This is a genomic window from Chelativorans intermedius, from assembly GCF_025398255.1.
Taxonomy (GTDB): Bacteria; Pseudomonadota; Alphaproteobacteria; order Rhizobiales; family Rhizobiaceae; genus Chelativorans; species Chelativorans intermedius.
Genome location: NZ_JAODNW010000005.1, coordinates 109493 through 163418, shown reverse-complemented (window position 1 = coordinate 163418; position 53926 = coordinate 109493). Strand labels below are relative to the sequence as shown.

General features: G+C 68.0%; 57 protein-coding genes and 2 tRNA genes (2 of these 59 cut by a window edge). 19 read left to right on the top strand and 40 right to left on the bottom strand.

Translation table 11 applies throughout. The annotated features are described in order from the left end of the window. Positions 1-622 carry the 3' end of a M23 family metallopeptidase gene (locus NYR58_RS06595; RefSeq protein ID WP_378074757.1) on the top strand. The gene continues 1316 nt to the left of window position 1, outside the view, so only the last 622 of its 1938 coding nucleotides appear in the window; its start codon lies off the left edge, out of view; the stop codon is at positions 620-622. Between the two features lie 10 nt (positions 623-632). Here the strand turns inward: NYR58_RS06595 and NYR58_RS06590 are convergent, their stop codons facing one another. The 8 genes from NYR58_RS06590 to NYR58_RS06555 all read right to left on the bottom strand — a co-directional run bounded on the left by NYR58_RS06590 (position 633) and on the right by NYR58_RS06555 (position 12234). Next, positions 633-2090: a L,D-transpeptidase gene (locus tag NYR58_RS06590; protein ID WP_261519710.1), complete on the bottom strand. Its 1458-nt coding sequence runs from the start codon at positions 2088-2090 to the stop codon at positions 633-635. 293 nt (positions 2091-2383) lie between these two features. After that, entirely contained in the window at positions 2384-2749 is a 366-nt protein-coding gene (locus NYR58_RS06585) for an MmcQ/YjbR family DNA-binding protein (protein WP_261519687.1), read from the bottom strand. A gap of 18 nt (positions 2750-2767) precedes the next feature. After that, positions 2768-5380, bottom strand: a complete 2613-nt coding sequence (gene clpB, locus NYR58_RS06580) for an ATP-dependent chaperone ClpB (protein ID WP_261519686.1) — start codon at positions 5378-5380, stop codon at positions 2768-2770. A 230-nt stretch (positions 5381-5610) separates the two neighbouring features. Beyond that, positions 5611-6342 carry a DUF4167 domain-containing protein gene (locus tag NYR58_RS06575; RefSeq protein ID WP_261519685.1) on the bottom strand — a complete coding sequence of 244 codons (732 nt, stop codon included), beginning with the start codon at positions 6340-6342 and terminating at the stop codon, positions 5611-5613. A 303-nt stretch (positions 6343-6645) separates the two neighbouring features. Beyond that, a complete protein-coding gene (prmC, locus tag NYR58_RS06570; protein WP_261519684.1) occupies positions 6646-7527 on the bottom strand; it encodes a peptide chain release factor N(5)-glutamine methyltransferase in 882 nt (293 codons plus the stop codon). After that, positions 7520-8599: a peptide chain release factor 1 gene (gene prfA, locus NYR58_RS06565; RefSeq protein ID WP_261519683.1), complete on the bottom strand. Its 1080-nt coding sequence runs from the start codon at positions 8597-8599 to the stop codon at positions 7520-7522. Before prfA ends, prmC begins: the two co-directional genes overlap by 8 nt. A 16-nt stretch (positions 8600-8615) precedes the next feature. Beyond that, entirely contained in the window at positions 8616-10886 is a 2271-nt protein-coding gene (gene ptsP / locus NYR58_RS06560; RefSeq protein WP_261519682.1) for a phosphoenolpyruvate--protein phosphotransferase, read from the bottom strand. Positions 10887-10959: 73 nt separating this feature from the next. Next, positions 10960-12234, bottom strand: a complete 1275-nt coding sequence (locus NYR58_RS06555) for an aspartate kinase (protein WP_261519681.1) — start codon at positions 12232-12234, stop codon at positions 10960-10962. Positions 12235-12535: 301 nt separating this feature from the next. Between NYR58_RS06555 and ubiG the strand changes: the two genes are divergently transcribed. Continuing rightward, on the top strand, positions 12536-13297 hold the full coding sequence (gene ubiG, locus NYR58_RS06550; RefSeq protein WP_261519680.1) for a bifunctional 2-polyprenyl-6-hydroxyphenol methylase/3-demethylubiquinol 3-O-methyltransferase UbiG: 762 nt from the start codon (positions 12536-12538) through the stop codon (positions 13295-13297). A gap of 101 nt (positions 13298-13398) precedes the next feature. Then, a complete protein-coding gene (locus tag NYR58_RS06545) occupies positions 13399-13692 on the top strand; it encodes a hypothetical protein (protein ID WP_261519679.1) in 294 nt (97 codons plus the stop codon). Between the two features lie 57 nt (positions 13693-13749). On the opposite strand, the gene NYR58_RS06540 is transcribed toward NYR58_RS06545, so the two are convergent. From NYR58_RS06540 to NYR58_RS06525, 4 genes are read right to left on the bottom strand one after another with little or no spacing between them, the layout of a single operon-like run. After that, on the bottom strand, positions 13750-14175 hold the full coding sequence (locus NYR58_RS06540; protein ID WP_261519678.1) for a DUF1178 family protein: 426 nt from the start codon (positions 14173-14175) through the stop codon (positions 13750-13752). Beyond that, positions 14172-15023, bottom strand: coding sequence for a carbon-nitrogen hydrolase family protein (locus tag NYR58_RS06535; RefSeq protein ID WP_261519677.1), 852 nt, complete (start codon positions 15021-15023; stop codon positions 14172-14174). The genes NYR58_RS06540 and NYR58_RS06535 overlap by 4 nt, the downstream gene beginning before the upstream one ends. Beyond that, positions 15020-15301 carry a glutaredoxin 3 gene (gene grxC, locus NYR58_RS06530; protein ID WP_261519709.1) on the bottom strand — a complete coding sequence of 94 codons (282 nt, stop codon included), beginning with the start codon at positions 15299-15301 and terminating at the stop codon, positions 15020-15022. The genes NYR58_RS06535 and grxC overlap by 4 nt, the downstream gene beginning before the upstream one ends. 11 nt (positions 15302-15312) lie before the next feature. Next, positions 15313-16104 carry a ComF family protein gene (locus NYR58_RS06525; protein WP_261519676.1) on the bottom strand — a complete coding sequence of 264 codons (792 nt, stop codon included), beginning with the start codon at positions 16102-16104 and terminating at the stop codon, positions 15313-15315. Positions 16105-16227: 123 nt separating this feature from the next. Between NYR58_RS06525 and NYR58_RS06520 the strand changes: the two genes are divergently transcribed. After that, the gene (locus NYR58_RS06520; RefSeq protein ID WP_261519675.1) at positions 16228-17103 is read left to right on the top strand and encodes a methyltransferase domain-containing protein; all 876 of its coding nucleotides are present in this window, start codon (positions 16228-16230) and stop codon (positions 17101-17103) included. A gap of 58 nt (positions 17104-17161) precedes the next feature. Here NYR58_RS06520 and NYR58_RS06515 read toward each other — a convergent pair whose 3' ends face one another. The 6 genes from NYR58_RS06515 to NYR58_RS06490 form a co-directional block, all read right to left on the bottom strand. After that, on the bottom strand, positions 17162-17329 hold the full coding sequence (locus NYR58_RS06515) for a Flp family type IVb pilin (RefSeq protein ID WP_261519674.1): 168 nt from the start codon (positions 17327-17329) through the stop codon (positions 17162-17164). 68 nt (positions 17330-17397) lie between these two features. Beyond that, positions 17398-17709, bottom strand: coding sequence for a hypothetical protein (locus NYR58_RS06510; protein WP_261519673.1), 312 nt, complete (start codon positions 17707-17709; stop codon positions 17398-17400). A 108-nt stretch (positions 17710-17817) separates the two neighbouring features. Beyond that, positions 17818-18231: a (deoxy)nucleoside triphosphate pyrophosphohydrolase gene (locus tag NYR58_RS06505; protein WP_261519672.1), complete on the bottom strand. Its 414-nt coding sequence runs from the start codon at positions 18229-18231 to the stop codon at positions 17818-17820. A gap of 4 nt (positions 18232-18235) precedes the next feature. After that, positions 18236-19009, bottom strand: coding sequence for a GNAT family N-acetyltransferase (locus NYR58_RS06500; protein WP_261519671.1), 774 nt, complete (start codon positions 19007-19009; stop codon positions 18236-18238). An 8-nt stretch (positions 19010-19017) separates the two neighbouring features. Then, positions 19018-20259: a bifunctional glutamate N-acetyltransferase/amino-acid acetyltransferase ArgJ gene (gene argJ / locus NYR58_RS06495; RefSeq protein ID WP_261519670.1), complete on the bottom strand. Its 1242-nt coding sequence runs from the start codon at positions 20257-20259 to the stop codon at positions 19018-19020. A 213-nt stretch (positions 20260-20472) separates the two neighbouring features. Continuing rightward, a complete protein-coding gene (locus tag NYR58_RS06490; protein WP_261519669.1) occupies positions 20473-21366 on the bottom strand; it encodes a peptidylprolyl isomerase in 894 nt (297 codons plus the stop codon). A 242-nt stretch (positions 21367-21608) separates the two neighbouring features. On the opposite strand from NYR58_RS06490, the gene secA reads away from it, so the two are divergent. Further along, a complete protein-coding gene (secA, locus tag NYR58_RS06485) occupies positions 21609-24338 on the top strand; it encodes a preprotein translocase subunit SecA (RefSeq protein WP_261519668.1) in 2730 nt (909 codons plus the stop codon). A gap of 48 nt (positions 24339-24386) precedes the next feature. Here secA and NYR58_RS06480 read toward each other — a convergent pair whose 3' ends face one another. From NYR58_RS06480 to NYR58_RS06470, 3 genes are all read right to left on the bottom strand, one after another. After that, positions 24387-25268 (bottom strand): 3-hydroxybutyryl-CoA dehydrogenase, encoded by an 882-nt coding sequence (locus tag NYR58_RS06480; protein ID WP_261519667.1) that lies wholly within the window; start codon positions 25266-25268, stop codon positions 24387-24389. A gap of 125 nt (positions 25269-25393) precedes the next feature. Further along, on the bottom strand, positions 25394-26323 hold the full coding sequence (locus NYR58_RS06475) for an electron transfer flavoprotein subunit alpha/FixB family protein (RefSeq protein WP_261519666.1): 930 nt from the start codon (positions 26321-26323) through the stop codon (positions 25394-25396). 26 nt (positions 26324-26349) lie between these two features. Beyond that, positions 26350-27099: an electron transfer flavoprotein subunit beta/FixA family protein gene (locus NYR58_RS06470; protein ID WP_261519665.1), complete on the bottom strand. Its 750-nt coding sequence runs from the start codon at positions 27097-27099 to the stop codon at positions 26350-26352. Between NYR58_RS06470 and NYR58_RS06465 the strand changes: the two genes are divergently transcribed. Beyond that, the gene (locus tag NYR58_RS06465; protein ID WP_261519664.1) at positions 27098-27250 is read left to right on the top strand and encodes a hypothetical protein; all 153 of its coding nucleotides are present in this window, start codon (positions 27098-27100) and stop codon (positions 27248-27250) included. The two genes, NYR58_RS06470 and NYR58_RS06465, sit on opposite strands and share 2 nt — an antisense overlap. Positions 27251-27463: 213 nt before the next feature. On the opposite strand, the gene NYR58_RS06460 is transcribed toward NYR58_RS06465, so the two are convergent. Genes NYR58_RS06460 through NYR58_RS06445 form a run of 4 tightly spaced genes read right to left on the bottom strand, consistent with a single transcriptional unit; the run spans position 27464 to position 29837 of the window. After that, positions 27464-28180, bottom strand: coding sequence for a rhomboid family intramembrane serine protease (locus tag NYR58_RS06460; RefSeq protein ID WP_261519663.1), 717 nt, complete (start codon positions 28178-28180; stop codon positions 27464-27466). Positions 28181-28186: 6 nt separating this feature from the next. Then, positions 28187-28768 (bottom strand): cob(I)yrinic acid a,c-diamide adenosyltransferase, encoded by a 582-nt coding sequence (locus tag NYR58_RS06455; protein WP_261519662.1) that lies wholly within the window; start codon positions 28766-28768, stop codon positions 28187-28189. Positions 28769-28771: 3 nt separating this feature from the next. Beyond that, entirely contained in the window at positions 28772-28969 is a 198-nt protein-coding gene (locus NYR58_RS06450; RefSeq protein WP_261519661.1) for a twin transmembrane helix small protein, read from the bottom strand. A 34-nt stretch (positions 28970-29003) separates the two neighbouring features. Then, positions 29004-29837 carry an SDR family oxidoreductase gene (locus NYR58_RS06445; protein WP_261519660.1) on the bottom strand — a complete coding sequence of 278 codons (834 nt, stop codon included), beginning with the start codon at positions 29835-29837 and terminating at the stop codon, positions 29004-29006. Between the two features lie 104 nt (positions 29838-29941). Here NYR58_RS06445 and NYR58_RS06440 point away from each other — a divergent pair, with 104 nt between their 5' ends. After that, complete coding sequence (locus tag NYR58_RS06440; protein WP_261519659.1) at positions 29942-30790, top strand: YihY/virulence factor BrkB family protein; 849 nt, start codon at positions 29942-29944, stop codon at positions 30788-30790. Positions 30791-30882: 92 nt separating this feature from the next. After that, positions 30883-31167, top strand: a complete 285-nt coding sequence (locus NYR58_RS06435) for a hypothetical protein (RefSeq protein WP_261519658.1) — start codon at positions 30883-30885, stop codon at positions 31165-31167. A 125-nt stretch (positions 31168-31292) separates the two neighbouring features. Here NYR58_RS06435 and gluQRS read toward each other — a convergent pair whose 3' ends face one another. Next, on the bottom strand, positions 31293-32180 hold the full coding sequence (gene gluQRS / locus NYR58_RS06430) for a tRNA glutamyl-Q(34) synthetase GluQRS (protein ID WP_261519657.1): 888 nt from the start codon (positions 32178-32180) through the stop codon (positions 31293-31295). A 79-nt stretch (positions 32181-32259) separates the two neighbouring features. Between gluQRS and NYR58_RS06425 the strand changes: the two genes are divergently transcribed. Both NYR58_RS06425 and NYR58_RS06420 read left to right on the top strand, forming a co-directional pair. Then, a complete protein-coding gene (locus NYR58_RS06425) occupies positions 32260-32904 on the top strand; it encodes a DNA-3-methyladenine glycosylase family protein (RefSeq protein ID WP_261519656.1) in 645 nt (214 codons plus the stop codon). Between the two features lie 126 nt (positions 32905-33030). After that, on the top strand, positions 33031-33588 hold the full coding sequence (locus NYR58_RS06420) for an HNH endonuclease (RefSeq protein ID WP_261519655.1): 558 nt from the start codon (positions 33031-33033) through the stop codon (positions 33586-33588). Between the two features lie 6 nt (positions 33589-33594). On the opposite strand, the gene NYR58_RS06415 is transcribed toward NYR58_RS06420, so the two are convergent. Both NYR58_RS06415 and NYR58_RS06410 read right to left on the bottom strand, forming a co-directional pair. Further along, a complete protein-coding gene (locus NYR58_RS06415; RefSeq protein WP_261519654.1) occupies positions 33595-34101 on the bottom strand; it encodes a disulfide bond formation protein B in 507 nt (168 codons plus the stop codon). A gap of 10 nt (positions 34102-34111) precedes the next feature. Then, the gene (locus NYR58_RS06410; protein WP_261519653.1) at positions 34112-34693 is read right to left on the bottom strand and encodes a YqaA family protein; all 582 of its coding nucleotides are present in this window, start codon (positions 34691-34693) and stop codon (positions 34112-34114) included. Positions 34694-34860: 167 nt separating this feature from the next. On the opposite strand from NYR58_RS06410, the gene NYR58_RS06405 reads away from it, so the two are divergent. Further along, positions 34861-34945 (top strand) — tRNA-Leu (locus tag NYR58_RS06405). A 61-nt stretch (positions 34946-35006) separates the two neighbouring features. Here the strand turns inward: NYR58_RS06405 and NYR58_RS06400 are convergent. From NYR58_RS06400 to tlpA, 5 genes are all read right to left on the bottom strand, one after another. Beyond that, entirely contained in the window at positions 35007-36287 is a 1281-nt protein-coding gene (locus NYR58_RS06400; RefSeq protein WP_261519652.1) for a GNAT family N-acetyltransferase, read from the bottom strand. Then, complete coding sequence (locus NYR58_RS06395; protein ID WP_261519708.1) at positions 36287-37699, bottom strand: lipopolysaccharide biosynthesis protein; 1413 nt, start codon at positions 37697-37699, stop codon at positions 36287-36289. Before NYR58_RS06395 ends, NYR58_RS06400 begins: the two co-directional genes overlap by 1 nt. An 85-nt stretch (positions 37700-37784) precedes the next feature. Next, the gene (locus tag NYR58_RS06390; RefSeq protein ID WP_261519707.1) at positions 37785-40070 is read right to left on the bottom strand and encodes an acyl-CoA dehydrogenase; all 2286 of its coding nucleotides are present in this window, start codon (positions 40068-40070) and stop codon (positions 37785-37787) included. A gap of 83 nt (positions 40071-40153) precedes the next feature. Next, positions 40154-40519 carry an MliC family protein gene (locus NYR58_RS06385; protein WP_261519651.1) on the bottom strand — a complete coding sequence of 122 codons (366 nt, stop codon included), beginning with the start codon at positions 40517-40519 and terminating at the stop codon, positions 40154-40156. A gap of 58 nt (positions 40520-40577) precedes the next feature. Continuing rightward, positions 40578-41246, bottom strand: a complete 669-nt coding sequence (tlpA, locus tag NYR58_RS06380; RefSeq protein ID WP_261519650.1) for a thiol:disulfide interchange protein TlpA — start codon at positions 41244-41246, stop codon at positions 40578-40580. Positions 41247-41279: 33 nt separating this feature from the next. On the opposite strand from tlpA, the gene argH reads away from it, so the two are divergent. From argH to NYR58_RS06360, 4 genes are all read left to right on the top strand, one after another. Then, positions 41280-42701 (top strand): argininosuccinate lyase, encoded by a 1422-nt coding sequence (gene argH, locus NYR58_RS06375; protein ID WP_261519649.1) that lies wholly within the window; start codon positions 41280-41282, stop codon positions 42699-42701. Positions 42702-42744: 43 nt separating this feature from the next. Next, complete coding sequence (gene lptM, locus NYR58_RS06370; RefSeq protein ID WP_261519648.1) at positions 42745-42948, top strand: LPS translocon maturation chaperone LptM; 204 nt, start codon at positions 42745-42747, stop codon at positions 42946-42948. A 3-nt stretch (positions 42949-42951) separates the two neighbouring features. Next, a complete protein-coding gene (gene lysA / locus NYR58_RS06365; protein WP_261519647.1) occupies positions 42952-44217 on the top strand; it encodes a diaminopimelate decarboxylase in 1266 nt (421 codons plus the stop codon). Positions 44218-44298: 81 nt separating this feature from the next. Next, positions 44299-44835 (top strand): macro domain-containing protein, encoded by a 537-nt coding sequence (locus NYR58_RS06360; protein ID WP_261519646.1) that lies wholly within the window; start codon positions 44299-44301, stop codon positions 44833-44835. 50 nt (positions 44836-44885) lie between these two features. Here NYR58_RS06360 and NYR58_RS06355 read toward each other — a convergent pair. Both NYR58_RS06355 and NYR58_RS06350 read right to left on the bottom strand, forming a co-directional pair. Further along, a tRNA-Arg gene (locus NYR58_RS06355) sits at positions 44886-44962 on the bottom strand. Between the two features lie 55 nt (positions 44963-45017). Then, positions 45018-46181, bottom strand: coding sequence for a M20 aminoacylase family protein (locus NYR58_RS06350; protein WP_261519645.1), 1164 nt, complete (start codon positions 46179-46181; stop codon positions 45018-45020). 196 nt (positions 46182-46377) lie between these two features. Between NYR58_RS06350 and NYR58_RS06345 the strand changes: the two genes are divergently transcribed. Further along, positions 46378-47502 carry a D-alanyl-D-alanine carboxypeptidase family protein gene (locus tag NYR58_RS06345; RefSeq protein WP_315903322.1) on the top strand — a complete coding sequence of 375 codons (1125 nt, stop codon included), beginning with the start codon at positions 46378-46380 and terminating at the stop codon, positions 47500-47502. 1 nt (position 47503) lies between these two features. Next, positions 47504-48556, top strand: coding sequence for a CobW family GTP-binding protein (locus tag NYR58_RS06340; RefSeq protein WP_261519644.1), 1053 nt, complete (start codon positions 47504-47506; stop codon positions 48554-48556). Positions 48557-48565: 9 nt separating this feature from the next. On the opposite strand, the gene NYR58_RS06335 is transcribed toward NYR58_RS06340, so the two are convergent. The 5 genes from NYR58_RS06335 to NYR58_RS06315 all read right to left on the bottom strand — a co-directional run bounded on the left by NYR58_RS06335 (position 48566) and on the right by NYR58_RS06315 (position 52344). Then, positions 48566-48814 carry a sulfurtransferase TusA family protein gene (locus tag NYR58_RS06335; protein WP_261519643.1) on the bottom strand — a complete coding sequence of 83 codons (249 nt, stop codon included), beginning with the start codon at positions 48812-48814 and terminating at the stop codon, positions 48566-48568. Next, the gene (locus NYR58_RS06330) at positions 48814-49968 is read right to left on the bottom strand and encodes a hypothetical protein (RefSeq protein WP_261519642.1); all 1155 of its coding nucleotides are present in this window, start codon (positions 49966-49968) and stop codon (positions 48814-48816) included. Before NYR58_RS06330 ends, NYR58_RS06335 begins: the two co-directional genes overlap by 1 nt. 191 nt (positions 49969-50159) lie before the next feature. Beyond that, positions 50160-51110 carry an acetyl-CoA carboxylase carboxyltransferase subunit alpha gene (locus tag NYR58_RS06325; protein ID WP_261519641.1) on the bottom strand — a complete coding sequence of 317 codons (951 nt, stop codon included), beginning with the start codon at positions 51108-51110 and terminating at the stop codon, positions 50160-50162. A gap of 95 nt (positions 51111-51205) precedes the next feature. Then, entirely contained in the window at positions 51206-52132 is a 927-nt protein-coding gene (locus NYR58_RS06320) for a site-specific tyrosine recombinase XerD (RefSeq protein ID WP_261519640.1), read from the bottom strand. 65 nt (positions 52133-52197) lie between these two features. After that, entirely contained in the window at positions 52198-52344 is a 147-nt protein-coding gene (locus NYR58_RS06315; RefSeq protein WP_261519639.1) for a histidine kinase, read from the bottom strand. 116 nt (positions 52345-52460) lie between these two features. Between NYR58_RS06315 and NYR58_RS06310 the strand changes: the two genes are divergently transcribed. Together NYR58_RS06310 and aroB are read left to right on the top strand one after the other, a co-directional pair. Continuing rightward, positions 52461-53063 carry a shikimate kinase gene (locus NYR58_RS06310; RefSeq protein WP_261519638.1) on the top strand — a complete coding sequence of 201 codons (603 nt, stop codon included), beginning with the start codon at positions 52461-52463 and terminating at the stop codon, positions 53061-53063. Then, positions 53060-53926, top strand: the 5' portion of a protein-coding gene (gene aroB / locus NYR58_RS06305; RefSeq protein WP_261519637.1) for a 3-dehydroquinate synthase. The gene runs 258 nt beyond the window's last position; 867 of the gene's 1125 nt are visible here — the first part of the coding sequence; it begins with the start codon at positions 53060-53062; its stop codon lies off the right edge, out of view. Before NYR58_RS06310 ends, aroB begins: the two co-directional genes overlap by 4 nt.

The window sequence follows — 53926 nt, the reverse complement described above, 5'->3', positions numbered from 1 at the left end:
CTACGTCTCGGCCAGCTTCGGTGGCAAGACGCGGACCTATTACCGTTTCCGGCTTCCCGACGGCACGGTCGACTATTTCGACGGGGAGGGGCGCAGCGCGCGGCCCTTCCTGTTGCGCAATCCCGTGCCCAACGGCCGCTTCACCTCCGGCTTCGGCATGCGGCGGCATCCGATCCTCGGCTATTCGCGCATGCACACCGGCGTCGACTGGGCCGCGCCGCGCGGCACGCCGATCATTGCCTCCGGCGACGGGGTGGTGGAAAAGGCGGGCTGGGCGAGCGGCTATGGCCGCCAGACCATCATCCGCCACGCCAATGGCTATGAGTCTTCCTACAATCACCAGAGCGCCATCGCCAAGGACGTGGTGCCCGGCGCCCGCGTGCGCCAGGGCCAGGTGATCGGCTATGTGGGTTCCAGCGGCCAGTCGACGGGCAATCACCTGCACTATGAGCTGATCGTCAACGGCCGCAAGGTCGATCCGATGCGCGTGCGCCTGCCGGACAGCCACGTGCTCAAGGGAGAGGCGCTCGCCGCCTTCACCCGCGAGCGCGAACGCATCGACGATCTGCTGCGCGACTCCTTCACCAGGCCGCAGCCGGTGCTGGCCAGGGCCTCCGAATAGACCCCGCGCGCTACTCGACGAACGCCACGGGCACGCCGGGCTTCACGCGCCTTGCCAGTTCCTCGGCATCCCAATTGGTCAGCCGAACGCAGCCATGGCTGAAGGTCTTGCCGATCTTCGCGGGCTCGGGCGTGCCGTGAATGCCGTAAGTCGGCCTGGAGAGCGCGATCCACACGCTGCCCACGGGCCCGTTCGGCCCGGGCGGAATGGTCAGCACCCGGTCGTTGTCGCCCTGCTTGAAGTTCTTCTGCGGATTGTAGGTGTATTCCGGGTTCAAGGCGACGCGCTCCACCGTGTGCGTGCCGCTGGGAGAGGGCGTGTCTTGCGAGCCGATGGTGGCGGGATAGGCCGCCAGAAGCCGCCCCTTCTCGTCATAGGCGCGAACCTGCTTGCGCCCCTTGTCGGCGACAATGCGCGCCACCTGAGAAGAGGCGGGCTTGCCGGGATTGGCCACCTTGATGATGGTGCCCGGCCGGTCGAAATTGACCCCGGGATTGAGCGCCAGAAGATACTTCTCGTCCATGTGGAAGCGTTCGGCCAGCATCTCGCTGACGCGCGTGTAGCCCAGCCGCTCGAGGCGCGCCTTCTCGCCATAGTCCTCCGGCACCGCGGCAATGTAGGGCCCGGCCGCGTCCTCCGCGGTGATCGTGTACTCGATGAAGGCCGGCCCGCCCGTGCGCTCGAGCTCCGCCTCGATCCATTCCTTGTCGTAGGTCCTCAGCCGCTGGCCGGTGATCTCGTAATAGGCGTCGATCGCCTTGTTGACATTGTCGCCCATGCGCCCGTCGATGACACCCGGCGAAGCCCCCGCGCGGTCGAGCAGCACCTGATATCTGGCGACCTCCTCGCTGGCGCCGCGCGCGCCGGGCACGGTGATCTCGATCTCCTGATCCCAGCCGGGCCGCGCCCGCTCGCCGCGCGCCGCCGCCCCATCGCCGGCGGGCGGCGTGGCGGCCACCGCCTCGCCCTGCCCCGGCGGCGGGGCGAGCGGCTGCCTGCCGATGCCGGGCTCGTAATACTCGGGCTGCGGGGCGGCACGATCGCCGTAGAAATCGTACTCTTCCGGGGGTGGCTGGCGATAACCGCCAGAGCCGGGATCGGCATAGGGGTCGTCCTCGCGCCAGCGGCCGGCCCGCGCGCCCCCATCCCGGGCGGGGTCGACACCCCGGCGAATCGCTTCCTCGCGGTCGCGGTGGAAGCGCTCCACATCCCTGGGATCGGTGAAATCATACTGATAGCGGCCGAGCTCGCGTGCGCGCATTTCGCGGCGCTGCTGCTGAGGAGGAAGCGGCGGCCGCGGCATCACCGGCTGGCGGATCTCCACAACCCGCCCGGTGCGCGGATCGACCACGATCTCGCGCCCATACTGGTCGATATAGACATCGAAGTCGTAATCATAAGCCTGGGCAAGCTGGACGCCGGCCGGGGATGCCGGTAACGCCTGCTCCTCCATGGCGGGTGCCGCCATCCCGTGCGGCGCCAACACCAGACCGAACAGCAACGCCAGAAAATACTCGCTCCTCAAGACGTCCGCTCTCCCAAGCTGCCATGGAACACCGGCGCGAATCGCACCTGCCGCAATTCTATCCTGCCGTGTAGAACATGAACCGGACATGAAAATGGCCGTCCGAACCCTCGCGAATCGCTTCGGCGGGAGCATGAGTTGGCGGGGAGGAAGATCCTGCGCGCCTTCATTCTATCCCTGCGCGGGGGCGGGATGGGGCTTGAGCGCCGATCCGCCGCATATGCTCTCGGCACGAATCAGCGTCCGACGAGGCCGAGCTCCCTTTGCACCTTCTTCGGCAGGCCCGATGCCACGAGCCGATGGCTTTCGGCGATATAGTCCTTGAGCGCGGCGTCATCCATGGTCTGCGCCGTCCGGCGCTGGATCCACGTCATGCCTCGGGAGGCCAGATAGGGCGCGGGGCGAAGGCCCGGCTGTTCCTTGAGGATGTCATAGGCCGCGTCGGAACACTTGAAGGTGACGGCAAGCGCCTCGCCATCGCTCCAGCCGGCGATGGCGAAGACCTTGCCGCCCACCTTCCAGACATGGGCTCCGCCCCATTGCACCACATGGGTGGCATGGGGAAGGGAGGCGCAGAAGGCGTTGTAATCCTCAAGCCGCATACCGCGCCTGCCCCGCTTTCACGCGGCCTTTTCGGCTTCCTCGCCGCCGCCCTTGCCCGACCGGAAGATCAGCCGGTCGGAACCGGCGGTAACCTTGACGACCGAGCCGTCGAAGATTTCTCCCATCAGGATCTTCTCGGCCAGCGGATCCTGCAGCTCCTTCTGCATGACCCGCTTCAGGGGGCGTGCGCCATAGGCGGGGTCGTAGCCGCGGGCGGCCAGCCAGTCGATGGCTTCCTGGTCAAGCTCCAGCGTGATCTTGCGGTCGGCCAGAAGCCGCTCCAGACGCTTCAGCTGAATGCCCACGATGTCGCCCATGTCCTGCCGGCGCAGGCGGTGGAACAGGATGATCTCGTCCACGCGGTTGAGGAATTCCGGCCGGAAGGAAGCCCGCACCACATCCATCACCTCACCGCGAACCTTGTCCACGTCCTCGCCCTCGGCAAGACCCACAAGATGCTCGGCACCCAGGTTCGACGTCATGATGATGAGCGTGTTGCGGAAGTCGACGGTGCGGCCCTGCCCGTCCGTCAGGCGGCCGTCGTCGAGGACCTGCAGGAGCACGTTGAAGACGTCGTGGTGCGCCTTCTCGATCTCGTCGAACAGGATCACCTGATAGGGCCGGCGGCGCACCGCCTCGGTGAGCACGCCACCTTCCTCATAGCCGACATAGCCGGGCGGCGCACCGATGAGCCGGGCCACGGAGTGCTTCTCCATGAACTCCGACATGTCGATGCGCACCATGGCCTGCTCGTCGTCGAACAGGAAGGCGGCCAGCGCCTTGGTCAGCTCCGTCTTGCCGACGCCCGTGGGCCCCAGGAACATGAAGGAGCCGATGGGGCGGTTTGGATCCTGCAGGCCGGCGCGGGCACGCCGCACCGCCTTGGAGACGGCCTGCACCGCCTCCCCCTGGCCGACGACCCGCTTTGCAAGCTCGTCCTCCATGCGCAGCAGCTTCTCGCGCTCGCCCTCCAGCATCTTGTCCACCGGAATGCCGGTCCAGCGCGACACGATCTGCGCCACGTGGTCCGGCGTCACGGTCTCTTCCACCATGCTGCGGGCGCCCTCGGTGCTCGACTCGGCTTCCTTGAGCTTCTTCTCCAGGTCGGGGATGACGCCATAGGCAAGCTCGCCGGCACGCTGGAACTCGCCCTTGCGCTGGGCGATGGCAAGCTCGTTGCGCGCCTCGTCGAGCTGGCGCTTCAGGTCGGCGGCCAGCCCCAGCTTGTCCTTCTCCGCCTTCCAAGCATTGGTGAGCCGGGCCGACTCCTCCTCAAGCCCCGCCAGCTCCTTCTCCAGCTTCTCCAGCCGGTCCTTCGAGGCGTCGTCCTTCTCCACCCGCAGCGCTTCGCGCTCGATCTTGAGCTGCATGATGCGCCGGTCGATCTCGTCCAGCGCCTCCGGCTTGGAATCGACCTGCATCCTGAGCCGAGATGCCGCCTCGTCCACCAGGTCGATGGCCTTGTCGGGCAGGAAACGGTCGGTGATGTAGCGATTGGACAGGCTGGCGGCGGCAACGAGCGCCGAATCGGAGACCCGCACCTTGTGGTGCTGTTCGTATTTCTCCTTCAGTCCCCGCAGGATGGAGACCGTGTCCTCCACCGTCGGTTCCTGCACGAAGACGGGCTGGAAACGGCGGGCCAGCGCGGCATCCTTCTCCACGTGCTTGCGGTATTCATCGAGCGTCGTCGCACCCACGCAGTGCAGCTCGCCACGCGCCAGCGCGGGCTTCAGCAGGTTGGAGGCATCCATGGCGCCGTCCGCCTTGCCGGCCCCCACCAGCGTGTGCATCTCGTCGATGAACAGGATGATGCCGCCCGAAGCCGCCTGGATTTCCGAGAGCACGGCCTTCAGCCGCTCCTCGAACTCGCCGCGATACTTCGCGCCGGCAATCAGGGCGCCCATGTCAAGCGCCATAAGCTGCTTGTCCTTCAGCGATTCGGGCACGTCGCCATTGACGATGCGAAGCGCCAGGCCCTCGGCAATGGCCGTCTTGCCCACACCCGGTTCGCCGATCAGAACGGGATTGTTCTTGGTGCGCCTGGAGAGCACCTGGATGGTGCGGCGAATCTCGTCGTCGCGGCCGATCACGGGATCGAGCTTGCCGGCCCGCGCCTCCGCCGTCAGGTCGCGCGCATATTTCTTGAGCGCGTCATAGCCCGATTCGGCACTCGCCGAATCGGCGGTGCGGCCCTTGCGCAAATCGTTGATGACCCGGTTGAGCGCCGTCGGCGTAACGCCGGCCTTGGCGAGGATGTCGGCCGTCTTCGCGGATTTCTCGATGGCCAGGGCCGTCAGCAGCCGCTCGACGGTGACGAAGCTGTCGCCGGCTTTCCTGGCCGCCTCCTCCGCCGTCGCGAACACCTTGGCGAGCGGTTGCGCCAGATAGAGCTGGCCGCTGCCGCCCTCCACCCGCGGCATGGCCTCGAGCGCCGCGTCGACCGCCAGCCTCACGTCGCCCGCGCGCCCGCCGGCCCGCTCGATAAGGGAGGCAGCCAGGCCCTCCTCGTCATCCACCAGCACCTTGAGGATGTGCTCGGGCGTGAACTGCTGATGATTTCTGGAAAGGGCCAGGGTCTGGGCCGACTGGATGAATCCCCGCACCCGCTCGGAATATTTCTCTATGTTCATGTCTCGCGTCTCCATTTCCTCGACCGACCCGCGCAGGCAGCATCGGCCAGGCTCATGTGACGGACCCCCATACCGGCTGCCGGACGATCCCGACGCCGGCCCTTCGGCAGGTCCAACCGATGGAGATATGGGGTGAGGGAGAGAACGGCACAAGATGAACCCTGCAGCCGCCGCAAACACATTGCGGCGGGCACTGCCCGCCGCTCATCATCATGCCGTGGAAATCGGGCTCAGCCCTGGGCCGCAGCCTGCTCGGAAGGCTGGCCCTCGCCGGCTTCCACCGTGTCGGAGGCCGCCTTCTTGCGGGTGCGCCGCACGCGCTTCACAGGCTTCGGCGCCTCCTGCTCTTCGGCGGTGGCAGCCTCGCCGGCCGGCGATGCGGCTTCCCCTTCCGCCTCGGCAGAGGCGGTCCTGCCCCTTCTTCTGGCGGGCCTTTCGGCGGTCTCGGCGGCCTCGCCGGCAGGGGCGGCGGCATCCGCCGGGGCATGGCCATTGGCCTTGCCGTTGGCCTTCACGCCATTGGCGCGGTTGCCTTCGGCCTCCATGGCAACCTCGGCGGGGATGCCGTCGATGACGGACTGCGGGCCGGAGCCATCCTCCACGCGCCGGGCCTGCCGGCCCTCCGAGCGCGGCGCCGCTTCCTGCTCGTCCTGGTCTTCGTCCGCTTCTTCCTGGCTGTCCTGGCTGTCGCGGAAGCTCTGCTGCGGCTGCATCTGCGCCTGGGCGGCGGCGATGATCCGGTTGTAGTGCTCGGCATGCTGCAGGTAGTTCTCGGCCATCACGCGGTCGCCGGCGCTCTGCGCGTCTCGCGCGAGGGTGGCATATTTGTCGGCGATCTGCTGCGCCGTGCCGCGGATCTTCACATCCGGGCCGTTGCTCTCATAGCTGCGGTTGAGCGGGTTCGGCCCCTTACGGTTGTTGCCGCGTCCGCGCATACGCCTGTTCTGCTGTTGTGGCCTCATTCCATTCTCTTCATTTGAGACAATCGTCGATTCGCGTGCCAATTGCCGAGACAACGGGCGCCAGGCCGGCTATCTCACAATTTCCCTTGGCTGTGTGCGCACCTCGGCGGGCGCGAAGGCCATCCTGGTTCGCTTCCTGATCACTTGCCCGATGATCCCCGCACGAAGCGCATGCGTTGGTAACGCAAAGGGGCAGTCTGTCCGCGGGAACCGAATCGAAAACGGCGCTGCCTGCTTCGTCTCATCCGGCAGGCGGAAACTAGCGGCATTCCCACCCATTGCCAAGTCTTTTTTCCAAAGTCTTCATGCGTTGCCCTGCGGGCGGAACATCATCGCCCTGTCGCGTCCGCCCAGATCGCGCGCGGCAACCACCAGGCGCCACCCGCAAGCGGAGAACACGGCCTCCACGGCGGCCTTCTGGTCGTGGCCCGTTTCCACCGCCACAGCGCCCTCCGCCGCCAGGTGGCGGCGGGCGCCCTGAGCCATCGCCCTGTAGAAGTCGAGCCCGTCGGCGCCGCCATCGAGCGCCCGGCGCGGGTCGTGCTCGCGCACCTCGCGCGACAGCGTGTCGAGATCGGCCGTGGGTATGTAGGGCGGGTTGGACACGATGAGGTCGAACCGGCCTTCCACGTCCCGCAGCCACTCGGACCACAGCGCCCGAAAGCGTGCGCCATACCCGTTCATATCGGCATTGGCGCGTGCCGTCGCAAGGGCATCCTCGCAAATATCCACGCCGACGGCCTCGGCCTGCGGCACCGCGCTCAGCAGCGCCAGCGCGATGGCGCCGCTGCCCGTGCCCAGATCGAGGATGCGGCAGCGCCCCGTGCGCGCCACGGTGCGGCGGGCGTGCGGCAGCACCAGATCCACCAGCGTCTCGGTATCCGGGCGCGGCTCCAGCGTGCCGGGGGAGAGCGTCAGCCGCAGGCCGTAGAACTCGCGATAACCCAGGATGCGGTGGACGGGCACGCCGTCGCGCCGGCGCCGGAGCGCCTCCATGAGCGCATCGGCGGCAGCCGCCGCCACCGGCCGCTCGGGCGCGGCGATGGCCTCGACCCGCGTGGTCGCCGTGAAATGCTCGACGAGAAGCTGCGCTTCGAGCGCTGCCTCCGCGATGCCCGCCTCGGCCAGGAGCCGGCGCGCATCCTGCAGCAGCGCGCCGAGCGTGGCAGGCGAAGCCTCAGCCATCCGACCCCATCTCGGCCAGCAGCTTCGACTGGTGGTCGGCGATCAGCGCGTCGATCACCTCGTCGAGCTCGCCCTCCATCACCCGATCGAGCTTGTAGAGGGTGAGGTTGATGCGGTGGTCGGTCACCCGGCCCTGCGGGAAGTTGTAGGTGCGGATGCGCTCCGAGCGGTCGCCGGTGCCCACCTGCAGCCGCCGCGCCGCCGAGCGCTCGTCGGCGGCCTTCATGCGCTGGGCGTCGAACAGCCGCGCGCGCAGGATCTGCATGGCGCGCGCCCGGTTCTGGTGCTGCGACTTCTCCGCCTGCACGACCACGATGCCGGTGGGAATGTGGGTGACGCGCACGGCCGAATCGGTGGTGTTGACGTGCTGGCCGCCGGCGCCCGAGGCGCGCATGGTGTCGATGCGCACGTCCTCGGGCCGGATTTCGACGTCGATCTCCTCGGCCTCCGGCAGCACGGCCACGGTGGCCGCCGAGGTGTGGATGCGCCCCTGCGCCTCCGTCACCGGCACGCGCTGCACGCGGTGGACGCCCGACTCGAACTTCAGCCGCGCGAACACGCCGCGCCCGGAGACCGCGGCGATGATCTCCTTGTAACCGCCGGCCTCGCCCTCGCTGGCGGACATCACCTCCACGCGCCATCCCTTCTCCGCCGCGTAGCGCTCGTACATGCGGAAGAGATCGCCGGCGAAAAGCGCCGCCTCGTCGCCGCCCGTGCCGGCGCGGATCTCCAGGATCACGTTCTTATCGTCGGCGGCGTCCTTGGGCATCATGAGAAGCCTGAGCTTCTGGCGCAGCTCCTCCAGCCGCGCCAGCACCTCCTCGCGGTCGGCCTGTGCCAGTTCGCGCATCTCGCGCTCGGTCGTGCGGTCGGCGATCATGGCGTCGAGATCGGCAAGCTCGCCTTCCGCCTTTCTCAGCGCGCGGATGCTGTCGGCAAGCTCCTGCAGATCGGCATATTCGGAGGCGAGCCTGACATATTCCTCCGGCGACGGCCCGGCCGCCATCTGCGCCTCGAGAAGCTCGAAACGCTTCAGAACCTGGTCCATCCGGTCGCGCGGCAGCTCTGTCATCGCTCACATCTTGCAGTCAGAGGGGAATGTCGTGCTCGCGGGCGAAGGCCGAGAGCTCGGCGCGGATATCGGTCCTTGCGCCGTGATTGGCAAGCATTTCCTCCATGCGCTCGGCAAGCCGGCCAAGCGGCAGCTCGCGCACCATCGCCTTCACCGGGCCGATGGAGGCGGGCGCCATGGAGATGGAGCGGTAGCCGATGCCGAGCAGCGCCATGGCCGAGATGGGCCGCCCCGCCAGCTCCCCGCACAGCGTCACCGGCGTGTGGGCCGCCTGCCCGGCCCGCACGATCTGGCGCAACAGCCGCAGGAACGGCACGCCGAGCGGGTCGAAACGCTCGGCGATGCGGGTGTTGCCGCGGTCGGTGGCGGTGACGAACTGGAACAGGTCGTTGGAGCCCACGGAGACGAAGTCCACCGCCTTCATCAGCTCCTCGAGCTGCCACAGAAGAGACGGCACCTCGATCATCGCGCCGAGCTTCAGGCTCGTCGGCAGCAGATAGGCGAAGCGCGAGAGATGGCGCACCTCCCGGTCGATAATGGCGCGCGCCTGGCGGATCTCGTCCACCTCCGTCACCATGGGCAGCATGAGCTTCAGCTCGCGCCCGCCGGCGGCCTTGAGCAGCGCCCGGATCTGCGTGCGCAAAAGCCCCGGCCTGTCGAGCGTAAGCCGGATGGCGCGCCAGCCGAGCGCGGGGTTTTCCTCGTGCTGGGCACCCTTGAAATAGGGCAGCACCTTGTCGCCGCCGATGTCGATGGTGCGGAAGGTGACGGGCTTGTCGCCCGCCGCATCCAGCACCTCGCGGTAGAGCCGTTCCTGCGCCTCCACCCGTGGAAAGGTGAACGCCACCATGAACTGCAGCTCGGTACGGAAAAGGCCGATGCCGTCGGCCCCCGACTGGGCAAGCTGCGGCAGGTCGACGGCAAGCCCGGCATTCATCAGCAGCTCGATCGGCACACCGTCCCGCGTCTGCGCCGGCTTGTCGCGCAGCGTGCGGTAGAGCTGTTGGCGGCGGGCACGGAAGCGCACCTTCTCGGCATAGGCTGCCTCGATGTCGGCCTGCGGACGCAGATGCACCTGGCCGTCCTCGCCGTCGACGATGATGGCGTCGCCGTTTTCCGACATGGACACCGCGCCCTTGACCTGGCCGACCGTCGGCACGCCCAGGGCGCGCGCTACGATGACGATGTGGCTGGTGGGCGTCCCATCCTCCAGAACGAGCCCGCGCAGCCGCTCGCGCGGATAATCGAGAAGCTCCGCCGCGCCCATGGAGCGGGCCACGAGAATGGCATCCTTCGGCACGATCTCGGCCAGCGCATCCGGCCCGCGCCCCATGAGCTGGCGCAGCAGGCGGTTGGCGAGATCGTCGAAATCGCTCATGCGCTCGCGCAGATACGGATCGGTCATGTGCAGCATGCGCGCGCGCATGTCGCTTTGCACCTTTTCCACCGCCGCTTCCGCCGTCAGGCCGTTGCGCACCGCCTCCTCCAGCCGGCGCACCCAGCCACGGTCGTTGGCGAACATGCGATAGGCTTCGAGCACCGCCCGGTGCTCGCCCTCGAAGGCCACGTCGCGCCGCGACAGCATGTCGTCGATGGACAGCCGGAGCGAGGAAAGCGCCGTCTCCAGCCGCTCCATCTCCCGGTCGCTGTCCTCGTTGAACAGGTTGGTGACGACGATTCGCGGCTCGTGCAGCACCACGTGGCCAAGCCCAACGCCGTCGTTGAAGGAAAGCCCCTTGAGGCTGACCGAGCGGCTGAGGTCGAGCTCGATCCCGGGCCGCGTCAGCCGCGCCAGATCCCCCGTGGCGATCATCTCCGCGATCACCATGGCCACGGTCTCCAGCGCCTCCTCCTCGTCCTCGCGATAGTGGCGCTGCGTGCGGTTCTGCACCACCAGCACGCCGAGCGTGCGCCCGGCCCGCAGCACAGGAACGCCGAGGAAGGAGTGATATACCTCCTCCCCCGTTTCCGGCAGATAGGCGAAAGCGGGATGCTTCTGCGCATCGGAAAGGTTGAGCGTACGCGCGCTGGCGGCGATGGTGCCCACCAGACCCTGGCCGAGGCGAAGCTGCGCCATGTGCACCGCCTTGGGGTTCAGGCCCTCGGTGGCATAGAGTTCGAGAACCGAATCGGCGCGCAGGATATAGAGGGAGCAGACCTCCGCCACCATGTTCTGGGCAATTTCGCGCACGATACGGTCGAGCCGCTCCTGCGGCTCCATCGGCTCCGCCATCAGTTCGCGGAGACGCTTCAGCAATACGCGCGGACCTGCGGCAGTCTCTCGCATCGGACCTACTCCAAGACCCGCCCGGCCCCGCCAGGGGGCGGCGCCACGGGCATGGTTGAAGACTATTATAGTCCTATTGCTTATCGAGACCGTAGACGGAATGCAAAGTGCGCACGGCCAATTCTGCGTAGGGACCGTCGATCAGGATGGAAATCTTGATCTCGGAAGTGGTGATGGCACGGATGTTGATGCCCTTTTCGGCCAGGGCCTTGAAGGCGGTGGCGGCAACGCCCGCATGGCTGCGCATGCCGATGCCGATGACGGAAACCTTGACGAGGCCCGCCTCCGACTGGATGACGTCGAAGCCCACGCTGTCCTTCACCTTTTCCAGAACGCGCACCGCCTTTTCCAGGTCGCCGGTGGGCACGGTGAAGGTCATGTCCGTCTTCGAGCCGTCCTCCGACACGTTCTGGACGATCATGTCGACATTGATGTTGGCCTCCGCCAGCGGCCCGAAGATGCCGGCTGAGACCCCCGGCCGGTCGGCCACGCGGCGCAGCGAGATCTGCGCCTCGTCCTTGGCATAGGCGATGCCGGTGACGACTTGCTGTTCCACGATTTCATCCTCGTCGCAAATGAGCGTTCCGGGCGGGTTGTCGAAATCGCCCATGCCCGGCGCGTCCGGGTCCTCGAATGACGATCTTACAAAGGTTCTGACCTTGTGCACCATGGCCAGCTCCACCGAGCGCACCTGCAGCACCTTTGCGCCCTGCGAGGCAAGCTCCAGCATCTCCTCGAAGGAGATGCGCGAAAGCCGCCGCGCCTTCGGCTCGACGCGCGGATCGGTGGTATAGACGCCATCCACGTCGGTGTAGATGTCGCAGCGATCGGCCTTCAGCGCCGCAGCCACCGCCACGGCGCTGGTGTCGGAGCCGCCACGGCCCAGCGTGGCGATGCGGTTGTCGGGCGCAAGGCCCTGAAAGCCGGTGATGACCGCCACCTGGCCAAGCCCCATGCGGCGCACGATCTCGCTGCCGTCGATTTCGAGAATGCGGGCCGCGCCATGCGCATTGTCGGTGCGGATGGGAATCTGCCAGCCCTGCCAGGAGCGCGCATCGACACCGATGGACTGCAGCGCGATGGCCAGAAGCCCGCTCGTCACCTGCTCGCCGGAGGCGACGATGGTGTCGTATTCGCGCGCATCGAAGAACGGCGAGTCGGCACCCGACACCCTGGGCATCTCCTGTGCCCACTGCACCAGCTCGTTGGTCTTGCCGGCCATGGCCGAGACCACGACGGCCACCTCGTGCCCGGCATCCACCTCGCGTTTGACGTGGCGCGCCACATTGTGGATGCGGGCGATGTCGGCGACGGACGTTCCGCCGAATTTCATCACGATGCGCGCCATGGTGTTCGGAAATGCCCTTTTTTTGAGGCTCTCGATGCAATGAAACGGTGCGCCACGTCCTCTCCCGCAGCGCGCGGGCTTCCATAGCCAATAGATGCAGCGCCCGCAAGAAGGAAGGGAACGATGCGAACGCTGAAGCGACGGAAGGGGAAAGAAAATTGCCGTGAAACCGGCCAAGCGGCTGCGCCCGCGCCGGTTTCGCGGCCCTGAGCGGCATCGCCTGGCGATCGGCCGGCGCTGGCACCTTGACATTCCCATCCCGTCAAACGACTTGTTTCCTGCGCGAGAGGAGACCACGCCAATGCCAGAGGCCCGACGCACGACCATCGACGCCGGAGAAGTGGAGCGTTTCTCCGCGCTGGCCGCCGAATGGTGGGACCCGAAGGGGAAGTTCCGCACGCTGCACAAGTTCAATCCGGTGCGGCTGGCCTATATCCGCGACCATGTGGCAGCGCATTTCGGCCGCGATCCGCGCGCGCCCCATCCCTTCCAGGGCCTGCGCTTCCTGGACATCGGCTGCGGCGGCGGCCTTCTGTGCGAACCGATGGCACGGCTGGGCGCGGAGGTGGTGGGCGCGGATGCCTCGCAGAACAACATCGAGGTGGCCAGGCTGCACGCCGCGGCAGGCGGAGTGAAGGTGGACTATCGCGCCGAGACGGCGGAGGCGCTGGCCGAGCAGGGCGAACGGTTCGACGTCATCCTCAACATGGAGGTGGTGGAGCATGTGGCCGATGTGGAGTTCTTCATCGGCCGCTGTGCGGCGATGCTCAATCCCGGCGGGCTGATGTTCGTGGCCACCATCAATCGCACGCTGAAGGCGCTGGGCCTGGCCATCATCGGCGCCGAATACGTGCTGCGCTGGCTGCCGCGCGGCACCCATCAGTATGGCAAGCTGGTGCGCCCGGAGGAGCTGGAGCGCGCCCTTGCCGCAGCCGGCCTGACGGTGAAGGACCGCACCGGCGTCATCTACAACCCGCTGGCCGACCGCTGGCAGCGCTCGCGCGACATGGACGTGAACTACATGATGCTGGCCGAAAGGCCGGCCTCGCCGCCTTCCGGCTGAGGAAGGGCGGCGATGATGAACCGCTCGTGAGCGGGTTTTTCAGAACCGGTTCAGGCACGGCAGTGCAAGAAACCTCCTGTTTGAACCAGGAGGACAGACCCATGAACGCATACGCCACGAAAGCCGCATCCCTGTCGCTCGCCGCCGCGGCGGGGCTGCTTGCCCTTTCCTTCATGACCGGCGCCGCGCAGGCGGAGGACAAGTGCAAGGGGCAGAAATGGCCCGACTATTCGGACGACTGCATCAAGCAGATCGTCTCCGAGATCTGCAAGGCCGGCGGCGGCGGTTCGACCTGCGACGAGGAGCAGGCGCGCGGGCTGGTTGTCACCGGCAAGGTCCGCGCCGAGCCTATCCCCGCCACGCGCATCGAACAGCCGCGGCGCCTGCGCCAATAGAGGCGAAGGCAAACGGAAACCGGCGCCGCAGCGATGCCGCGGCGCCGGCTTTTTGCGTCAGTTCCTGTCCTCTGGAAAGACCGGAAGCGGCATGAACTCCACCCCGTCCTCGGCCAGTCCGCGAACCTCTTCGAGCGTCGCCTCGCCGTAGATGCCGCGCGCCTCCACCTCGCCGAAGTGGATCCTGCGTGCCTCCTCGGCAAACCTGTCGCCCACATATTCGGCGTTTTCGCGCACCTTTTCGGACAGCGCCTTGAGCTGGGCAAGCATCTTCTTCTGCTCCTCGCTCAGGCCGAGCGCCACCTTCGCCTTGTCGCGGCCGGTGGCGACGGCCGGTACCATCAGCGCCTTGTCCACCTCCAGCGAGCCGCAATGCGGGCAGGAGACGAGCTTTCTCGCCTTCTGCGTCTCGAAGTCCTCGCCGTTGCGGAACCAGGCATCGAAGGTGTGGTCCTTGTCGCATACGAGCCCGAAACGGATCATGACGCCGCTCCCTCATACACTCTCTCGGCAACCGCGAAATCCCGCGCGTTCCTGAGGTTGGGGATCTTCGCGCGCGCCGCCGCCGCCGCCTGCGGCTCGATGTCGGCCACCACCACCGCCGGCATGTCGTGGTTGGCCTCCGCGACGATGCGGCCCCACGGATCGACGATCAGCGAATGGCCATAGGTCTCGCGCCCGTCCTCATGGCGGCCGCCCTGGGCGGCAGCGATCAGCCAGGCGCCGTTTTCCACGGCGCGGGCGCGGGCAAGCACGTGCCAGTGCGCCTCGCCCGTCTGGCGGGTGAAGGCGGCAGGCACGGTGAGCACCTCCGCCCCGGCCAGCGCCTGGGCGCGAAAGAGCTGCGGAAAACGCAGGTCGTAGCAGATCGCCAGGCCGAGCCTGGCGAAGGGCAGGGCGGCCACCACCGTCTCCCCGCCGGGCGCATAGGTGGCCGACTCGCGCCAGCTCTCGCCCTGATCGAGATCGACGTCGAACATGTGGATCTTGTCGTAGGTGGCGACCAGGCTTCCGTCCGGGCCGAACAGGAAGGCGCGGTTGGCCACCTTGCCGTCGCCGCGCGCGATGGCGGTGGAGCCGACATGCACGAAGAGCGACAGTTCGCGCGCCAGCGCGGCGGCGCGGCGCACGAGCGGGTCCTCCCCCGCGGGGCGGATTCGCTCTTCCAGCATCGCGCGCTCGCGCACCAGAATGCCGGTCATCTCCGGGCTCTGTACATAGACGGCGCCCTCGCCGGCCGCTTCGCGCACCAGCGCCTCGAAGGCCCCCACATTCTCCTCGACCTCCATGCCCGAGCGCATCTGCAGCGCCGCCACGCGCACCGTGCTCATGCGCCGGCCCTCGCCACGCCCTTCTCGGCAAGCAGCGCGTCGAGCCTGCCTTCACGCTCCAGCGCGTGAAGCTCGTCCGAGCCGCCGACATGGACATCGCCGATGAAGATCTGCGGGAAGGTGGCGCGCCCGTTGGCGCGGCTTATCATCTCCTGGCGAAGCTGCGGGGAGAAACTGGCATCGTGCTCCGTGTAGCCGACGCCCTTTCTGTCCAGAAGCCGCTTGGCGGCAACGCAGTAGCCGCAGCCCAGTCGGGTATAGATGGTCACATCCGCCATGCCGTTGTCCGTCATTCCTTGCCCGCTGCTATATATGTCGCCCTTTCGGCGGACGCAAAGTCCTGCGCGAGGACGCGCGCGAAGGTGAGCACGTCGACCTGGCGCACGCGGGCCCGCCGCAGCGCGCGGGCGGCGGCCATGACGGTGGCGCCGGTGGTGTAGACGTCGTCAACGAGGATGACCCGCCGCCCTTCGAGCGGCGGGGCAAGGGTCGGCGGCACGGCGAAGGCGCCGCGCACATTGGCCGCGCGCTCGCGCACGCCGAGCCCCACCTGCTGGTGCGTGACGCGCGCGCGCACCAGCGCCTGCGGGCGGTATTCGAGGCCGGCCTCGCGGGCAAAGGCGCGGGCCAGCTCGGCCGACTGGTTGAAGCGGCGCAGGAAGAAGCGCCGCCGGTGCAGCGGCACCGGCACCACCACCGCATCCGGGCCGACGAGCTCGGCGCCGGCGCGCAGCATCCAGCGCGCCATCCAGGGGGCGAGGTCCGTGCGGTCGGAGAATTTCAGCGCCTGCACCATGCGCCGTGCCACCCCGTCATAGGCGACTGCCGCGCGCGCCCGCGCGAAGGGCGGCGGGTCGGCGATTGCCGCGGGCGAAACCGCCCCTTCGCCCATGTCGTGGGCAAAGGGCGTGCCCAGCACCGCGCACCAGGGCCGCTCCAGAAAGCGCACGCCCGCCCAGCACGCCGTGCAGAGCGTGCCGGGCGCCGACACCAGATCGCGGCAGCCGAGGCACACCGGCGGGAACAGAAGCCGCGCCGGCCACGCCAGCATCGCCGCCCCTGCCCGACCGAGAAGCCCCATGATCCCCCTTGCCTCGCACCGCTTGCCGCCACGATACAGCCGTACCGCGCCCGCGCAAGGCCACCCGCTATCCAGGCCCGCGCTTTTGTGCCATGCACGGGGTCGGCAAACAGACGGACGGACATGGAACCCATCTTCGACATCGCGCTCCTGAAGGCCCGCAAGCGCCGCGCCCTGGCCAGCGCCGGACGGGACGCATCCTTCCTCATGCAGCGGGCAGCCGACGAGCTGGCAGAGCGGCTGGCCACGGTGGAGCGGCGGTTCGCGTGTGCCGCCGCGCTCTTCTGCCTGACGGGCCATGCCGCCCGCGCGCTTGAGACGAGCGGCAAGGTGGACCGGGTGATGCGCGTCGAGGCCGACGAGCGGCTGCTCGCCGGCGCGCCGGAGGGCCTCGCGGCAGCGCCCGAGACGGTGCCGCTGGAGGCGGAAAGCCTGGACCTCGCCGTCTCCCTGCTCACCCTGCACGAGGTGAACGACCTTCCCGGCCTGCTGTTGCAGATCCGCCGCGCGCTGCGGCCGGACGGCCTTTTCCTGGCCGCCATGGCCGGAGCCGGCACGCTGGGCGAGCTGCGGCAGAGCCTGCTGCAGGCGGAGACCGAGATTGCCGGCGGTGCGGCGCCGCGCGTCAGCCCCTTTGCCGATGTGCGCGATGCCGGCGGCCTGCTGCAGCGCGCCGGCTTCGCCCTGCCGGTGGCGGATGTGGAGCCGCTGACCGTGCGCTACGCCACCATGTTCGACCTGATGCGCGACCTGCGCGCCATGGGCGCGACGAACGCGCTGGCCGAGCGCAGCCGGCGGCCGGCGACGCGCCGGCTCTTCCTGCGCGCGGCGGAAATCTATCAGGAGCGCTTTTCAGACCCGGACGGGCGCATCCGCGCCACTTTCAACATTCTCTGGCTTTCCGGCTGGGCGCCCCATGCCTCGCAGCAGAAGCCGCTCAAGCCCGGCAGCGCCGAGGTTTCGCTGAAAACCGTGCTTTCGCGCGGCGGCAGGGATTGAGGCCAGGCAGCAAAGCCGCAATGCCTGCGAAGCCGCCTTTCGCGCCTGCGGTGCGGCTTCAGTTCGTGGCCGCCGTCACATCCTCGGCCACGCGCTCGAAGGTCTGGCCGGCATAGCGGCCGAGCTCGGCAACACCAGCGATGATCGCAAGGACCAGGACCCCGGCGATCAGCGCATATTCGACGGCCGTGGAGCCCTTCTCGCTTCTCAGAAACCGCGTGAACATGCCGGCCTCGCTTTCCCTTTCGCGCCGACCCTGGCAGCGAGCCGTTAAGATTTCTTGACCGGCCGCCCTCAGCACGCGCCGCGCCGGCTGCCGTCGGGACGGATGATGCAGACGGCCCGGGGCGAGGTCTGCAGCACGCTGCGGCGCACGGTGTAAAGGCCCCGGTCCGTCTCCACCGTCCCTGTCGTCATGCGGTCGATGGCGGGACTGAAAAGAGCCGACCGGTGCGTGCGGCGCTCCAGGATGGAGGTGAAGATGAGCGACAGCGCGATGGCGGCGGAGCTGAACAGCAGCGCCACCCGAAGCGCTCCGCTGCCGACATGGCTGGCGCGCGCCCATTTCTCCCGGCCGTCACGCGGCCTCTCGCTCGCAGGCTCCATCATCCCCTCCGGCAGTGCCGGCCCTCTTCACGCGGCTTGGCCGCCCTTGAGAAAAATTCTCATCTTTCGCTAAAGGAAGAATTAACGCTTGGCCGCCCGCAGCGCCTTTCACAGAAGGTCGATGAGGAAGGGGATGAGGGGGGCATCGGCCGGCGGCATGGGATAGTCGCGCAGGCGCTGCGGACGCACCCATTTGAGCGCCTGGCTCTCGCGTGGCACCGGCACGCCCCAGAAGCGCCGGCACACGAAGAGCGGCATGAGAAGGTGGAAATCCTCATAGGCGTGGCTGGCAAAGGTGAGAGGCGCCAGGCAGGCCGTCTTCGTCTCCACCCCCAGCTCCTCGCCGAGTTCGCGCACCACCGTCTCCTCCGGCGTCTCGCCGGGCTCCACCTTCCCGCCGGGAAACTCCCACAGCCCGGCCATCGCCTTGCCCTGCGGGCGCTGCGCGATGAGCACGCGCCCGTCGGCATCCACCAGCGCGCAGGCCGCGACGATCAGAACAGGTCTTGCCGCCTTTTCCATTCCCTCATTCCCGTTCCGCAGGCTGGCGATAGTGGTATCCGTAGACCTCGCAAAAGCCCAGCGAGCGGTAGAGCCCGAGGGCGGGCGCATTGTCCGCCTCCACCTGCAGCCATGCCTGGCGCGCGCCCCGCGCATAGGCCCATTTGAGCGCCGAAAGCAGCATGCGCCGGCCAAATCCCTTGCCGCGCTGGGCCTGGGCGGTGGCCACCTCGAACAGCCCGGCAAGCTGGCCGTCATGCACGCAGATGGCGGTCGCCACCGGCGCGCCCTCATGCTCAAGAATGAACAGGCCGGCATTTGGCTTGATGGACTTGACGACCTCCGCAAAGCCGGGCCGCAGCGCCTCCTCGTAGCCGTGCACCTCGAAGGCGGCGGAGACGAAGCGGTTGAGGTCCTTGAGCGGGATTTGGTCCATCGCCCGGCCGGCATTCCCCTCGTCGAGCGGCAGACGCATGACCAGCGAGTGCCCCGCCGCCTGCCACCCCTTCTCGTCCAGATGGCGGGAGATGGCAGGAGCGCAGAGCGGCGAGATGCGGAAGGTGATCGGTCTTCCATAGGCAGCGAAGCGCTGCGCCACCCTTGCGATGCGCTCTTCCAGGTGGTGATCGTCGCCGGGATCGAGCGGATTGACCGAGTTGAGCCGCCGCGCCGGGTGGCCAGCCGTCAGGCGGATGGCCCAGGTGCCGTCATAATGCACCGAAGCAGCCGGCCAGGCGCGGAAACCCGCGCCCTCGAAGCGGCGGATGGTTGCCAGCTCTGCGCCTGCCTGCCGCCCCACCGCCGGTTTCAGCTCCTGTAGTCGCCGTTGATGGCGACGTATTCCTTGGTGAGGTCGCACGTCCACACCGTCGCCCTGCCGCGCCCGAGACCGAGATCGACACGAATGGCAATCTCTTCGCGCCGCATGTAGGCTGATGCCTGCTCCTCCGAATAATCGGGGTCGCGCTCGCCCTCATGCGCCACGCGGATGTCGCCGAACCAGATGGCCAGGCGGTCGCGCTCTGCCGGTTCGCCCGCCTTGCCGACGGCCATCACCACGCGGCCCCAATTGGCGTCCTCGCCGGCGATTGCCGTCTTGACCAGCGGCGAATTGGCGATAGCCAGGGCAATGCGCTTGGCCGAGCGCGACGACTTCGCGCCCGTCACCGTCACCTCCACCTGCTTGCGCGCGCCCTCGCCGTCGCGCACCACCTGCAGCGCGAGTTGCTTCAGCAGGCGGTTGAGCGCCCGCCGGAAGGGTACGAGCCGCGGGTCGCGGACATCGGTGATGCGCGGCGCGCCGCGCTGTGCCGCCTTGCCGGTGGCAAACAGCATCAAGGTGTCGCTGGTCGAGGTATCGCTGTCCACCGTGATCGCGTTGAAGGAAGGCTGCGTGCCGCGGGACAGAAGCGCCTGCAGCACCGGTGCGGCAATCGGCGCATCGGTGGCCACGAAGGAGAGCATGGTGGCCATGTCCGGCGCAATCATGCCGGCGCCCTTGGCGATGCCGTTGATGACCACCTCCGCCTCGCCCAGCCTTGCCGTGGCCGTGAGGTATTTCGGATAGGTGTCGGTCGTCATGATGGCGCGCGCCGCCTCCTCCCAGCCATGCGGCATGGCCCGGGCGACCATTCCGTCCAGCAGATGCGCGAATTTCCCCGCCTCCAGGGGTTCGCCGATGACCCCGGTGGAGGCCAGGAAAACCGTGCTCTCGCTGGCGCCCGCCGCGCGCGCGGCCGCCGCCGCCGTCATTGCCGTGGCCTCGCGCCCCTTGCGGCCGGTAAAGGCGTTGGCATTGCCGGAGTTGACCACCAGAATGCGCGCCCGCCCCCCGGGCAGGTTGGCGCGGCAGAACTCGACGGGCGCAGAAGGACAGCGCGAACGGGTGAAGACGCCGGAGACCTCCGTCCCCTCGTCGAACACCATGACCATCAGGTCCCTGCGGCCCCTGTATTTGATGCCCGCCTCGGCGGTGGCGATGCGCACGCCCTCCACATCCGGCATCCTGGGATAGCGTTTCGGCGCCAGCGGCGAGACGGCTTGGGACATGGGCGTTTCCGGAAGGCTGTGATGGAGTTGCGTGTTTCCCGTCTGCCTCAAGGGGCCCGCCGACGCAAGCGGCAAGCGGCTTTTTTGCCGTAAACTTTTTGCCAGGGAATCATGGCGGCCACACCATGCGCGGCACCGCCGGGAACGACCGGCCCCGACAGGATCGGGGCCGTTCTCCGCATCAGGCGCGAGGGCCTGTCTGTCGAGCCGACTTTATTGTGCCGTCCCGTCCGTATCCGCCTGGCCCGTCTGCTGGCGGAAGAGCTCGTCCACCGAGGTCTTCAGCGCTTCGTCGGGAATGTCCACCTCGGCGGCGTTGCGCAGGGAGGAAAGCGCTGCGACATAGCGCTCGCGGATAAGCAGGGAGCGGATCTGGTTCTGCACCTGCTCGAAGGCGGGCGGCGACTGGCGGCGCTTGTCCTCCACCTTGATGACGTGCCAGCCGAACTGGGTCTCCACCGGCTCGCTGGAGTAGCTGCCGGGCTCCAGCGCGAAGGCCGCCTCCTCGAAGGCCGGCACCATGCGCCCGCGCGTGAAGTAGCCGAGGTCGCCGCCATTGGACGACGACCCGTCCTTCGACTTCTCCTCGGCCAGAGCGGCGAAGTCGCCGCCGGCATCAAGCGCCTCGATGATCTGGCGTGCCTCTTCCTCGCTCTCCACCAGGATATGGCGGGCACGCACCTCCTCCTCCGGCGTGATCTTCGCCACCTCCGCGTCGTAGCGGGCGCGCATCTCCTCCTCGGTGATGGGGGCGACCACGTTCCGGTCGACGAAGGCGCTGTGCAGCGCCCGCTCGCGCAGGAACGCCATGCGCTGCTGGAAATCCTCGCTCTGGTCGAGGCCCTCGGCCTCCGCCTGCGCGGCAAGCAGCCGCACGTCGATGACGGCGGACAGGGCGGCGGCGCGCCGCTCTGCCTGCGGCAGGCGGGCAAACTGCTCGCTGAGCTCCTGCTCGGCCAGCGCAAGATCGGCCTCCGTGATGGGCTCGCCGTTGATGGTGGCCACCACCGCGCCTTCCTGCGCGAGCGCCGGGGCAAAGCTGATCGCCGCAAGCAGCGCGGCCGCGCCGGCGCGCGCTGCGAGGAAACGGCGGAAGGTATGAGGCATCGGAAAATCTCCAGTGCTTGAGGCTGGGGCCCCGGTCGAACGCGGAGGCATCCGGCAGACAGACCCGAATTCTGGCATCACTCGCGCCTGTTGCGCGAAGTTGACATAAGGGATGGCCCCTCTTATCTCTCCTTCGACCTTGCGTCCAGAACGCATTTCCCGCTGCCTTCGGCTCCTGCCTGAAACCGGTGGAGCGGGTCGGCAGAAAAATGCCGGCATATCGAGAATTGAAAGGACCGACGATGGTCAGTCTCGGCGGCCTCGCCCGCAAGATTTTCGGCTCAGCCAACGATCGCCGCATCCGGGGCATGCAGCCCCGCGTCCAGGCGATCGGCGCCCTGGAAGAGGAGATGCAGGCGCTCTCCGACGAAGCCCTGCGCGGCAAGACGGAGGAGTTCCGCAAGCAGCTTGCCGACGGCGCCAAGCTGGACGATCTTCTGGTTCCCGCCTTTGCCGTGGTGCGCGAGGCGGCCAAACGCACCCTCGGCATGCGCCCCTTCGACGTGCAGCTCATCGGCGGCATGGTGCTGCACGAGGGCTCCATCGCCGAGATGAAGACGGGCGAAGGCAAGACGCTGGTGGCCACCCTGCCGGTCTATCTGAACGCGCTGACGGGCAAGGGCGTGCACGTCGTCACCGTCAACGACTATCTGGCCCGCCGCGACGCGGAATGGATGGGCAAGCTCTATGGCTTCCTCGGCCTTTCCACCGGCGTCATCGTGCACGGCATGTCGGACGAGCAGCGCCGGCAGGCCTATGCCTGCGACGTCACCTATGCCACCAACAACGAGCTCGGCTTCGACTATCTGCGCGACAACATGAAATATGAGCGCGCGCAGATGGTGCAGCGCGGCCACGCCTATGCCATCGTCGACGAGGTGGACTCCATCCTCATCGACGAGGCGCGCACGCCGCTCATCATCTCCGGCCCGCTCGACGACCGCTCGGACCTCTACAACACCATCGACTCCTTCATCCTGAAGCTTGAGGACGGCGACTACGAGGTGGACGAGAAGCAACGCACCGCCACCTTCACCGAGGAAGGCACGGAGAAGGTGGAGGGGATGTTGCGAGAGGCGGGCCTCTTCAAGGGCGAATCGCTCTACGATGTCGAGAACGTCGCCATCGTTCATCACCTCAACAACGCGCTCAAGGCGCACAAGCTGTTCCAGAAGGACAAGGACTATATCGTCCGCAACGGCGAGCTCATCATCATCGACGAGTTCACCGGCCGCATGATGCCGGGCCGGCGCTATTCCGAGGGGCTGCACCAGGCGCTGGAGGCCAAGGAGCACGTCAAGATTCAGCCGGAGAACCAGACGCTCGCCTCCATCACCTTTCAGAACTACTTTCGCATGTACGACAAGCTGGCGGGCATGACCGGCACGGCGGCGACGGAGGCGGAGGAGTTTGCCAACATCTACGGCCTGGACGTGGCCGAGATTCCCACCAACCTGCCGATCCAGCGCATCGACGAGGACGACGAGGTCTATCGCACGGTCGAGGAGAAGTATCGGGCGATCGTCAAGGAGATCAAGGCGGCGCGCGAGAAGGGCCAGCCCATCCTCGTGGGCACCACCTCCATCGAGAAGTCGGAATATCTGGCCGAGCGCCTGCGCAAGGAAGGCATCAAGGATTTCGAGGTTCTGAACGCCCGCCACCACGAGCGCGAGGCCATGATCGTCGCCCAGGCGGGCAAGCCGGGCGCCATCACCATCGCCACCAACATGGCCGGCCGCGGCACCGACATCCAGCTCGGCGGCAACCCGGAGATGCGCATCGCCGAGGAGCTGGGCGACATGCCGGAAGGCCCCGAGCGCGAGGCCAGGGAAAAGGCGATCCGCGCGGACGTGCAGCGGCTGAAGGAGAAGGCGATCGCCGCCGGCGGCCTCTATGTCCTCGCCACCGAGCGCCACGAGAGCCGTCGCATCGACAACCAGCTTCGCGGCCGTTCCGGCCGCCAGGGCGACCCCGGCCGCTCCAAGTTCTTCCTGTCGCTGCAGGACGACCTGATGCGCATCTTCGGCTCCGACCGCATGGACGGCATGCTGCAGAAGCTGGGGCTGAAGGAGGACGAGGCGATCGTCCACCCCTGGATCAACAAGGCGCTGGAGAAGGCGCAGAAGAAGGTCGAGGCGCGCAACTTCGACATCCGCAAGAACCTCTTGAAGTTCGACGACGTGATGAACGACCAGCGCAAGGTGGTCTTCGAGCAGCGTCTTGAGCTGATGGACGGCGAGAACCTGTCGGAGACGGTGGCCGAGATGCGCGAGGACGTCATCGACGACCTGGTCGCCCGCCACATTCCCGAGAAGGCCTATGCCGAGCAATGGGACGCGGAGGGCCTCAAGCAGGGCGTGCGCGAGCATCTCAACCTCGACCTGCCCATCGAGGAATGGGTGAAGGAAGAGGGCATCGCCGAGGACGACATCCGCGCCCGCATCACCGAGGCCGCCGACAAGGCGGCGGCCGACCGTGCCGAGCGCTTCGGACCCGACATCATGGCCTATGTCGAGAAGTCGATCCTGCTGCAGACGCTCGACCATCTGTGGCGCGAGCATCTGGTCAATCTCGACCATCTGCGCTCCGTGATCGGCTTTCGCGGCTACGCCCAGCGCGACCCGCTGAACGAATACAAGTCGGAAGCCTTCGAGCTGTTCCAGGGCATGCTCGCCAATCTGCGCCGCGCCGTCACGGCGCAGCTCATGCGCGTGGAGCTGGTGCGCGAGGCGGCCGACGCGCCGCCCCCCCAGGCGCCCGCCGCCATGCAGCCGCACCATGTGGACGGCACCACCGGCGAGGACGAGTTTGCCGGCGAGACGATGACCCTGCCGCGCCTCGACGCCCGCAACGCGCCAGCGCAGGAGCGCGACCCCGGCGATCCCTCGACCTGGGGCAAGGTGGGGCGCAACGAGCCCTGCCCCTGCGGCTCCGGCAAGAAATACAAGCACTGCCACGGGGCGTTCGGCTGACAGGCGCCGCCGCCTGCGCCACCCGCGGCGGCGGGCAAAGCGGATCGCTCAGCGTGTGGGCACCGGCGGATTTTCGCGATAGTCGTAAAAGCCGCGGCCCGACTTGCGGCCCAGCCAGCCGGCCTCGACATATTTCACGAGCAGCGGGCAGGGGCGGTATTTGGAATCGGCAAGCCCCTCATACAGCACCTGCATGATGGACAGGCAGGTGTCGAGGCCGATGAAATCGGCAAGCTGCAGCGGCCCCATCGGATGGTTGGCGCCGAGCTTCATGGCGGTGTCGATGGCCTCTACCGTGCCCACGCCCTCATAGAGCGTGTAGATCGCCTCGTTGATCATCGGCAACAGGATGCGGTTGACGATGAAGGCGGGGAAATCCTCGGCCACGGTGATGGTCTTGTCGAGGCTTTCGACGAAGCTGCGCGCCATCTCGAAGGTCATGTCCTCGGTGGCGATGCCGCGCACCAGCTCCACCAGCTTCATCACCGGCACGGGATTCATGAAATGGATGCCGATGAAGCGCTCCGCCCGGTCGGTCTGGGCGGCAAGCCGCGTGATGGAGATGGAGGAGGTGTTGGTGGCGATCAGCGCTTCCGGGTTCAGCAGCGGGCAGAGCTGGGCGAAAATCTTGCGCTTGACGGTCTCGTCTTCCGTCGCCGCCTCGATGACGAGATCGACATCGGCGAGATTCTCCAGTGCCGCGGCCGGCGAGATGCGCTGAAGCGCCTGCTGCCGGTCCTCGTCCTTCAGCTTGCCGGAGGACACCTGGCGCGCCATGTTGCCGCTGATGGTGGCGATTCCCGCCTCGATGCGCTCCTGCGAAGTGTCGTGCAGCTTGACGCGATAGCCGGCCAGCGCCGTCACATGCGCGATGCCACTGCCCATCTGGCCGGCACCGACGATACCCACCTTCTCGATCTTGCCCGTCATGTCACCGATCCTGTTGGCAGGTCCCTGCGGCACCTGCTCATGCTCTTGCTGCAGCGCAACCTAAAAGGGCGGGAGAGCCGCGTCTACCCCGCCCTTCACGAATTGTGCACGCGCTTTGAAGAATGTCAAAGCGCCTTTTCGAGCTCCGGCAGGGCCTCGAAGAGGTCGGCCACCAGCCCGTAGTCGGCGACCTGGAAAATGGGCGCCTCCTCGTCCTTGTTGATGGCGACGATGACCTTGGAGTCCTTCATGCCCGCCAGGTGCTGGATGGCCCCGGAGATGCCGCAGGCGATGTAGAGGTCGGGGGCGACCACCTTGCCCGTCTGGCCCACCTGCCAGTCGTTGGGCGCATAGCCGGCGTCCACCGCCGCGCGCGACGCACCGACGGCCGCGCCCAGCTTGTCGGCCACCGGCAGGATGACCTCCTGGAACTTCTCCGCCGAGCCGAGCGCCCGGCCGCCGGAGATGATGATCCTGGCGGAGGTCAGCTCCGGCCGGTCGCTCTCCTCGATGCGGTTCTCGACAAAGCTGGAAAGGCCGGGATCGGCCGCCGCCTCGACCGTCTCCAGGCTCGCCGAACCGCCCTCGCCCGCCGCCTGGAAGGAGGAGGTGCGCACCGTGATGACGCGCTTGGCATCAGTGGTTTCCACCGTCTGGATGGCGTTGCCGGCATAGGTGGGGCGCTTGAAGGTGGTGGCACTCACCACCTCGATGATGTCGGAGACCTGCATCACGTCGAGAAGGGCCGCAACGCGCGGCATCACGTTCTTGCCCGTCGTCGTGGCCGGCGCCACGAAGGTGTCGTAGCCCTCGCTCAGCGAAAGAATGGTGGCCGCCAGCGGCTCGGCCAGACGCTCCGCCAGCGCCTCGCTCTCGGCCAGCAGCACCTTGCGCACGCCCGCAAGCTTCGCCGCCGCTTCCGCGGCGGGCCTGGCGTCCCTGCCCGCCACCAGAATGTCGATGTCGCCGCCGATCTGGCTGGCCGCCGCCAGCGCCTTGGCCGTCTGCTCGGAAAGATGCTGGTTGTCGTGTTCGGCGATGAGGAGAATGGCCATCTCGTTCTTCCTTGTTCTGGAGCCTGTCAGAGAACGCCCGCTTCGTTCTTCAGCTTGTCGACCAGCTCGGCGACATCCTTGACCTTCACGCCCGCCTTGCGGCCCGCCGGTTCCTCCGTCTTCAGCACTTTCAGGCGCGCGCGCACCTCCACGCCGTAGTCGGCCGGGCTCTTCTCGCCAAGCGGCTTCTTCTTGGCCTTCATGATGTTGGGCAGCGAGGCATAGCGCGGCTGGTTCAAGCGCAGATCGGTCGTCACCACCGCCGGCAGCTTCAGCGCCACCACCTGCAGCCCGCCATCCACCTCGCGCGTGACGGTGGCCGTCTCGCCCTCGATCTCAACCTTGGAGGCGAAGGTGCCCTGCGCCCAGCCCAGAAGGGCGGCCAGCATCTGCCCGGTCTGGTTCGAATCGTCGTCGATCGCCTGCTTGCCCAGGATGATGAGACCCGGCTTCTCCTCCTCGGCAACGCCCTTGAGTATCTTCGCCACGTCGAGCGGCTCCACCATCTCCTCGGTCTTGACGAGGATGGCGCGGTCGGCCCCCATGGCAAGCGCCGTGCGCAGCGTCTCCTGCGCCTGGGCCGGCCCGATGGACACCGCCACGATCTCCTCCGCCTTGCCCGCCTCCTTGAGCCGGATCGCTTCCTCCACCGCGATCTCGTCGAACGGGTTCATTGCCATCTTCACATTGGCAAGCTCGACGCCCGAACCATCCGCTTTGACCCGCGGCTTCACATTCGCGTCGATCACCCGCTTCACAGGAACAAGGACCTTCATGCGCATTCACCTTTCTCAACTCCGCAGCCCGGCGCTGGATATCAGCGCAAGGCCCGGTCCGATGGCTGATTTCCGCCATGCCCTGGGCAAAATGGAACAGCGCACCCTCCCCCCGAAGGACACGGCCATGCCGGAAGCCGCCGAACCGTAGTGAGACCTGACGTGTACGTCAATATGCCGGCGCTTCGTGAAAGGTGAAGTAGCGAGTAGCGAATAGCGAATAGGGAATAGGGAGCAGCGAAGAGGGAGCGATGAAAGGAACGCGGCAATCCGTGCCAAACATCGACTGCGAGGACACCTGTCATTCTCCACTCCCTATTCGCTATTCGCTATTCGCTATTCCCTATTCGCTATTCCCCACTCGCTACTCGCCATTCCCCGCTCTTTGCCCGCCTCCCACTCCCCGATCCAGCAACGCCACGCCGGGGCGGCGCAGCACGACCACCAGCAGGGCACCGGCGAGAATGCCGCCGACATGGGCGGCCCAGGAGATCTGGTTTTCGCGGTCGAAGGCGAACATGAAGAACTGCATGCCGATCCACAGCGCCAGCACCACATAGGCAGGCAGGCGCAGCGGAAGGCGGGCGAAGGCCAGGACCCACAGCTTCACCCGCGGATGCAGGATGAGATAGGCGGCGACGACGCCGGCCACGGCACCCGAGGCGCCGATGAGCGGCGCCTGCGATTCGGGCTCGATCATGCCGTGAAAGGCCGCTCCCGCCACAGCGCAGGCAAGGTAGAAGAAGAGAAAGCGCAGATGGCCCAGCGCATCCTCCACATTGTCGCCGAACACCCACAGGAACAGCATGTTGCCGCCCAGATGCACAAGATCGGCGTGGAGGAAGGCGTAGGTGACATAGGTAAGCGGCACCGGAACGAGGTCCAGCTCCGGCGGCAGCACGGCCAGTTCATGGGCGACGGAAGGAATGAAGCCCAGCCCGAGGGCCGCCGCCTGCGTCAGATCGGCGCCCCCCAGCGACGTCGCAAGCCAGGCCAGCACATTGAGGGCGATGATGCCCAGCGTGACATACTGGCGCCGAATGTGGCGCAGGCTGTTGGCATCGTGAAGCGGGATGAACATGGGCCTTCAGCGGTTCTGCCCCGGCACCCACAGGACGTCGCGCGCCCCATTGTCGTTGAGTGCCCGGGCGGCGACGAAGAGCAGATCGGAAAGGCGGTTGATATAGCGCAGCGCCTCGGCGTTGACGGTCTCGCCCGGCGTGCGGGCGAGCGCCACCATCAGCCGCTCGGCGCGCCGCGCCACGGTGCGCGCCAGATGCAGGGCAGCCGCCGCCGGCGTGCCGCCGGGCAGCACGAAGGAGGAGAGCGCAGAAAGCCCGGCATTCAGCGCGTCGATCTCGCGCTCCAGGCGTTCCACCTGCGCGGCAACGATGCGCAGCGGCTCATGCTCGGGCTTGCGCGCGCCCTCCGGCGTTGCCAGATCGGCACCGAGGTCGAAAAGATCGTTCTGCACGCGCATCAGCAGCGCGTCGATCTCGGGATGGCTTGCAGCGGTGTGCACGCGCGCCATGCCGATGCAGGCGCTGGCCTCGTCCACCGTGCCGAACGCCTCGACGCGCAGATCGCTCTTGGCGCGCCTGGGGCCAGCGGCGAGGCCGGTGGTGCCGTCGTCGCCCGTGCGGGTGTAGATCCTGTTGAGCTTGACCATGGCTCAGCCCCGCCCCTGGGCGAACCACATGGCAAGCACCAGAAGCACGATGGCCACGAACTGCAAGGCCACGCGCGCCTGCATGAGCTTGTTGGAAGTGTTGCCCGAGCCGCCGCGCATCATGTTGAGGAGGCCGCGCAGAAGAACGAACACGACCGCCAGCATGACGGCGACGGCCAGGATGTTGAAGACGGTGGACATGGGCTTTCGCTTTCGTTGCGGGTTGGCGCGACCATCACGCCCGGGTGGCGAGAATGCGGTAGAGCATCGAGGCGGGCAAAAGCCGCTTCAAGGCCACACCGATCTTCGCCGGCAAGGTTACGACATAATGCGGGCGCGGGCGCGGGTGAAGAAGCGCGTGGCGCAAAACCCTGTGGACGGCCTCCGGCCCCAGCTTGAAGCGCGAGCTCGTGCCGCCGGCCCGCAGGCGCGCAAGCTGCGCCTGATAGGCGACGCGGTGGACGGAACCCTCGATGTCGATGTTGCGCTCGAACCAGGCCAGCCCGTTGGCGGCGATGCGCGAGCGGATGGGTCCGGGCTCGATGAGCGAGACCTGGATGCCGGAGCCGGAAAGCTCCGCCCGCATGCACAGCATAAGCCCTTCGAGCGCGTGCTTGGAGGCGGCATAGGCGCCGCGATAGGTGACCGGCAGCAGGCCGAGGATGGATGAGCAATGGACGATGCGGCCATGACCCTGGGTGCGCATGACCGGCACGATGCGCCGCGTCAGATCGTGCCAGCCGAAGACATTCGCCTCGAACTGCTCGCGCAGCGCTTCCACGGGCAGGTCCTCCACCGCGCCGGCCTGCGCATAGGCGCCGTTGTTGAAAAGCGCGTCGAGCCGCCCGCCGGTGCGCGCCAGCACCGCCTCGACAAGCGCGCCGATGGAGGCGGGCTCGCGGTAGTCGAGATAGAAGGCCTCGATGCCTTCCTCCTCCAGCCTCGCGATGTCTTCCTTCCTGCGCGCCGTGGCAAAAACGCGCCAGCCCTCGCGCTTGAGGGCGCGGGCGCAATAGGCGCCGATGCCGGAGGAGGCGCCGGTCAGCAGGATGGTGGCGTTCTGCGTCATGGAGGCGGGACCGTATTGTTGCATAACGATGGCGGTTTCACATATTCGCTCGGCCAGGACAAATCGAGGCCCATGAAGGGCACAAACCGGCGAGGGCTTGAAACGTGCATGCACTGACGGCGTTCAGACGGATCGCAGGCGAGGCCCTCGGCCACTTCAATACCGACGATGGCTGGGCGATGGCCAGCCACCTGGCGATCAACGCCATCATGGCGCTGTTTCCCTTCCTGATCTTCACCGTTGCGCTGGCGAGCTTCCTGGGCGCGGGGGCCTATGCCGACCGGGTGGTGCACCTCATCTTCGAGACGCTGCCGCAGGAGGTGGCCGGGCCGATCGGCGCCGAGGTGGAAAACGTGCTGAAGGCACGGCGCGGCGGCGTGCTCACGCTCGGCGTGGCGGGTGCGGCCTTCTTCGCCTCCAACGGCGTGGAGGCGCTGCGGCTGTCGCTCAATCGCGCCTACCGGGTCAACGAACGCCGCTCCTTCATCTGGCTGCGGATCCAGAGCCTCGGCTTCGTGCTGGTGGCCACGGCAGGCTTCCTGACGATCAGCCTGCTGCTCGTGGTGGTGCCGGTGGCCGCCAGCCTGGCCGCCAGGCACCTGGAGTGGATCGAGCCCTATCTCGGCACCATCACGCTGTGGCGCTATGTGATCGCGGTGGCAGTGCTTGTGGGGGCGCTTGCCCTGGTGCATCTGTGGCTGCCGGCAGGCCGGCGGCGGCTTGCCGACGTGATGCCCGGAATCGTCTTCACGCTGGCGGGCTGGCTGGCCGGATCGAGCCTGTTTGCGGCCTATCTCGCCCACTTCAACAGCTATGCGAGCACCTATGCCGGGCTGGCCTCGATCATGATCGCCGTCGTCTTCCTCTACATCATATCGGCGGTCTTCATCCTGGGCGGCGAGATCAACGCCGCCATCATGCGCCATCGCGGCCGGCCCATAGCGGCGCACTGAGCACGGCAAGAAAAGCGAAAGCTTTGCTGGCTATGCTGGCGCACCAAAAGCACCGGAGCGCCGGCCACCGGCCGGCGGGGCGCCATATGCTCATGAGGCTCGACGCAAGCTGGCTCATCATGGCCGCGGTCACGGTGGTGCTGCTTGCCTATCTGTTTTCCATCGCCCTCAACGCGCTGCTGCGCGATGCCGGCTTCGGCGTGCTCGGCAACGCGGCGATCGTCACCCTCGGCTTTTTCGGGGCCATCCAGGGCGCCAATCTCTACGGCATCCGCTTCGACACCCTGCTGGATGCGGCGCTTGCCAGCCTGGGCGGTGCCTTCGTGCTGCTTCTCGCGCTGGTGTTCGCCAAACTGGGGCTTGCCCGGTTCTTCTAGTGGTTAGTGGTGCGATCCCGACAGATGGGTACCATCTGTCTCGGCCAGACCGCTACGGCATTTTGCAGCCTGAAGGAAACATCTGGCGTCGCACAAATGCGGCAAAAACAGATAGATGAACCGGTCTAGGGGCGCGTTTCGAGCCCCACCATGCGGGCGATGTCGCGCGGGGTGGCTCCCGCCTCGCGCAGCGCCGCAATTCCCGTGTCCCCGCGGCTCTTGGAGAGCTTGCGCCCCTCCTCGTCGAGGATGAGGGCGTGGTGGTGGTAGAGCGGCACGGGCAGGCCCAGAAGCTCCTGCAGCAGGCGGTGGACGGCGGTGGCATGGAAGAGATCGCGCCCGCGCACCACATGCGTGATGCCCTGCAGCGCGTCGTCCACCACCACCGAGAGGTGATAGCTGGCCGGCGTCTCCTTGCGCGCGATCACCACGTCACCCCATTCCTGCGGCCTTGCCGGCACGCGGCCGGCCTCGCCCTGCGGCCCGCTGCCGTCCTCGTCCCAGAACAGCGGCCCGCCCACATGGGCGGTCGCCGCCGCCATGTCGAGCCGCCAGGCATAGGGCTCGCCTTCGGCCATGCGCCGGCGGCGTTCCGATTCCGGGCGCATCCGGTCGACGGGCGGGAAATGCGGCACACCGTCGGGATCGCGCGGCCAGGGCGCGCCGTCCGCCTGCGCATCGGCGATATAGGCGCGCGCCTCGCTGCGGCTCAGGAAGGAGGGATAGACCATGCCCGCCTCCACCAGCCGTTCCAGCGCCTGCGCATAGTCGTCGAAATGCTCCGACTGGCGGCGCACCGGCTCCTCCCACGCAAGCCCCAGCCAAGCAAGGTCGCGATGGATGGCTTCCTCGAACTGCGGCGTGCAGCGGGCGGTGTCGATGTCCTCGATGCGCAGCAGGAACCGGCCGTCGGCTGCCCGCGCCATGGCGTGGTTGAGAAGCGCCGAGTAGGCATGGCCCAAATGCAGCGCCCCATTGGGGCTGGGCGCGAAACGGAAGACGGGAGAGCTCATGAGCCGGGCAGGAAACGGATTGTTCTGGCCATGCCCGCATGCTTAGCTCGCACCGCGAAAACCGCAAGGGACGAAGGCCGTGCAACGCATCGAAACGCCGAACGATATTGCCCTCGGGCTCGATGCGCTGGTGGCGCGCGACCCGCGGCTGGCGCCGGTGCGCGTGGCGGCGGGCGACGTGCCGCTGCGGCGCAGCCCGCCGGGCTTTGCAAGCCTTGCCTCGGTGATCGTCGCTCAGCAGGTCTCGCGCGCCAGCGCCGAGGCGATGCTCGCCCGGCTCTGCCGGCTGGTGGACCCGCTGACACCGGCACGGCTTCTCGCCGCGGGCGAGGCAGCGCTCGTCGAGGCGGGCCTTTCGCGCGCCAAGCAGCGGGCGCTGAGCGCGCTTGCCGCGGCGCTGGTCGACCGCTCGCTGGACCTTGAGCACCTCGATACGCAGCCGCCCGAGGAGGCGGTGGCCGCGCTGACCGCCGTGCCCGGCATCGGACCATGGACGGCGGAGGTCTACCTTCTTGTGGCGGCCGGCCATGCCGACATCTTTCCCGCCGGCGATGTCGCCCTGCGCGGCGCGGTGGCCCACGCGCTGGCGCTGGAGGAGCGCCCGAGCGCCGAAAGCCTGGCCCGGATGGCCGAATCATGGCGTCCCTGGCGCTCCGTCGCGGCACGCCTGTTCTGGGCCTACTGGCGCGAACTGCGAGGCCGGGAAGCCGCGCCGGCGGCTTAAGGATGCGGGAAACCAGCATTTTTTGCCCCTGCCTGGCCGCCATGCGAATAGTGCTTCACATTCCTGTCATGACCTGCTTACAGTATCCGCACCGATCGATCTGCCTGGCGAAGGAGCTTAAGGACCGTGACGATCGCTGTATCGCCAGACGGCTTGCCCGCTCTGGTGTTGAATGCGGACTATCGTCCGCTCAGCTACTACCCCCTGTCGCTGTGGTCGTGGCAGGATGCCATCAAGGCCGTGTTTCTCGACCGGGTGAACATCGTCGCCGAATATGAGCATGCGGTCTGCTCTCCCTCCTTCTCGATGAAGGTGCCGAGCGTCGTCAGCCTCAAGACCTATGTGAAGCCGTCGCGCTATCCGGCCTTCACCCGATTCAACGTCTTCCTGCGCGACCGTTTCCAGTGCCAGTACTGCGGATCGAACGAGGACCTCACCTTCGACCATGTGGTGCCGCGCCGCTCCGGCGGTGTCACGTCGTGGGAGAACGTGGTGGCCGCCTGCTCGCCCTGCAACCTGAAGAAGGGCGGACTGATGCCGGCGCAGGCCAAGATGTGGCCGCAGCAGAAGCCCTACCGGCCCACCGTGCAGGATCTGCACAACAATGGCCGGCTGTTCCCGCCCAACTATCTTCACGAGAGCTGGATGGACTTCCTCTACTGGGATGTCGAGCTGGAGCCTTAGCCCTCTTCAGCGCTTCAAGGCACCGCGCAGCGCCACCGCCGAGAGCACGGCACTTGCCACCACGTTCCAGCCGGCGAAGGAAAGACCCAGGAAGCGGCCCGCCGCCTCGTCGCAGGAGGGGGGAACGACCGCGTTGAGCTGATCGAGGAGGCTGCCCGAACCGGCCGCCGAGGGCGCCACCGCACCGCAGTCGGCCGGCCCCTGCCACCATCCCCATTCCACCCCGGCGTGATAGGCGCCGAGGCTCAGCCCCCACAGCATCAACAGGCCGCCGGCCAGAAGCAGCCCGCGCGTCACGATGGCCGGCCAGCGCAGGCGCGCCGAGGCGAACGCCAAGAGCATCAGCGGCACGCCGATATAGTAGGGCGTGCGCTGCTCCAGGCACAGCTTGCAGGGAATGAAGCCCCCCAGATGCTCGAAGCCCAGCGCCGTGCCCACCGTGGCGGCCATGCCGAGGGCCAGAAAACCCGCGGCCAGCGTCTGGGTGCGTCCAGTGGGAGCGGTGAGCGTCATGGTTGCCACCTCAGAATACGTAGCGCACGGCGGCAAAGCCGCCAATGAGCAAGACCATGAAAAGGGTGAAAAGGAGGCCGAGATTCCGCTCGATGAAGCTGCGGATCGGCGGTCCGAAGCGGTAGAGCAGCCAGGCGACGAGAAAGAAGCGCAGACCGCGCCCGACAATGGAAACGGCCACGAAAACCGGCAGGCTGAGCCCCGTGGCACCGGAGAAGATGGTCAGGACCTTGTAGGGGAAGGGCGTGATGGCGGCGAAGAGGACACCCCACCCGCCCCACTGGTTGTACCATGCGGCGATCTTCTCGAAGGCTTCCTCCTGGCCATAGAAGCGCAGCACCGGCGCCCCCACCGTCTCGTAGAGAAAGGCGCCGATCGCATATCCCAGAAGCGCGCCGAGCACCGAGGCAAGCGTGCAGATGACGGCAAGGCGCAGCCATTTGTCCCGCTCCGCCAGCACCATGGGGATGAGCAGCACGTCGGGCGGAATGGGAAAGACCGAGCTTTCCACGAAGGAAACGCCCGCCAGCCCCTTTTCCGCATGCCGCGTGGCCGAAAGCGACATGGTGAGATCGTAGAGTCTGCGAAGCATGAAGCATCCCCGGATGGCGCGTCCTATCTAGCCTTCGCGGGAGGCGCGTGCAACGCTCCCGCGAAGGCGGGCTGCCCGCGCCGGCGGTTTTTGATCGCGCCGCCGCTCAGACAGTTGACGCCGCCGCCCCTCGCCGTATAGTCCGCGCCTGCCCGTGTCGGGCAAGGGCCCCTGTGGCGGAATTGGTAGACGCGACCGACTCAAAATCGGTTTCCGCAAGGAGTGCTGGTTCGAGTCCGGCCAGGGGCACCACCTTCTTCCTTCCCGAGGGGCCGGAGGCAGCAGGCCGACCGGCCGGATGGCTTCGCCAGCCTTATCCCCGCCGCATGAGCCGGCGCACCCGGTTGCGCAGGATGCGCATCATGTTGCGCGCCTCGCGGTGCAGGTGGATCTGGCCCGCGGCGTGGTGAACCAGTCGCTCGCTCCCCCCGACGAGGCCCACGACGAAAGTGCCGACGGCGCGGCGCTGGGCCCATAGGCGGCTCATCACCGGGTGGTCCGGTACCGCGCAGGAATCGGTGGCCTCGATATTGGGGTCGTCCAGGTGGTTCTTCGTGACCTCGATCGTCAACAGTGTGCCCGGCGAAAACGCCGCATAGGCTTCGTCATAGGCCGTCTTCCAGGTGTAGGCGATGCCGGATTCGACAAAGACGACCAGGCAGGCGATGGGCCGCCCGTCGAGGGTGAGGGTGTGGATGCGGCACAGGTCGCGCTCGGCCAGCCTGTCCACGGCCTCGCGCGCGAAGGCGGCGCGATAGCGGTCCACCGCCATGGCCGTGCGCGCCCGGCCCTTCCAGCCTGCCGCTTCCAGCGTCAGGAACGTCTCGATGCCATGGCGGATCTCGCCGGGCTGCCGGGCGACGCGATATTCCAGGCGCCCCTTCTCCGCCAGGCGACGCTTGAGACGGCGGAACTCGCGGTAGTGATGGCTTCTCAGGCTCTGGCGCAGATAGGTCTCGCCGTCGAGCCGGCTTTCCAGGAAGGGCCGCTCGACCGCGCCCGTCACCTCGAGCGGCAGGTTGCGCGCCTCGGCGACACTGCGCAGCGCCGCCGCGAAGGGGCCGTCGAGGCGCGTCTCGGGCAGCACGAACACCTGCGGCAGCTTGAGATGGGGGCGCGCCAGCATGGCGAAGAAATCCTCCAGCACCCCGGCCGGATCGTCGCCATCGACGAGCGGCGTGCCGAGCGGGCCGAAGGGATGCGACCAGGCGCGCATCACCGTGGTGGCCAGCGGCACCGGCGGCCGCTCGATGGAGAACGGCACCAGCAGGCGCAGGCGGCTCTTCTCCTGCGTGCCATCGCGGATGACAGCGAGCCGCACCTCGCGGTCCTCCAGGCGCGGCATGGCCGGGGCGAGGAAACGCGGGTTGAAGAAGACGTTGGGCTCGATGGCGCGGGCGGCGAGATGGTCGAGCTCGTCCACCAGATCGAACCCCGCCGAGGCGGGATAGATGGCCAGCCGCCGCAGGGGTCGCGTGGTGGAAACCAGCTCCATGTCGGCGCTTTCGGCGGCCTGCCCCAGCCCGGCGATCTGGCCGATCATGGCGCCGGAGGCGCTGCCTCCGACCTCCTCGATAAGCGGTACGGCAACCATCAGGGAGCCTCCTTCTTCGGCGGCGCGGGCAGGAAGACGGCCATGGCGATGCCCAGCCGGCGCCAGACGACGAGCGACAGAACGGATGCCTCGAAAAGCATGGCGATGGCGGTGGCAACCGCCGCGCCCCACAGGCCGATCATGGGGATGAGCACCACATTGAGCCCCACATTGATGGCCAGTGTCAGCGCGTAGACGGCGGCACAGGCGTTCTGGTGGCCGCTCATGGTGAGCAGGCTTTCCGCCGGGCCCACCGCCGCGCGGGCGACGAGCGCGCCCACCAGAAGGAAGAGAAGCGGGTAGCCGGCATCGAACCCCGGCCCGAACAGCATGAGCACCGGCTTGCCGAGAACGAGCACCACCGCCCCCATGGCCAGCGACGGCCAGAAGGTCCACGAAACGGTCTCGCGGGCGAAACGGGCAAGCGCCTGCCGCTCCCCGCTATGGATATAGGCGGCGTAGCGCTGCGCCACCCCTGCCTTGACGGCGAAATAGACGAAGTGGACGAGAGCGAGCGTCTTCACCGCCGCGTAGTAGACGGCCACGTCGGCGGGCGGCAGGAAGCGGCCGACCATCAGCACGTCGGCATTGGTGAGCAGGAAGAAGAAGCCTTCCACGAGGAAGATGGGCAGCGACACGACGGCCCAGTGGCGCGGCAGGAAGCGCCGCCGGGTGCCGCGCGCACCCTTCTCCGCGCGGCTGGCGACGGCGGCGAGCTGGATGACGGTGGTGATGTAGGTGGCAAGGATCGCCGCTCCCATGGCGCTGGTTGCGTCGGGCGCATAGCCCGCCGCGTGGGCGCCCCAAAGGAAGAGGAGAATGAGCAGCGGGCGGAGGAAATAGGCCGGCGCCATGGACCACAGGGCCCAGGAATTGGCCCGCGCGATGCCTTCGAGCTGGTCGCCGAGCGCGATCATCGGCAGGCAGACGAGCCCCAGATAGAAGGGCACCACATAATAGCTCTCGATCGCCGGCTCGAAGAGGCGGATGGCGAGCATGCCGAACCCCGCGCACAGGCTCGAAAAGACGAGCACGAACAGGCGGCTGGCCAGAAGGATGCCGCGCAGCTCCGCAAGCTGCCCTCTGGCGCGGTATTCCGGGATGAAGCGGACGACGGAGGCATTGAGACCCAGGCAGGAAATGCTGCCCAGAATGACCATCGTCACCCAAACGACAACGAAGATGCCATACTCGAAACTGCCCATGTAGCGGGCAAGCAGCACCTGGCTCAGAAAGGCGATGGCGGCGTTGACGAGGCGCGCCAGGAAGACGACGAGCGACATGCGCCCGGCCGCGCCGCGCGCATCGCCCGCCGCAAGAAGCCGGTCGAGCCGTGCCGCCCATGGCCGCGCCCGGGCTGCCAGGGGCGCCGGCAGCAGACGGTTGGCCGTCATGGTGGCTGAAAAGCGCACGCCGTTCTCTCCGCTTCGCATCCTCCCTCCCCTCTTAAGGGAAGACTCTTTAAGAGCAGGTTGCGAAACGGGCGGCGGACGCGGCTTATTGAGCCGCCGGCGTCTTGCGGCGGCGGGTGCGGGCGGCCCTCCCCGTCCGCTTGTGCTGGGCGGCGATGGGGGAAAGCTCCTCCATGGGGAAGGCGTCCACGGCCACCACCGTCTCCACCGCCTCCCTGGCCTGCCTGAGCAGCGAAAGCTCCCCGGTGGACAGGAGGCCCTGCTCGTGCGCCCTGTCCGGCTCGTGAACGCCCTTCTCGCGCAGCCTCTTCTCCAGCGGCGCCGCTTCCGTGACCAGACGGAAGGCGTTCTCCAGGTCCTTGACCGGGTGTTCTTCGTGCCCCTCGCCCAGATAGATGCCGGGGGTGAGGCGGTCGCGCTGGGCCGAGGGCTTCATCAGGATGTCGGCGAGCCGCGAGACCAGCCTGTCGGAGGGCGAGGGGTGCGGCACGCCGAAGGGAAAGGCGACGAGCCGCACGAGCCAGGCTGCCCAACGCGCCGGCAGATTGTCGAGCAGCCCCCTGAAGGCGGTGGCGATGCGGGCCTCGCCCTGCTGCATGAGATAATCGACGATCGGCCGGTCCTCGGCCTGCCGGCCCTCGTCCTCGAAGCGCTTGAGCACCGCGCCGAGCAGATAGAGCTCGGCCAGGATGTCGCCCAGCCGGGCGGAAATCAGCTCCTTGCGCTTCAGGGCGCCGCCCAGCGTGAGCAGCGCCAGATCGGCCGCCAGCGCGAAGGCGGCGGCGTGGCGCGACAGGCGCTTCCAGTGGCGCGGCATGGCCGCGCGCGCCGGCGCCGGCCCGGCAAGGCCGCCCGACCAGCCACGCACGAATGCCCGCCCCGCCGTCTTCAGGGCGTGGCCGAGATGCGCCCAGAAGGCGCGGTCGAAGGCATCGAGCCCCCGCTTCTCGTCCTCGTCGGAAAGTGCGAGCAGCTCCTTCAGCATGAAGGGGTGCGAGCGCACCGCCCCCTGGCCGAAGATCATCAGGTTGCGGGTGAGGATGTTGGCGCCCTCGACGGTGATGCCGATGGGCAGCGAACGGTAGCCGCCGGCCAGATAGTTGCGCGGCCCCTCGATGATGCCCTTGCCGCCATGGATGTCCATGGCGTGGATGAGGGAGCGGCGCATGCGCTCGGTGGCGTGGTACTTCATGATGGCGGAGATGACGGAGGGCTTGTGGCCCCTGTCGAGCGCCGCCACGGTGAGCCGGCGCGCCGCGTCGATGAGATAGGCATTGCCGGCGATCTCGGCCAGCGGTTCCTGCACGCCCTCGAACAGGCCGATGGGAACGTTGAACTGGGTGCGCACCCGCGCATAGGCGCCCGATACGCGCGCGCTCATGGCCGCCGAGGCCGCCGACTGCGAGGGCAGGGAGATGCTGCGCCCGGCGGCCAGCGCCGTCATCAGCATCGTCCAGCCCTGGCCGATCTGCTCCTCGCCGCCCAGGATGTGGTCGAGCGGCACGAACACGTCCTTGCCGTAGAGTGGCCCGTTCTGGAAGAAAGTGAAGAGCGGGATGTGCCGCTCGCCATGCGTCACGCCCGGCGTGTCGGTGGGCAGAAGCGCCACGGTGATGCCCAGATCCTCGCCGCGGCCAAGGTGGTTCTCCGGGTCGTACATCTTGAAGGCGAGCCCCATCACGGTGGCCACCGGCCCCAGTGTGATGTAGCGCTTGTGGAAGTTGAGGCGCACGCCGAGCGTCTTCCTGCCTTTCCAGGTGCCGTATTCCACCACGCCGGTGTCGCGCATGGCCGCCGCGTCGGAGCCGGCGTCCGGCGAGGTGAGGCCGAAGCAGGGGATCTCGCGCCCGTCGGCCAGCCTGGGCAGCCAGTGGTCGCGCTGCGCATCGGTGCCGAAATGCATGAGAAGCTCGCCGGGCCCCAGCGAATTGGGCACCATGACGGTGACACCGGCCACCACGCTGGCCGAGGACACCGTGCGCACCACCTCGGAATGCGCCGTGTTGGAAAAGCCGAGCCCGCCATATTTCTCCGGGATGATCATGCCGAAAAACCTGTTCTCGCGCATGAAATCCCAGACGGACCGGGCGAGGTCCCGGTCGCGCCAGTTGAGCGTCCAGTCATCGACCAGCGCGCACAGCTCGCGCACCGGGCCATCCATGAACGCCTGCTCCCTGGGGGACAGGCGTGCCGGCTCCATGGCCAGCAGCGCCTCCCAGTCTGGATTGCCGGAGAACAGCGCCCCGTCCCACCAGACCGTGCCGGCGTCGATCGCCTCGCGCTCGGTCTCGGAGATGGGCGGCATGATACCCCTGGCCCAGCCGAAGATGGGGCGGGTGAGATGGTCGCGGCGCAAGGTGCGAAAGTCCATTGCCTGTCTGGCCTCCTCCTGCCTGCCGTTTCGCGCAGCCTGGTGCAGAACGATGCGCGCCGCGACCGTTTTGCGCAAGCGCCTCAGCGCGCCTGGCTGCATGTTGCGAGGGGCGGCGCGTCCTCTGCCTGCATGGCGTCGTGGAGTGTGCCGCCGTCGCCCTTGCTCCACCACACATAGCGCCCGCCGGCATAGCGCGCGCCCGAGGCGGCGACCACGTTGGAGGCCACAACCGGCTCCTCGTCGTAGGTGAAGACGGCCAGCGAGACCGGCCCGGCATTCACATATTCGACATCGAGCCGGCCAGCCGCCCCGCAATCATAGGCGACGCTCGTGCGCTCCACCGTGGCATCGCCGGGCAGCGAAAGCGTGAGTTCCGTGGCATCGGAACAGCCGGCGATCCCGACAAGGGCGGCAAGAAGGGAAAGGGAAAAGAATGTCTTGGGCATGGCAATCTCCTGAATCGATTGCCCTGACCCTAGCAGCAGATTGCGGCAGCGCTGAGTCTCAATCGCCGGATTCGAGCGCTGCGGCGACAAGTCGCCGGGCATCCGCGCCCGCCCATTCCGCCGGCCCGTTCATGTGGGCGAGCAGGCAGCCCTCCTCGTCGATGAGCACGGTGACGGGCAGGCCGAGCGCCAAGCCGCGCCGCTTCAGCGCGTTGAAGATGGCAAGCGAGTTGTCGCGATAGTAGCCGAGCGAGCGCACGCCGATCTCTTCCAGAAAGGCCTTCGGCTTCGCGTCGTCGCCGCGGTCGATGTTGACGGCCACCACCTCGAAGCGCTCCGAGCCCATCTCGCGCTGCAGCGCATCGAGCGCCGGCATCTCCTCGCGGCAAGGCACGCACCAGGTGGCCCACAGATTGACGAGCAGCACCCTGCCGGCGAAATCGGCCACCGTCATCCGCTCGCCCGAGGGTCCGTCGAAGGCAAGGTCGCGCAGGGACTGCGGCGGGTCGGCCGGCAGCAGCGCCGCCACGTCGCCCGTCATCGCCGGTTCAAGGGCCGCCGCCCGCTGCGCCTTGGCCGCACAGGCGGCCTGCGTGCCGCCGGCCGTGGCCGTGTTGCCATCGCCCCCACCCATCACGTATACGGCAATGGCCCCGGCGACGATGCCCGCCAGCGCGGAAAGCGCGATCAGGCGAAGCGCTGGAAGGTTTCGCATTCTGTCCGCCATCTCCGAAACATCACTCCAGGTCCGGTTATCACGATGAGCGAAGACAAAGCCAGCAACCGCATGTGGGGCGGACGTTTTGCCTCAGGCCCCGACGCCGTGATGGAAGCCATCAACGCCTCCATCGACTTCGACAGGAAGCTTTACGCCCAGGACATCCGCGGCAGCCTTGCCCACGCTGCCATGCTGGCCGAAACTGGCATAATTTCGGCCGAGGACGAACGGAAGATCGCTCACGGGCTGAACACGATCCTGTCAGAAATCGAGGCCGGCCGCTTCGCCTTCTCCAGGAAGCTCGAAGACATCCACATGAATGTGGAAGCACGGCTTGCCGAGCTGATCGGCCCTGCCGCCGGGCGCCTGCACACCGCCCGTTCGCGCAACGACCAGGTGGCGCTCGATTTCCGCCTGTGGGTGAAGGAGGAGCTGCAGCGCATCGATGCCCAGCTCGGACGGCTGCTCGACGCCTTTCTCACACGCGCCGAGGAGCACGCCGCCACCGTCATGCCGGGCTTCACCCATCTGCAGGCGGCCCAGCCCGTCACCTTCGGCCACCATCTGATGGCCTATGTGGAGATGTTCGGGCGCGACCGCACCCGCGTGCGCGACGCCATCGCGCGCATGGACGAATGCCCACTGGGTGCCGCCGCGCTGGCCGGCACGGGCTTTCCCATCGACCGGCACCGCACGGCCACGGCGCTCGGCTTCCGCGCCCCCACGCGCAATTCCATCGACACGGTGTCGGACCGCGATTTCGCGCTGGAGTTCCTTTCGGTGGCCGCCATCTGCGCCACCCACCTGTCGAGACTGGCGGAGGAGATCGTCATCTGGTCGACCCCGCAATTCGGCTTCGTGCGCCTGTCGGATGCCTTCTCCACCGGCTCCTCCATCATGCCGCAGAAGAAGAACCCGGATGCCGCCGAGCTCATCCGCGCCAAGACCGGCCGCATCAACGGCGCGCTGGTGGGGCTGCTCACCGTGATGAAGGGCCTGCCGCTCGCCTATTCCAAGGACATGCAGGAAGACAAGGAAGCGGTCTTCGACGCCGCCGAGACGCTGGATCTGATGCTGGCGGCCATGACCGGCATGGTGGGCGACATGGAGGTGAACAAGGCGGCGATGCGCAAGGCGGCGGGTGCCGGCTTCTCCACCGCCACCGACCTTGCCGACTGGCTGGTGCGCGAGGCCGGCCTGCCCTTCCGCGAGGCCCATCACGTGACCGGCCGCGCCGTCGCCCTGGCCGAGGCGAGGAAATGCGGGCTCGAAAAGCTGCCGCTCGACGCGCTGAAGGACATCCATCCGGCGATCACGGAAGATGTCTATTCGGTTCTCTCGGTCGCCAACTCGGTCAGGAGCCGTGCCTCCTACGGCGGCACGGCACCGGCGCAGGTGCGCCGGCAGATCCGCGCCTGGAGACGCAGGCTCAAACGGGATGCACAGGCGGCGAAAAACCGCTAGAACCTTTCCGCATCTGTCTGCCTGGAAAGAGAATGGACGCCCCATGACGGCCCGTGCAACGCTCACCCTCCTTCTGCTCGCCACCGCGCTCGGCCTTGCCGCCTGCGGCCGCAAGGCGCCGCTCGACACGCCCTATGAGGCGGCGGTGGAAGCGCGCAGGCAGGCCGAGCGCGAGGACAAGCCCCTGCCGCCGGAGCCGGAAAAGCCGGTGGAGGACCGCCCGTTCATACTCGATGGGTTGATCTAGGCCGTGAACCACTTCGAGTACCGCAACGGCATTCTCCACGCCGAGGACGTGCCCCTCCCCGATATCGCCGCCGCCGTGGGCACGCCCTTCTACTGCTATTCCACGGCCACGCTGACGCGCCATTACCGCGTCTTCGCCGAGGCGCTGTCCGGCATCGATTCGCTCATCTGCTATGCGCTGAAGGCCAATTCCAACCAGGCCGTGGTGAAAACGCTGGGCGATCTGGGCGCCGGCGCCGACGTGGTCTCCGAGGGGGAGCTGCGCCGGGCGTTGGCCGCCGGCATCCCGGCCGGGCGGATCCTGTTTTCCGGCGTCGGAAAGACGGAGCGGGAGATGGACTTCGCGCTCGAAGCCGGGATCCTGTGCTTCAACGTCGAGTCCCTGCCGGAGCTCGAACGGCTTTCCCAACGTGCGTGCGCGCTGGGGCGCACGGCGCCGGTTTCCCTGCGCATCAACCCCGATGTGGACGCGCGCACCCACAAGAAGATTTCCACCGGCAAGGCCGAGAACAAGTTCGGCATCCCGTGGAAGGAGGCGCGCGCGGCCTATGCCCGCGCAGCCGCCCTGCCCGGCCTGAAGGTCACCGGCATCGACATGCATATCGGCAGCCAGATCACCGATCTTCAGCCCTTCGACGATGCCTTTGCGCTTCTGAGCGAGCTCACCCGGACCCTGCGCGCCGACGGCCACACCATCGAGCATTTGGACCTGGGCGGCGGCCTGGGCGTCCCCTACCGGGAGGACAACGCCCCCCCGCCCCTGCCCGATGCCTATGCCGAGGTGGTCCGCCGGCATGTGGCGCGCCTCGGCCTCAAGGTCTTCTTCGAGCCGGGGCGCCTGATCGTCGCCAATGCAGGCGTTCTCGTCAGCCGGGTGATCTACGTGAAGGAGGGCGAAGCGAAGAATTTCGTGATCGTCGACGCCGCCATGAACGATCTCATCCGCCCGACGCTCTACGACGCCTATCACGCGGTCCGCCCCGTGGCGGAACCCGGACCCGAGGCGGGGCGGCTGCGCGCCGATGTCGTCGGCCCGGTCTGCGAGACGGGCGATTTTCTCGCCCAGGATCGGGATCTGCCGATGCTGGCCGCCGGCGACCTCATCGCCATTGCCACGGCCGGCGCCTATGGCGCCGTCCAGGCCAGCACCTACAACTCGCGCCTTCTGGTGCCGGAGGTGATGGTGAGGGAGGACCGCTTCCACGTGGTGCGCCCGCGCCCCACCTACGAGGCGCTGATCGGCCTCGATTCGCTGCCTCCCTGGCTTTGAACGCGCGGCCGGGCCCCGCGGGCGGCGGCCGCGTGATAAAGTGGCCCTCTTCCGGCAGAGACGCGGCGAGGGAGGAGAACCATGCGCATCGAGCTGCCAGCCGCCGCCATCGAGGTGACGGTGGGCGACATCACCCGGCAGGAGGACATCGAGGCCGTGGTCAACGCGGCCAACGCCTGGCTGATGCCCGGCGGCGGGGTGGCCGGCGCCATCCACCGCAAGGCCGGCCCGGCGCTTGCCGAGGCGTGCCGGCCGCTGGCGCCCATCAGGCCCGGCGAGGCGGTGATCACCGCCGGTTTCGGGCTGCCCAACGCCCATGTTATCCATTGTCTGGGCCCGGTCTATGGCGTGGACAGGCCGGAGGCGGCGCTGCTGGCGCGCTGCTACCGCGCGGCCATTGCGCTGGCTGACGGGAAGGGCATCGCCTCCATCGCCTTCCCGGCCCTTTCCACCGGGGCTTTCGGCTATCCGGTAGAGGAAGCCGCCCCCATCGCCTGTTCAGCGGTGGTGGAGGCGCTGAAGGAGGCCCACACGGTGCGCCTCGTCAGGCACGTGCTCGCCAGCGACGCCCTGGCGCGGCGTTTCGCCGAAGCGACGCGAAAGGCCGCAGCGCGCTGAAACAGGCGCGCATCCGCCTTGGCAATATGCAGGTAGCTTATTGATTTTGCTGGCGATCCCGGCAGGATTCGAACCTGCGACCCTCAGATTAGGAATCTGATGCTCTATCCTGCTGAGCTACGGGACCGAGAGGGCCCCACTCATAGCGTCTCGAAGCGGCTTCGCCAAGACGAAATGGCGTCTCAGGGCCGAAGGGCGGTTTCGGCGAGGCGCACCCAATAGCTCACGCCGTGCGGAATGGCCTCGTCGTTGAAGTCGTAGCGCGGGTTGTGCAGATAGGCGCTGTCGCCGTTGCCCAGGAAGATGAAGGCGCCCGGGCGGGCTTCCAGCATGTAGGAAAAGTCCTCGCCGCCCATCAGCGGGGCGACATGGGTGTCCACATGGGCCTCGCCGGCAACCTGGCGCGCCACCTCCGCCGCAAAGGCCGTCTCCTCGGCGTGGTTGAAGGTGACCGGATAGTTGGATTGATAGGCCACCGTGGCGCTGGCCCCGTGTGCGGCGGCGATGCCGGTGCACAGGGCGCGCAGCCGTTCTTCCGCGAGCGCGTTCACCTCCTTCTTCAGCGTGCGCACCGTGCCTTCCATGCGCACCCGGTCGGGGATGATGTTGTGCGAATCGCCGCCATGGATCCGGGTGACCGACACCACCACCGATTCCAGCGGGTCGGCGGCGCGCGCGGCGATGGTCTGCAGCGCGCCGATCATCTGACCGGCAATGACGATGGGATCCACCGTCTTGTGCGGCATGGCCGCGTGACCGCCCTTGCCTTGCACCTCGACCGAAAACTCCGCCGTGGCCGCCATGATGGGCCCCGGCCGGATGGCGAAGTGGCCCACCGGCAGGCCCGGCAGATTGTGCATGCCGAAGACGCGCTCGATGGCAAAACGCTCCATCATCCCGTCCTTCACCATCTCGCGGCCGCCGCCGCCACCCTCTTCCGCCGGCTGGAAGATGACGGCCACCGTGCCGGCGAAGTTGCGCGTCTCGGCCAGATATCGGGCCGCGCCCAGCAGCATGGCCGTGTGCCCGTCGTGCCCGCAGGCATGCATGCGTCCGGGCACCGTGGATCGGTGGGGCAGGCCCGTCTCCTCCTCGATGGGCAGGGCATCCATATCGGCGCGCAGGCCGATGGTGGGCCCCGCGCCGCGGCTGCCGCGGATGAGCCCCACCACGCCCGTGCGCCCGAGGCCCGTGACCACCTCGTCGCAGCCGAACGCCTCCAGCTTGGCGCGCACGAAGGCGGCCGTCTCGTGCACGTCGAACAGGATTTCCGGCTTTGCGTGGAGCTGCCGGCGCCATGCCGCAATCTCGTCATGAAGTTCGGCTGCACGGTTCACGATGGGCATGGAGCGTCTTCCTCTGCTTGGTGCTCGTCTCGTTCCCGGCACTGCCGCCGCCGGCGGGCGGCCGCCCGCCCCCGGCCTTTGCCATGCTGGCGACATGTGCGCTAGATATGGTGGCGGGGCCGGGTTTGAAAGGGCAAGGCAGGGCCGGATCGAAGGCTTCGCCTATTATGGATATCGGCAGCGCACGGGCAACCTCATGAAAGCGCAAAACCTGGGACGGTTCGGACGGGGGGGAACAAGGGCGATCGCGGTGGCGGCGTGGCTTCTCCTGATGCCGGGCATGGCGGCGCTGGCCGGCCCCTTCCTGCTGATGGACGTGGACAGCGGGCGCGTGCTGGTGGCCGAGGATTCCTTCAAGCGCTGGTATCCCGCCTCCCTGACCAAGCTGATGACCGCCTATGTGGCCTTCCGCGCGGTGGAGGCCGGAGAGCTCAGGATGAGCTCCCCCGTGCGCATCTCCAAGAACGCGGCCAGCGAGCCGCCCAGCAAGATGGGCTATCCGCCGGGCTCGGTGCTCACCCTCGACAATGCGCTGAAGATCATCATGGTCAAGTCGGCCAACGACGTGGCGACAGCGATCGGCGAAAGCATCGCCGGCTCGCAGAGCGCCTTTGCCGCGCGCATGAACGCCGAGGCACGCCGGCTGGGCATGGTGGACAGCCACTTCGTCAACGCCCACGGGCTGCATGCGCCCGAGCAATATACGACGGCGCGCGACCTCGCCCTCCTGGTGCGCGCCATCCGCACCGAATTTCCGCAATATGCCGGCTATTTCTCCATCGAGGGCCTGCGCGCCGGCGACAAGGTGCTGCCCAACTACAACTTTCTGATCGGCCGCTTCGAGGGTGCAGACGGCATGAAGACGGGCTATGTCTGCGCCTCGGGCTTCAACCTGGTCGCCACGGCGACGCGGCGCGGGCGCACGCTTGCCGCCATCGTGCTCGGTGCCGGCTCGCAGGTGGAGCGGGCGGAGCGGGCCGCCAACCTGCTTGCCCAGGGCTTCAAGGCCGGCGGCTTCGGCGCGCCGATGCTGGCGAGCCTGCGCCCGCTGGGCACGGAAAGCCGTGACCCCACGGACATGCGCCCGCAGATCTGCTCGCAGGAGGCGGTGGCGGCGCGCCGCCAGAGGGGCGACGACGAGGCGCTGCTGATCGAGCGCTCCGCCCATGTGCGCCCCATGGCCCGCCCGCCCCGCCTCGTGACCGTGCGCCTTGGCGGCGCCGACGGGCCGCCGCCGCCCGGCGCGCGCTATGCCGACGTGCCGATCCCCACCCCGCGCCCCCCCTATCCGCCGCAATCCGCCGTCAGCCAGGGCGACTGAGATGGCGGAGGCCGGCCCGATCACGCTCGACATCGTCACCGGCTTTCTGGGCGCCGGCAAGACGACGCTCATCAACCGCCTGCTTGCCGACCCGGCGCTGGCCGACACCGCCGTGATCGTCAACGAGTTCGGCGAGATTTCCATCGACCATCTGCTCATCGAGACGGGAGGCGAGGAGGGCATCGTCGAGCTCGGCGATGGCTGCCTGTGCTGCACGGTGCGCGGGGCGCTGGTCGACACGCTGGCGGAACTGGCCGCCCGCCGGCCTGCGCTGCGCCGCGTGGTGGTGGAGACGACCGGCCTGGCCGATCCCGCCCCCGTGCTCAGGGCGGTGATGGCGCATCCCGGCCTGTCGCGCCTTTACCGCCTGGGCAACGTCGTCACCGTGGTTGACGCGGTAAACGGCATGGCCACGCTCGACGCCCACGAGGAGGCGCGCAGCCAGGTAGCGCTGGCCGACCGGCTGGTGCTGAGCAAGGGCGCCCTCGCGCAGGAGCAGGAGCGGCAGGCGCTCGCCCGCCGCCTCGCCCGGCTTAACCCGCAGGCAGGGCTCTTCGACGCCGATGCCCTCGAAGCCGCGGCGCGCCTTCTCGAACCCGGCATCGCCCCGCGCCGGGTCCCGCCCGCCGGCCACCATCACGCACACCACCACGACGACCACGACCACGCCCATGGGCCGGATGCCTTCCGCTCCGTCTCGCTCACCCATGACCGGCCCCTCGCCCGGACCGTGGTGGAGAACTTCCTGGACCTGCTCGCCACCCAGCAGGGCGAGCACATCCTGCGCATCAAGGGGCTGGTGGAAACGGTGGAGGCGCCCGAACGCCCGCTGCTCGTCCAGGGCGCGCAGCGGCTTCTTCACACGCCGCAGCATCTGCCGCGCTGGCCGGAAAGCGGGCGCGGCACGCGCATCGTCGTCATCGGCGACGGGGCGCTCGACACCGGCTACATCGGGCGCATCTTCGCCGCCTTCGCTGGCGAGGCGCAGGTGGACACGCCCGACCGCGCGGCGCTTCAGGACAATCCCCTGGCCATTCCCGGCTTTCGCCGCTGAGCGACGGCGCTATGCCGCGCCGCGCTCGATGAGAAAGCGGTGGCCGTCGGGCGTTGTCCGGCGCTCAAGCAGGCGGTGGCCCGCCTCGGCGCAGAAGGCGGGGATGTCGATGGCGGCCAGCGGGTCGGTCGTCTCCAGCCAAAGGCGCGCGCCAGGGCGCATGCCGGCAAGCCGCTTGCGCGCCTTCAGAACCGGCAGGGGGCAGTTGAGGCCCTTCAGGTCGTAGACGGCCACGCTTTCCCGGTGTTCCGCCGGCATCAGGGTGTGATCAGGTCCCACACGCGGCTGAGACGCGACGGCTGGGGGGCCTCGGCCGGCTTGGGGGCCGGCTGCGGCACGGCGCCGGTGGTAAGCGGCGGGGCGCCCACCATGGCCTGCGCCTGGCTGCTGGCGCTCTGCTGCGGGCGCGGAGAGGCGGCGGGCCTTTCGGGAGCCGCCGCGACGCTGACCGGCGCCAGCGAAGGCGGACGGGGAGAGACATTCTCGCCGCGGGCGCGCCGCCGGCTCCAGTCCGCCACGAGCCGGGCTTCCTCCACCCCGAGGATGGAGGGGCGGGGCTCCGGCATGGCCTTCTTCACCGCTGCCGCGAAGGCGCGGTCCTGCTCGGCCTTGTACTCCGCATAGGCCGCCACCAGCGACGGGGGTTGCGTGGAGGGCGGGCAGGCTTCCGCGGGCTCGAAGCTCTCGCCCTCCGCCGGATAGCGGTTGAAGACGTAGCGGCGTTCGCACACATCCACCTTGGGCGGCCGGCGCGTGATCTCGAAATGATCGTAGCCCTCCTTCAGCATCTTCCAGAACGCGAAGTTCGGGTCGTTGCGGTAGCGCGCCATGTTCTCCGGCGTCATGCGGAAGGGGAAAGCCTGGAGCTGAAAGGCGGTCTGGCCGCCGCGGAAGGCGTCGCGCGCGAAGGCGTAGACCTCCTCCACCTGCTCGTCGGTTATCGAATAGCAGCCGGCGGAGGAGCAGGCGCCATGCACCATCAGGTGGGAGCCCGTGCGGCCATTGACACGGTCATAGGTGTTGGGAAAGCCGATGTTGAAGGACAGGTGATAGCTGGAGCGCGGGTTCATCTGCGCGGGAGCGACGGCATAGAAACCTTCCGGCGCCTGCCGGTCGCCCTCGGTGTATTTCGGCCCCAGCTTGCCGGACCACTTGCAGATGTCGTAGCTGGTGACGAGGTCGTAGCGCCCGCTCTGCGTCTGTTTCCAGACCTCCAGAACGCCCTCCTCCTTGAAGATGCGCATCATGATGGGGGCGTTCTTGCGCATGCCCTTGGCCTTCATCGTCTGCACGATGCGCGGGGGCAACGGCCGCTCGGCCTTGGGCGCGATGTCTTCCAGCGACTGGCCGCTGCACCCCGCAAGCACGAGTGCGAGGATCATGAGGGCGGCGCTCGCGATGCGGCTCTTCATGGAACGGTCTCTATCTGTCTGCCAGACCCCCTCCAGGCGGCAGGGGCGGGCTCTCCATCCCGCAACTAAATACCCGTTAGCCTTGACAAATCATTACCGGCCACGGGCAAATCCTACCCTACCGCTTAGCACCGAAGCGGCCGGCAAGGCAAGATTGCGACGAGCACCGGCACGGGGGCCGGCGCAATCCCTCAAAGGGTGCGGCCGATGGCGAGGAATTTCTCCCGCCGCTCCTCGCGGTGGTCGCCGCCGCCTTCGACAAGCTCCTTCAGCCCCTGCTCGATGGTCTCGCCGGTGGCCGCGATCACCGTCTCCGGCGCGCGATGCGCCCCGCCCACCGGCTCCGGCACGATGCCGTCGATGACCTTGAACTGCAGAAGATCCTGGGCGGTGATCTTCATGTTGGTCGCCGCGTCCCTGGCGCGCGTCGAATCCCGCCACAGGATGGAGGCCGCCCCCTCCGGCGAGATCACCGAATAGATGGCGTGCTCCAGCATGTAGACGCGGTTGGCGGTGGCGATGGCAATCGCCCCGCCCGAGCCGCCCTCGCCGATGATCACCGAGACATTGGGCACCTTGAGGGCCAGGCACTTGGAGGTGCAGCGGGCGATGGCCTCGGCCTGTCCGCGTTCCTCCGCGCCGATGCCGGGATAGGCGCCGGCGGTGTCCACCAGGGTGACGACGGGAATGCCGAAACGGTCGGCCAGGTCCATCACCCGCACCGCCTTGCGGTAGCCCTCCGGCCGGGCCATGCCGAAATTGTGCTTCAGCCGGCTCTGCGTGCCGTTGCCCTTTTCCTGGCCGATCACGGCGATGGCCTCGCCTTTGAAGCGGGCGAAGCCGGCCACCACGGCCCGGTCCTCGCCGAAGGCGCGGTCGCCGGCCAGCGGCGTGAAGTCGGTGAAAAGCGCTCGCACATAATCCATGCAGTGCGGCCGGTCGGGATGGCGGGCCACCTGCGCCTTCTGCCAGGGTGTCAGCGCCTTGTAGATGTCGTTGAGGGCATCCCTGGAGCGCTTTTCGAGGCGCGCGATCTCCTCGGCGACGTCCACCGCCTCGCCGCTTTCGCTGAGCGCCTTCAGCTCCAGGATCTTGCCTTCGAGATCGGCAACGGGTTTTTCAAAATCGAGATAGTTATACATGAACTGTCCAAATCGACACGCGACACACTCGGGTTGGTGGGGCGCTGAACGGCAACAAATGCCCGCAACAATGGCCTCACATAGCGGTCGAAAGGCTAGTCGGCAAGCGGGTGATGCTTTTGCACCAGCTCGTGGAGCCGCTTTTCCAGCACATGGGTATAGATTTGCGTGGTCGAGATGTCCGCATGACCGAGAAGTTGCTGCACGGAGCGCAGGTCCGCGCCGTTCTGCAGGAGATGGCTGGCGAAGGCATGGCGCAGCACATGCGGCGAGACCCTGGCGCAGGAAATGCCGGCGCGCGCGGCAAGCGCCTTGAGCTCGCGCGCGAAGACCTGACGCGGCAGATGGCCGCTTTCGGAGGCGGCGGGAAAGAGCCAGGGGCTGTCGGCAGCCGCGGGATGGCGGGACCGCTCGGCCAGCCACGCCGCCACCGCCGCCCGCGCCTTGCCCGACAATGGCACGATACGCTCCCTGCCGCCCTTGCCGCGCACGGCGAAGAAGCGCTCGTCGCGCAGTGCAACGCGCAGCGGCAGGCTGACGAGTTCGGAGACGCGCAGGCCCGAGGCATAGAGCACTTCGAGCAGCGTCGAAAGGCGCTGCGCAGAAAGGCGCTGCGCCGTCCCCTCCGCGGCCATGCGCGCCTCCTCCGCCGCCCGCTCCAGAAGCCGCTCCGTCTCCGCCTCGCTCAGCGTTCGCGGCAGCGGCCGGCCCTTCCTCGGGCTGTCCAGCACGCCGGTGGGATCGTCGCCGCGCAGACCCTCCGCATAGAGGAACCGGAAGAACTGGCGCACCGCCGAAAGCTTGCGCGCCTGCGTGGTGGCGGCAAAACCGCGTCGCGCCATATCGGCAAGCCAGGCGCGGATGCCCGCCGCACTGGCCTCCGCAAGCCCCCTCTCCGCTGCGGCGAGAAAGGCGTCGGCATCTTCCAGGTCGCGGCGATAGGAAGCGAGCGTGTTGTCGCTCGCCCCGCGCTCGGCCGCCATCATCTCCAGAAACGCCTCGATCTTCGCGCCGCTTGCCATGGTTTCCCTGCCGTGTGACCGGCCCCACCATGCGCGCCAAAGCCTAATCGCCGGTGAACCGCCGGCTAACGCCGCAACAGCTCGTCCGTGGGGACATCGACCGTCATCTCCACGCGCTTGGGCTGCACGAAGGTGGCGAGCGCGAACATCCCGCCATAGAACAGGCCCGCCAGGACGGCCAGGATGGTCAAGAGCCGGAAAAGCGTGGGCATTTCGCTCCCTTCGCGTGTCGCCTGTGCCGGTTATGGGGCGCCCCGCCCCGCAAGGCAAGCCGCCCCGCTCACGCAAGCGCTTGACGCGCTATGTCTTTTGATGTCGAACCGGCGGCATGAGGGCGACCGGCAAAACCGAGGCGATGGACATGGCGGCCCTGCGCGACAGGCTGGGCCGGCGCAGCATCGTGCTCGTCGGGCTGATGGGGGCCGGCAAGACGGTGATCGGGCGCCGCGTGGCCGCCGCCCTCGACCTGCCTTTCATCGACAGCGACCACGAGATCGAACGCGTGTCGCGCATGACGATCCCGGAGCTCTTCGCCGCCTACGGCGAGGAGGAGTTCCGCGCGCTCGAACGGCGGGTGATCGCGCGCCTTCTGCGCGGCGGGCCGCAGGTGCTGTCGACCGGCGGCGGCGCTTTCATGAACCCGGCCACGCGCCAGGCCGTGGCCCGGCGCGGCATCTCCGTCTGGCTGAAGGCCGATCTGGAGACGCTGATGCACCGCGTCTCCAAACGCCAGAACCGCCCGCTGCTGCAGGCGGAGGACCCGCGCGCCGTCATGCAGCGGCTGATGGACCTGCGCTATCCGGTCTACCAGCAGGCGGACGTGACGATACGCTCGCGCGACGAGCCCAAGGAAGTGATTGCCGGCGAGGTGGTGGCGGGCCTTGCCCGCTTTCTGGAGGAACGCAAGGAGACGGGGACGGCTGCATCATGAGCGAAGAGGAAGACACGGTCACCGTTACCGTCGGGCTGGGCGAGCGCGCCTATGACATTCTGATCGGCAAGGGCCTCATCGCCGGCGCCGGGGCGCGCATCGCCGCGCGCCTGCCCGGCGCGCGCGCCGCCATCGTGACCGACGAGAATGTCGCCGCCCGTCATCTTGCCCCGCTGCAGGCGAGCCTGCGGGCGGCCGGCATCGACAGCACCACCGTTACCCTGGCCCCCGGCGAGCGCAGCAAGGGCTTCGAGACACTGGAGCAGACGGTGGACGCGCTGCTCGGCGCGCGGCTGGAGCGGCGCGACGCGGTGATCGCGCTCGGCGGCGGCGTGGTCGGCGATCTGGCGGGCTTTGCCGCCGGCATCGTGCGCCGGGGCATGCAGTTCGTCCAGGTGCCGACATCGCTCCTGGCGCAGGTGGATTCCTCCGTCGGCGGAAAGACCGGCATCAACACGCCCCGCGGCAAGAATCTTGTCGGCGTGTTCCACCAGCCGCGTCTCGTGCTGGCCGATACCGGCGTGCTCGACACGCTGCCCGAACGCGAGTTTCGGGCCGGCTATGCGGAAGTGGCCAAATACGGGCTCATCGACCAGCCGGATTTCTTCGCCTGGCTGGAGGCCAACTGGCGGGAGGTGTTCTCCGGCGGGCCGGCGCGCACCCAGGCCATCGCCCGCTCCTGCCGCGCCAAGGCGGAGATCGTCGAGCGCGACGAGCGCGAGGCGGGCGAGCGGGCCCTGCTCAATCTCGGCCACACCTTCGGCCATGCGCTGGAGGCGGCCACCGGCTACGACAGCGCCCGCCTGGTGCACGGCGAGGCAGTGGCCATCGGCATGGCGATGGCGCACCGCTTCTCCGCCCGC

Excerpts from the sequence above, each read along its gene's own strand:
- prfA (WP_261519683.1), bottom strand. The coding sequence starts at position 8,599 with ATGACAGAGCTGCCGCGCGACCGGATGGACCAGGTTCTGAAGCGTTTC.
- NYR58_RS06590 (WP_261519710.1), bottom strand. The coding sequence starts at position 2,090 with ATGGCGGCACCCGCCATGGAGGAGCAGGCGTTACCGGCATCCCCGGCC.
- NYR58_RS06385 (WP_261519651.1), bottom strand. The coding sequence starts at position 40,519 with ATGCCCAAGACATTCTTTTCCCTTTCCCTTCTTGCCGCCCTTGTCGGG.
- NYR58_RS06465 (WP_261519664.1), top strand. The coding sequence starts at position 27,098 with ATGCGCATTCACCTTTCTCAACTCCGCAGCCCGGCGCTGGATATCAGC.
- NYR58_RS06460 (WP_261519663.1), bottom strand. The coding sequence starts at position 28,180 with ATGTTCATCCCGCTTCACGATGCCAACAGCCTGCGCCACATTCGGCGC.
- NYR58_RS06340 (WP_261519644.1), top strand. The coding sequence starts at position 47,504 with ATGGCGGAGGCCGGCCCGATCACGCTCGACATCGTCACCGGCTTTCTG.
- NYR58_RS06415 (WP_261519654.1), bottom strand. The coding sequence starts at position 34,101 with ATGACGCTCACCGCTCCCACTGGACGCACCCAGACGCTGGCCGCGGGT.
- NYR58_RS06545 (WP_261519679.1), top strand. The coding sequence starts at position 13,399 with ATGAACGCATACGCCACGAAAGCCGCATCCCTGTCGCTCGCCGCCGCG.
- NYR58_RS06360 (WP_261519646.1), top strand. The coding sequence starts at position 44,299 with ATGCGCATCGAGCTGCCAGCCGCCGCCATCGAGGTGACGGTGGGCGAC.
- NYR58_RS06320 (WP_261519640.1), bottom strand. The coding sequence starts at position 52,132 with ATGGCAAGCGGCGCGAAGATCGAGGCGTTTCTGGAGATGATGGCGGCC.
- NYR58_RS06330 (WP_261519642.1), bottom strand. The coding sequence starts at position 49,968 with ATGAAGAGCCGCATCGCGAGCGCCGCCCTCATGATCCTCGCACTCGTG.
- NYR58_RS06525 (WP_261519676.1), bottom strand. The coding sequence starts at position 16,104 with ATGGGGCTTCTCGGTCGGGCAGGGGCGGCGATGCTGGCGTGGCCGGCG.
- argH (WP_261519649.1), top strand. The coding sequence starts at position 41,280 with ATGAGCGAAGACAAAGCCAGCAACCGCATGTGGGGCGGACGTTTTGCC.
- NYR58_RS06555 (WP_261519681.1), bottom strand. The coding sequence starts at position 12,234 with ATGGCGCGCATCGTGATGAAATTCGGCGGAACGTCCGTCGCCGACATC.
- NYR58_RS06350 (WP_261519645.1), bottom strand. The coding sequence starts at position 46,181 with ATGCCCATCGTGAACCGTGCAGCCGAACTTCATGACGAGATTGCGGCA.
- NYR58_RS06470 (WP_261519665.1), bottom strand. The coding sequence starts at position 27,099 with ATGAAGGTCCTTGTTCCTGTGAAGCGGGTGATCGACGCGAATGTGAAG.
- NYR58_RS06390 (WP_261519707.1), bottom strand. The coding sequence starts at position 40,070 with ATGGACTTTCGCACCTTGCGCCGCGACCATCTCACCCGCCCCATCTTC.
- NYR58_RS06575 (WP_261519685.1), bottom strand. The coding sequence starts at position 6,342 with ATGAGGCCACAACAGCAGAACAGGCGTATGCGCGGACGCGGCAACAAC.
- tlpA (WP_261519650.1), bottom strand. The coding sequence starts at position 41,246 with ATGGCGGACAGAATGCGAAACCTTCCAGCGCTTCGCCTGATCGCGCTT.
- secA (WP_261519668.1), top strand. The coding sequence starts at position 21,609 with ATGGTCAGTCTCGGCGGCCTCGCCCGCAAGATTTTCGGCTCAGCCAAC.
- NYR58_RS06325 (WP_261519641.1), bottom strand. The coding sequence starts at position 51,110 with ATGTATAACTATCTCGATTTTGAAAAACCCGTTGCCGATCTCGAAGGC.
- NYR58_RS06455 (WP_261519662.1), bottom strand. The coding sequence starts at position 28,768 with ATGGTCAAGCTCAACAGGATCTACACCCGCACGGGCGACGACGGCACC.
- NYR58_RS06540 (WP_261519678.1), bottom strand. The coding sequence starts at position 14,175 with ATGATCCGTTTCGGGCTCGTATGCGACAAGGACCACACCTTCGATGCC.
- argJ (WP_261519670.1), bottom strand. The coding sequence starts at position 20,259 with ATGTCCCAAGCCGTCTCGCCGCTGGCGCCGAAACGCTATCCCAGGATG.
- NYR58_RS06450 (WP_261519661.1), bottom strand. The coding sequence starts at position 28,969 with ATGTCCACCGTCTTCAACATCCTGGCCGTCGCCGTCATGCTGGCGGTC.
- NYR58_RS06515 (WP_261519674.1), bottom strand. The coding sequence starts at position 17,329 with ATGTTCACGCGGTTTCTGAGAAGCGAGAAGGGCTCCACGGCCGTCGAA.
- NYR58_RS06445 (WP_261519660.1), bottom strand. The coding sequence starts at position 29,837 with ATGACGCAGAACGCCACCATCCTGCTGACCGGCGCCTCCTCCGGCATC.
- NYR58_RS06475 (WP_261519666.1), bottom strand. The coding sequence starts at position 26,323 with ATGGCCATTCTCCTCATCGCCGAACACGACAACCAGCATCTTTCCGAG.
- NYR58_RS06510 (WP_261519673.1), bottom strand. The coding sequence starts at position 17,709 with ATGGAGCCTGCGAGCGAGAGGCCGCGTGACGGCCGGGAGAAATGGGCG.
- NYR58_RS06315 (WP_261519639.1), bottom strand. The coding sequence starts at position 52,344 with ATGCCCACGCTTTTCCGGCTCTTGACCATCCTGGCCGTCCTGGCGGGC.
- grxC (WP_261519709.1), bottom strand. The coding sequence starts at position 15,301 with ATGGCGGATGTGACCATCTATACCCGACTGGGCTGCGGCTACTGCGTT.
- NYR58_RS06585 (WP_261519687.1), bottom strand. The coding sequence starts at position 2,749 with ATGCGGCTTGAGGATTACAACGCCTTCTGCGCCTCCCTTCCCCATGCC.
- lptM (WP_261519648.1), top strand. The coding sequence starts at position 42,745 with ATGACGGCCCGTGCAACGCTCACCCTCCTTCTGCTCGCCACCGCGCTC.
- NYR58_RS06435 (WP_261519658.1), top strand. The coding sequence starts at position 30,883 with ATGAGGCTCGACGCAAGCTGGCTCATCATGGCCGCGGTCACGGTGGTG.
- NYR58_RS06480 (WP_261519667.1), bottom strand. The coding sequence starts at position 25,268 with ATGACGGGCAAGATCGAGAAGGTGGGTATCGTCGGTGCCGGCCAGATG.
- NYR58_RS06505 (WP_261519672.1), bottom strand. The coding sequence starts at position 18,231 with ATGGAAAAGGCGGCAAGACCTGTTCTGATCGTCGCGGCCTGCGCGCTG.
- NYR58_RS06400 (WP_261519652.1), bottom strand. The coding sequence starts at position 36,287 with ATGGTTGCCGTACCGCTTATCGAGGAGGTCGGAGGCAGCGCCTCCGGC.
- ubiG (WP_261519680.1), top strand. The coding sequence starts at position 12,536 with ATGCCAGAGGCCCGACGCACGACCATCGACGCCGGAGAAGTGGAGCGT.
- prmC (WP_261519684.1), bottom strand. The coding sequence starts at position 7,527 with ATGGCTGAGGCTTCGCCTGCCACGCTCGGCGCGCTGCTGCAGGATGCG.
- gluQRS (WP_261519657.1), bottom strand. The coding sequence starts at position 32,180 with ATGAGCTCTCCCGTCTTCCGTTTCGCGCCCAGCCCCAATGGGGCGCTG.
- NYR58_RS06520 (WP_261519675.1), top strand. The coding sequence starts at position 16,228 with ATGGAACCCATCTTCGACATCGCGCTCCTGAAGGCCCGCAAGCGCCGC.
- NYR58_RS06490 (WP_261519669.1), bottom strand. The coding sequence starts at position 21,366 with ATGCCTCATACCTTCCGCCGTTTCCTCGCAGCGCGCGCCGGCGCGGCC.
- clpB (WP_261519686.1), bottom strand. The coding sequence starts at position 5,380 with ATGAACATAGAGAAATATTCCGAGCGGGTGCGGGGATTCATCCAGTCG.
- NYR58_RS06410 (WP_261519653.1), bottom strand. The coding sequence starts at position 34,693 with ATGCTTCGCAGACTCTACGATCTCACCATGTCGCTTTCGGCCACGCGG.
- NYR58_RS06335 (WP_261519643.1), bottom strand. The coding sequence starts at position 48,814 with ATGCCGGCGGAACACCGGGAAAGCGTGGCCGTCTACGACCTGAAGGGC.
- NYR58_RS06535 (WP_261519677.1), bottom strand. The coding sequence starts at position 15,023 with ATGAGCACGGTGCGCGTGGCGGCGCTGCAGATGCGCTCGGGCATGGAG.
- NYR58_RS06345 (WP_315903322.1), top strand. The coding sequence starts at position 46,378 with ATGAAAGCGCAAAACCTGGGACGGTTCGGACGGGGGGGAACAAGGGCG.
- ptsP (WP_261519682.1), bottom strand. The coding sequence starts at position 10,886 with ATGCGAGAGACTGCCGCAGGTCCGCGCGTATTGCTGAAGCGTCTCCGC.
- NYR58_RS06310 (WP_261519638.1), top strand. The coding sequence starts at position 52,461 with ATGAGGGCGACCGGCAAAACCGAGGCGATGGACATGGCGGCCCTGCGC.